46 protein-coding genes and 1 riboswitch (2 of these 47 running past the window's edge) are annotated in these 57,671 nt (G+C 67.1%); of the genes, 21 read left to right on the top strand and 25 right to left on the bottom strand.

Going from position 1 to position 57,671, the window contains the following annotated elements; translation table 11 throughout:
• On the top strand, positions 1–251 hold the 3' portion of the coding sequence (gene senA / locus RSO68_RS08570) for a selenoneine synthase SenA (protein ID WP_315586288.1). 1,084 nt of this gene lie to the left of the window's left edge; only the last 251 of its 1,335 coding nucleotides appear in the window; its start codon lies off the left edge, out of view; it ends in the stop codon at positions 249–251.
• Positions 252–335: 84 nt separating this feature from the next.
• Here senA and ilvD read toward each other — a convergent pair whose 3' ends face one another.
• The 3 genes from ilvD to RSO68_RS08555 all read right to left on the bottom strand — a co-directional run bounded on the left by ilvD (position 336) and on the right by RSO68_RS08555 (position 5,102).
• The gene (gene ilvD / locus RSO68_RS08565; protein WP_315586287.1) at positions 336–2,024 is read right to left on the bottom strand and encodes a dihydroxy-acid dehydratase; all 1,689 of its coding nucleotides are present in this window, start codon (positions 2,022–2,024) and stop codon (positions 336–338) included.
• Positions 2,017–3,645 (bottom strand): hypothetical protein, encoded by a 1,629-nt coding sequence (locus tag RSO68_RS08560; protein WP_315586286.1) that lies wholly within the window; start codon positions 3,643–3,645, stop codon positions 2,017–2,019. The genes ilvD and RSO68_RS08560 overlap by 8 nt, the downstream gene beginning before the upstream one ends.
• A gap of 68 nt (positions 3,646–3,713) precedes the next feature.
• A complete protein-coding gene (locus RSO68_RS08555) occupies positions 3,714–5,102 on the bottom strand; it encodes a sodium:solute symporter (protein WP_315586285.1) in 1,389 nt (462 codons plus the stop codon).
• Positions 5,092–5,211, bottom strand: a riboswitch (TPP riboswitch). Its footprint overlaps the gene before it by 11 nt.
• Before the next feature lie 113 nt (positions 5,212–5,324).
• Between RSO68_RS08555 and RSO68_RS08550 the strand changes: the two genes are divergently transcribed.
• The gene (locus RSO68_RS08550) at positions 5,325–5,999 is read left to right on the top strand and encodes a hypothetical protein (RefSeq protein WP_315586284.1); all 675 of its coding nucleotides are present in this window, start codon (positions 5,325–5,327) and stop codon (positions 5,997–5,999) included.
• Here the strand turns inward: RSO68_RS08550 and RSO68_RS08545 are convergent.
• The 3 genes from RSO68_RS08545 to RSO68_RS08535 form a co-directional block, all read right to left on the bottom strand.
• Positions 5,996–6,769 carry an HNH endonuclease gene (locus RSO68_RS08545; RefSeq protein ID WP_315586283.1) on the bottom strand — a complete coding sequence of 258 codons (774 nt, stop codon included), beginning with the start codon at positions 6,767–6,769 and terminating at the stop codon, positions 5,996–5,998. The genes RSO68_RS08550 and RSO68_RS08545 overlap by 4 nt on opposite strands.
• Before the next feature lie 66 nt (positions 6,770–6,835).
• The gene (locus RSO68_RS08540) at positions 6,836–7,423 is read right to left on the bottom strand and encodes a peroxidase-related enzyme (RefSeq protein WP_315586282.1); all 588 of its coding nucleotides are present in this window, start codon (positions 7,421–7,423) and stop codon (positions 6,836–6,838) included.
• 150 nt (positions 7,424–7,573) lie between these two features.
• A complete protein-coding gene (locus RSO68_RS08535; protein ID WP_315586281.1) occupies positions 7,574–9,073 on the bottom strand; it encodes a CoA-acylating methylmalonate-semialdehyde dehydrogenase in 1,500 nt (499 codons plus the stop codon).
• Positions 9,074–9,290: 217 nt separating this feature from the next.
• Between RSO68_RS08535 and RSO68_RS08530 the strand changes: the two genes are divergently transcribed.
• Complete coding sequence (locus RSO68_RS08530) at positions 9,291–10,268, top strand: LysR family transcriptional regulator (protein WP_315586280.1); 978 nt, start codon at positions 9,291–9,293, stop codon at positions 10,266–10,268.
• Positions 10,269–10,531: 263 nt separating this feature from the next.
• Positions 10,532–12,697 (top strand): catalase/peroxidase HPI, encoded by a 2,166-nt coding sequence (gene katG / locus RSO68_RS08525; protein WP_315586279.1) that lies wholly within the window; start codon positions 10,532–10,534, stop codon positions 12,695–12,697.
• 168 nt (positions 12,698–12,865) lie between these two features.
• Here katG and RSO68_RS08520 read toward each other — a convergent pair whose 3' ends face one another.
• Entirely contained in the window at positions 12,866–14,347 is a 1,482-nt protein-coding gene (locus tag RSO68_RS08520) for a protein adenylyltransferase SelO (protein WP_315586278.1), read from the bottom strand.
• 91 nt (positions 14,348–14,438) lie between these two features.
• Positions 14,439–15,305 carry a LysR substrate-binding domain-containing protein gene (locus tag RSO68_RS08515; protein ID WP_315586276.1) on the bottom strand — a complete coding sequence of 289 codons (867 nt, stop codon included), beginning with the start codon at positions 15,303–15,305 and terminating at the stop codon, positions 14,439–14,441.
• Positions 15,306–15,410: 105 nt separating this feature from the next.
• Between RSO68_RS08515 and RSO68_RS08510 the strand changes: the two genes are divergently transcribed.
• From RSO68_RS08510 to RSO68_RS08495, 4 genes are all read left to right on the top strand, one after another.
• On the top strand, positions 15,411–16,298 hold the full coding sequence (locus tag RSO68_RS08510) for a DMT family transporter (protein ID WP_089847001.1): 888 nt from the start codon (positions 15,411–15,413) through the stop codon (positions 16,296–16,298).
• Between the two features lie 506 nt (positions 16,299–16,804).
• On the top strand, positions 16,805–18,511 hold the full coding sequence (locus RSO68_RS08505) for a sodium:solute symporter family protein (RefSeq protein WP_089847002.1): 1,707 nt from the start codon (positions 16,805–16,807) through the stop codon (positions 18,509–18,511).
• Between the two features lie 57 nt (positions 18,512–18,568).
• Positions 18,569–18,697, top strand: coding sequence for a putative transporter small subunit (locus RSO68_RS08500; protein WP_217641038.1), 129 nt, complete (start codon positions 18,569–18,571; stop codon positions 18,695–18,697).
• Positions 18,698–18,852: 155 nt separating this feature from the next.
• A complete protein-coding gene (locus tag RSO68_RS08495) occupies positions 18,853–19,344 on the top strand; it encodes a methylated-DNA--[protein]-cysteine S-methyltransferase (protein WP_315586275.1) in 492 nt (163 codons plus the stop codon).
• Between the two features lie 61 nt (positions 19,345–19,405).
• On the opposite strand, the gene RSO68_RS08490 is transcribed toward RSO68_RS08495, so the two are convergent.
• From RSO68_RS08490 to RSO68_RS08470, 5 genes are all read right to left on the bottom strand, one after another.
• Positions 19,406–19,741 (bottom strand): hypothetical protein, encoded by a 336-nt coding sequence (locus tag RSO68_RS08490; protein ID WP_315586274.1) that lies wholly within the window; start codon positions 19,739–19,741, stop codon positions 19,406–19,408.
• 141 nt (positions 19,742–19,882) lie between these two features.
• Positions 19,883–21,199, bottom strand: a complete 1,317-nt coding sequence (locus tag RSO68_RS08485; RefSeq protein ID WP_089847009.1) for a DUF2252 domain-containing protein — start codon at positions 21,197–21,199, stop codon at positions 19,883–19,885.
• A 208-nt stretch (positions 21,200–21,407) separates the two neighbouring features.
• A complete protein-coding gene (locus tag RSO68_RS08480; protein ID WP_315586273.1) occupies positions 21,408–22,436 on the bottom strand; it encodes a succinylglutamate desuccinylase/aspartoacylase domain-containing protein in 1,029 nt (342 codons plus the stop codon).
• Entirely contained in the window at positions 22,437–23,927 is a 1,491-nt protein-coding gene (locus tag RSO68_RS08475) for a hypothetical protein (RefSeq protein ID WP_315586272.1), read from the bottom strand.
• A 76-nt stretch (positions 23,928–24,003) separates the two neighbouring features.
• On the bottom strand, positions 24,004–24,492 hold the full coding sequence (locus RSO68_RS08470; protein WP_315586548.1) for a metallophosphoesterase family protein: 489 nt from the start codon (positions 24,490–24,492) through the stop codon (positions 24,004–24,006).
• Positions 24,493–24,760: 268 nt separating this feature from the next.
• On the opposite strand from RSO68_RS08470, the gene recC reads away from it, so the two are divergent.
• The 3 genes from recC to recD are packed head-to-tail and all read left to right on the top strand — an operon-like array spanning position 24,761 to position 34,679.
• Positions 24,761–28,384, top strand: coding sequence for an exodeoxyribonuclease V subunit gamma (recC, locus tag RSO68_RS08465; RefSeq protein WP_315586271.1), 3,624 nt, complete (start codon positions 24,761–24,763; stop codon positions 28,382–28,384).
• A complete protein-coding gene (gene recB / locus RSO68_RS08460; RefSeq protein WP_315586270.1) occupies positions 28,381–32,370 on the top strand; it encodes an exodeoxyribonuclease V subunit beta in 3,990 nt (1,329 codons plus the stop codon). The genes recC and recB overlap by 4 nt, the downstream gene beginning before the upstream one ends.
• Complete coding sequence (gene recD / locus RSO68_RS08455) at positions 32,367–34,679, top strand: exodeoxyribonuclease V subunit alpha (RefSeq protein ID WP_315586269.1); 2,313 nt, start codon at positions 32,367–32,369, stop codon at positions 34,677–34,679. Before recB ends, recD begins: the two co-directional genes overlap by 4 nt.
• A 39-nt stretch (positions 34,680–34,718) precedes the next feature.
• Here the strand turns inward: recD and RSO68_RS08450 are convergent, their stop codons facing one another.
• The 3 genes from RSO68_RS08450 to RSO68_RS08440 form a co-directional block, all read right to left on the bottom strand.
• Positions 34,719–35,051 (bottom strand): hypothetical protein, encoded by a 333-nt coding sequence (locus tag RSO68_RS08450; protein WP_315586268.1) that lies wholly within the window; start codon positions 35,049–35,051, stop codon positions 34,719–34,721.
• 341 nt (positions 35,052–35,392) lie between these two features.
• A complete protein-coding gene (locus tag RSO68_RS08445; protein WP_315586267.1) occupies positions 35,393–36,412 on the bottom strand; it encodes a hypothetical protein in 1,020 nt (339 codons plus the stop codon).
• A gap of 171 nt (positions 36,413–36,583) precedes the next feature.
• Complete coding sequence (locus tag RSO68_RS08440) at positions 36,584–36,952, bottom strand: DUF427 domain-containing protein (RefSeq protein WP_315586266.1); 369 nt, start codon at positions 36,950–36,952, stop codon at positions 36,584–36,586.
• Positions 36,953–37,164: 212 nt separating this feature from the next.
• Here RSO68_RS08440 and RSO68_RS08435 point away from each other — a divergent pair, with 212 nt between their 5' ends.
• Together RSO68_RS08435 and RSO68_RS08430 are read left to right on the top strand one after the other, a co-directional pair.
• On the top strand, positions 37,165–37,821 hold the full coding sequence (locus RSO68_RS08435; protein ID WP_315586265.1) for a 5'-methylthioadenosine/S-adenosylhomocysteine nucleosidase: 657 nt from the start codon (positions 37,165–37,167) through the stop codon (positions 37,819–37,821).
• A gap of 90 nt (positions 37,822–37,911) precedes the next feature.
• Positions 37,912–38,907: an ion transporter gene (locus RSO68_RS08430; RefSeq protein ID WP_315586264.1), complete on the top strand. Its 996-nt coding sequence runs from the start codon at positions 37,912–37,914 to the stop codon at positions 38,905–38,907.
• A 21-nt stretch (positions 38,908–38,928) separates the two neighbouring features.
• Here RSO68_RS08430 and RSO68_RS08425 read toward each other — a convergent pair whose 3' ends face one another.
• Positions 38,929–39,411, bottom strand: a complete 483-nt coding sequence (locus RSO68_RS08425) for a MerR family transcriptional regulator (RefSeq protein ID WP_315586263.1) — start codon at positions 39,409–39,411, stop codon at positions 38,929–38,931.
• A 138-nt stretch (positions 39,412–39,549) separates the two neighbouring features.
• Between RSO68_RS08425 and RSO68_RS08420 the strand changes: the two genes are divergently transcribed.
• Together RSO68_RS08420 and RSO68_RS08415 are read left to right on the top strand one after the other, a co-directional pair.
• Complete coding sequence (locus RSO68_RS08420; RefSeq protein WP_315586262.1) at positions 39,550–41,757, top strand: heavy metal translocating P-type ATPase; 2,208 nt, start codon at positions 39,550–39,552, stop codon at positions 41,755–41,757.
• Between the two features lie 175 nt (positions 41,758–41,932).
• On the top strand, positions 41,933–42,949 hold the full coding sequence (locus tag RSO68_RS08415; RefSeq protein WP_315586261.1) for a TauD/TfdA dioxygenase family protein: 1,017 nt from the start codon (positions 41,933–41,935) through the stop codon (positions 42,947–42,949).
• A 108-nt stretch (positions 42,950–43,057) separates the two neighbouring features.
• Here the strand turns inward: RSO68_RS08415 and RSO68_RS08410 are convergent, their stop codons facing one another.
• Entirely contained in the window at positions 43,058–43,387 is a 330-nt protein-coding gene (locus RSO68_RS08410; RefSeq protein ID WP_315586259.1) for a DUF427 domain-containing protein, read from the bottom strand.
• A 187-nt stretch (positions 43,388–43,574) separates the two neighbouring features.
• On the opposite strand from RSO68_RS08410, the gene RSO68_RS08405 reads away from it, so the two are divergent.
• Positions 43,575–43,862: a coiled coil domain-containing protein gene (locus RSO68_RS08405; RefSeq protein WP_089851317.1), complete on the top strand. Its 288-nt coding sequence runs from the start codon at positions 43,575–43,577 to the stop codon at positions 43,860–43,862.
• A 96-nt stretch (positions 43,863–43,958) separates the two neighbouring features.
• Here the strand turns inward: RSO68_RS08405 and gltS are convergent, their stop codons facing one another.
• From gltS to RSO68_RS08385, 4 genes are all read right to left on the bottom strand, one after another.
• On the bottom strand, positions 43,959–45,164 hold the full coding sequence (gene gltS, locus RSO68_RS08400; protein ID WP_315586258.1) for a sodium/glutamate symporter: 1,206 nt from the start codon (positions 45,162–45,164) through the stop codon (positions 43,959–43,961).
• A gap of 84 nt (positions 45,165–45,248) precedes the next feature.
• Positions 45,249–46,199: a formimidoylglutamase gene (gene hutG, locus RSO68_RS08395; protein ID WP_315586257.1), complete on the bottom strand. Its 951-nt coding sequence runs from the start codon at positions 46,197–46,199 to the stop codon at positions 45,249–45,251.
• Positions 46,196–46,906: an IclR family transcriptional regulator gene (locus RSO68_RS08390; protein ID WP_089851321.1), complete on the bottom strand. Its 711-nt coding sequence runs from the start codon at positions 46,904–46,906 to the stop codon at positions 46,196–46,198. The genes hutG and RSO68_RS08390 overlap by 4 nt, the downstream gene beginning before the upstream one ends.
• A 354-nt stretch (positions 46,907–47,260) precedes the next feature.
• Positions 47,261–48,190, bottom strand: a complete 930-nt coding sequence (locus RSO68_RS08385; protein ID WP_089851324.1) for a LysR family transcriptional regulator — start codon at positions 48,188–48,190, stop codon at positions 47,261–47,263.
• 491 nt (positions 48,191–48,681) lie between these two features.
• On the opposite strand from RSO68_RS08385, the gene RSO68_RS08380 reads away from it, so the two are divergent.
• From RSO68_RS08380 to RSO68_RS08360, 5 genes are all read left to right on the top strand, one after another.
• Positions 48,682–49,851, top strand: a complete 1,170-nt coding sequence (locus tag RSO68_RS08380) for a glycine cleavage T C-terminal barrel domain-containing protein (RefSeq protein WP_315586256.1) — start codon at positions 48,682–48,684, stop codon at positions 49,849–49,851.
• Between the two features lie 176 nt (positions 49,852–50,027).
• Positions 50,028–50,582 carry a methylenetetrahydrofolate reductase C-terminal domain-containing protein gene (locus RSO68_RS08375; RefSeq protein WP_315586255.1) on the top strand — a complete coding sequence of 185 codons (555 nt, stop codon included), beginning with the start codon at positions 50,028–50,030 and terminating at the stop codon, positions 50,580–50,582.
• A 152-nt stretch (positions 50,583–50,734) separates the two neighbouring features.
• Complete coding sequence (gene purU, locus RSO68_RS08370; RefSeq protein WP_315586254.1) at positions 50,735–51,598, top strand: formyltetrahydrofolate deformylase; 864 nt, start codon at positions 50,735–50,737, stop codon at positions 51,596–51,598.
• A gap of 14 nt (positions 51,599–51,612) precedes the next feature.
• Positions 51,613–52,473 (top strand): bifunctional methylenetetrahydrofolate dehydrogenase/methenyltetrahydrofolate cyclohydrolase FolD, encoded by an 861-nt coding sequence (gene folD / locus RSO68_RS08365; RefSeq protein WP_315586253.1) that lies wholly within the window; start codon positions 51,613–51,615, stop codon positions 52,471–52,473.
• Between the two features lie 132 nt (positions 52,474–52,605).
• Positions 52,606–54,297, top strand: coding sequence for a BCCT family transporter (locus RSO68_RS08360; RefSeq protein WP_315586252.1), 1,692 nt, complete (start codon positions 52,606–52,608; stop codon positions 54,295–54,297).
• 175 nt (positions 54,298–54,472) lie between these two features.
• On the opposite strand, the gene RSO68_RS08355 is transcribed toward RSO68_RS08360, so the two are convergent.
• From RSO68_RS08355 to fdhF, 3 genes are all read right to left on the bottom strand, one after another.
• Positions 54,473–55,516 carry a methylenetetrahydrofolate reductase gene (locus RSO68_RS08355; protein ID WP_089851334.1) on the bottom strand — a complete coding sequence of 348 codons (1,044 nt, stop codon included), beginning with the start codon at positions 55,514–55,516 and terminating at the stop codon, positions 54,473–54,475.
• A complete protein-coding gene (locus RSO68_RS08350; RefSeq protein ID WP_245781563.1) occupies positions 55,513–55,947 on the bottom strand; it encodes a methylenetetrahydrofolate reductase C-terminal domain-containing protein in 435 nt (144 codons plus the stop codon). Before RSO68_RS08350 ends, RSO68_RS08355 begins: the two co-directional genes overlap by 4 nt.
• A gap of 81 nt (positions 55,948–56,028) precedes the next feature.
• Positions 56,029–57,671, bottom strand: partial view of a formate dehydrogenase subunit alpha gene (gene fdhF, locus RSO68_RS08345; protein ID WP_315586251.1) — the 3' portion only. Its footprint extends 1,228 nt past the window's final position; only the last 1,643 of its 2,871 coding nucleotides appear in the window; the start codon falls outside the window, past its right edge — the gene reads right to left on this strand; its stop codon occupies positions 56,029–56,031.

The following is a 57,671-nucleotide window of genomic DNA, read 5'->3' as shown; positions in this document are numbered from 1 at the left end:
ACAGCGCCTTCGGCTGTCGCCAGCTGCTGGGCAACGTCTGGGAGTGGACGGCCTCGCCCTTCGCCCCCTTCCCGGGCTTCGCGCCCGAGCTCTACCGCGACTACTCCGCCCCCTGGTTCCAGGAGGGGCGCTACGTGCTGCGCGGTGGCGCCTGGGCCACCCGTTCGCGGCTGATCCATACCGCCTACCGCAACCTCTTCACCCCGGATCGCCACGACGTGCTGGCCGGCTTTCGCACCTGCGCCCCTTAGCAGGAAGCCCCATGACGAGAACGCCCCGACCATACCGGCCGGGGCGTCTTGGCGGATAACGGGCTCAGCGGCCCGGCGCGTGCCTCACTCCGGCAGGTCGGTGACCGCGCCGGTGGAGGCCGAGCTCACCGTGCGGGCGTACTTCGACAGCACGCCGCGGGTGTAGCGCGGTGCCGGCTGGCGCCAGGCGGCGCGGCGGCGCGTCAGCTCCTCGTCGGAGAGCGCGATGTCGATGGTGTCGGCCTCGGCATCGATGGTGATCGCATCGCCGTCTTCCACCAGCGCCAGGGGGCCGCCGTCGAAGGCCTCAGGCGTGACGTGGCCTACCACGAAACCGTGACTGCCGCCTGAGAAGCGCCCGTCGGTGATCAGCGCCACTTCACTGCCGAGCCCGCGACCCATGATCGCCGAGGTGGGCGTGAGCATCTCGCGCATGCCGGGGCCGCCCTTGGGACCCTCATAGCGGATCACCACCACGTCGCCGGCCACCACGGTGCCGTCGTTGATGCGCGCCTGGGCCTCCTCCTCGGAGCCGAACACCCGGGCGCGGCCCGAGAAGCGCGTGCCCTCCTTGCCGGTGATCTTGGCCACCGAGCCTTCCGGGGCCAGGTTGCCGAAGAGGATGCGCAGGTGGCTCTCCGCCTTCACCGGGCGATCCAGCGGGGCGATGATCTGCTGGTCATCGGGATACGGCGCGACGTCGGCCAGGTTCTCGGCGAGCGTCTGGCCGGTCACGGTCAGGCAGTCGCCGTGCAAGAGGCCTGCGTCGAGCAGGATCTTCATCAGCGGCTGGATTCCGCCGATCGCCACCAGCTCGCTCATCATGTAGTGGCCGCTGGGGCGCAGGTCGGCGACCACCGGCACGCGCTTGCCGATGGCGGTGAAGTCGGCAAGCGACAGTTCGACGCCGATGGTGCGGGCCATGCCGATCAGGTGCAGCACGGCGTTGGTGGAGCCGCCCAGCGCGATCACCACGGTGATGGCGTTCTCGAAGGCCTGGCGCGTCATGATGTCGGAGGGCTTGATGTCGCGCTCGAGCAGCGCGAGCACCGCCTTGCCGGCGGCATGACAGTCGTCGCGCTTGTCGCGGGAGACGGCGTTCTGCGCCGAGCTGCCCGGCAGGCTCATGCCCAGCGCCTCGATGGCCGAGGCCATGGTGTTGGCGGTGTACATGCCACCGCAGGAGCCGGGACCGGGAATCGCCGTCTCCTCGATCTGCTTCACCTCGATCAGGTCCATGTCGCCGCGGGAGTGGGCGCCCATGGCCTCGAACACCGAGACGATGTCGGTGTGGCCCTCGCCCGGCAGGATGGTGCCGCCGTAGACGAAGACGCTGGGGCGATCGAGGCGCGCCAGCCCCATCAAACAGCCCGGCATGTTCTTGTCGCAGCCGCCGATGGCCACCAGGCCATCGAAGCCCTCACAGCCGGCCACCGTCTCGATGGAATCGGCGATCACCTCCCGGGACACCAGCGAGTACTTCATGCCCTCGGTGCCGTTGGCGATGCCGTCGGAGATGGTGATGGTGTTGAAGATCACCCCCTTGCCGCCGGCCGCATCGGCGCCGTCGCTGGCCCGGCGAGCCAGCTCGTCGATGTGGCTGTTGCAGGGGGTGAGGTTGCTCCAGGTCGAGGCGATGCCCACCTGGGGCTTGGCGAAGTCGGCGTCGGTGAAGCCCACCGCCCGGAGCATGGCGCGGCTGGCGGACTTGCCGACGCCGTCCACGACCGGGGCGGAATGGCGGCGACGGGGATCGTCAGGCGTGTCACTCATGGTCGGATATCCTCTTGTCGTATCGGGGTTCCCCCCGGGGGTGGTCATGGGGCTCGGCAGCGTCACTCGACGCGGCGAAGGACGAGGCCGGCCGCGCGAAGGCCACTTCGAACAGCCGAGGGTCATCGAAGTGGCGCCGGCCAACGAAAACGGTGGCATGGGTTCCCCACTGGCGCATGGCGCCGGGGCTCAGGATGCCCGATGGCCACAGCAGGAATCGCTCGAGGCGCCCAGTATGCGACACCAGACCCTCCGGACCATAGAGGCTGCGCCGTCCGCCCCCGGGCAGCGCCAGGGATCGCCGGCCATGGTCGGGCGGCGAGGACACCGCCTTGAGCGCGTAGCGGCGCGCCTCGGCTACGTCGACGCCGGGGTCCGCCACGCCCAGGTGCTCCACGTAATGGCTGACGGCGGCGACGCGCACCGCGAGCCGCTGCCCCGACGCCATGCGGGGAGCCTCGATGGGCGTCAGCGGCGCCTCGCGCAGGTCCGCGTCCGCGGCCACCGCGACGCGCTCGAGGGGCGGTACGGGAAAGAAGAGATGATAGCAGCCGCAGGGATGGATGCTGTCGTGGATCAGCGCTCGCCCCCGCTCGTCGAGGGTGACGCGCCACACCAGGCCATCGAGGCGGCCGCCGAGCAGGTCCAGCGCGCCCTGCCGTGGGCGCGCCGGGAACCACAGGGTGTAGACCAGCTGGGGCAGCAGCTCGCCCTCGAAGCGGGTATGGCTCAATCGCACGTCGGCCACGGGACGGTTGGTGTCGACGAGCGGCAAGGGGCCTTCGGGCCCGGCAAACCAGTAGGGCGCGCCGAACCGGTCGTCATGCCCCTGGGTCTCGACGAGAAACACCGGGGCATGATGCGCCGCCAGGCGCAGCAGCGCCTGGCGATCGAGCTCGACGAAGCCGAGCGGGCTTCGTGGCGCCTCGCGCAGCCACCGCGCCGCGACGGCGGCATCAAGGAGCTCGCCGGTGGGCGGCGCATAGCGCACCAGGGGCGCCTCGGCCGGCAGCGTCGCGAACGGTGCCTCGAAGGTGTCCAGATAGTCCGCCTTCCAGCGGTTGTAACCGAGGGCAAGACCGAGGCGCGTCAGGGGATAGAGCCCCAGTGCCCGGCGCCAGGTCAGGTAGTGGTCGGGGGCCTCGACCGCCGAGCGCAGCCGCTCGCGGGCCGGTCCGGCGCCCTGCTCGGCCAGCAGCTCACGCTCCATCAGGCGCGTGGCGCAGGCATTGAGGGCCGGGGCTGCGCCGGGAGTTGACGACAGCGCCTCCCGCTGGGACGCCGGCAGGTTGGCCGCCTCGATGGCGCGCGCCTCGCCGTCCAACTCGCGCATCCGGGTCACCCAGTCGGCGAAGGCCGCGGGGCTGTCGAGCTCGTCATCGAAGCTGGCCAGCAGGCGGTCGACACGCAGGTAGGGGAAGCCGGCGACCCGCGCCGCCCCGGCATCGGCCACCCCGGCCTCGGTCACGGCCGCATCGAAGGCCGCCAGCTGCACCAGGCAGCGGGTGTCGCGCGGGTCGCGGTCGGCCAGCTCCGCACGCCAATCGGGACCGGCGGCACAGCCCGCCAGCAGCCCGAACAGCACGAGCGCCCCTAGGCGCAGCGGTGACCAGACGGGCATGGGGCGTTTCCTCGAGAACGCGGATCGACCCTCTCAGGGTGGGCGCCCTCCCGCGAAGTGGCAACGTCTCAGGCAGCACGCGCCCTTCTCGCCGGCCGGAGCCCGGCGATCAGCAGGCTGACCAGGCTCGAGAGCAGCAGCGCGCCGAGAAACGGCGGCAGGGTCGGAATGCTGCCGGGGAAGCTCGCCGCCAGCACGCCGGCCGCGAGGCTGCCCTGGGCCACCCAGCCCGGCAGGATGGCGCCGAGCATGCCCGACACGCCGCCGGCCACCGCAGCGGTGGCGCTCATCCGCGACCAGAGGCCCAGCAGCACCGGCACCACGATGGCCGCGCAGAGCAGGTCGGCGATCAGGAACAGGCGCAGCACCGAGAGCCCCTGCAGCGCCACGATCACCACCGGCACCATCAGCGCCACGGTGGCCAGGCGCGCCGCGCCGATGGAGAGGCCGCGCCGACCGGACCCCGCCACCACCAGAGAGGCGATGCCGTTCTGCAGGGTATCCACGCTGGAGGCCACCAGGGTGACCGCCAGCACCAGCGCCGGCAGCGCCAGCCATCCCGGCGCCTCGGTGAGCAGCGCGAAGAAGGGAATCGGCGGTTCGCCCAGCGCCACGCCGGCCATGGCGGCCAGCATGCCGAGCCCGCCGATCACCATCACCACCAGCACGGTGATGCCGCCGCCGAGCCAGGCGCCGCGGCCCAGGGCACGGTCGTCCCGGGCCGCCCATACCCGCTGCCAGTAGCCCTGATGGAAGAGGTTCGCCGCCGTCACCGCGATCACCAGGGTTAGCGCCACGGCGAGGGCGTCACCGGCCGGGATCGACGGCAGGGCCGCCGCCACCGGCATCTCGGGCAGGCGCGCAAGCGCCACCCCGCCGACCAGCGCCAGCAGGGCGACCAGCAGCCAGGCCTGCCAGCGGTCGGTGGCAAGGCTCGCCCGCAGCCCGCCCACTGCCGTGTAGAGCAGCGTGGAGATCGCCACGCCGATCACCACCAGCGCCGGTGGCACCTCGGAGAGCAGCGCGGTGATGGCCCCGACGGCGGTCAGCTCCGCGGCCAGGAAGCAGGCCATGTAGAGCACGGAGACCAGCGACACCCAGCGCCGCACCCCGGCCCCGTAGCAGGCCTCGGCGAACTCGCCGATGCTGCGCCCCTCCGGCAGGTGGCGGCGGATCGCCGGGCCATAGAGTCCCAGCACGATGAACGGCAACGCCGAGCCGACGGCATAGCCGGCCAGCGCCAGCGGGCCGACGAAGGCGCCGATCTCGGGGGGCGCGAAGAGGATCCAGGCGCCCATCCCCGAGGCAAGGAAGGAGAGCCCCAGGGTCGAGGCACTCTGGGAGTTGCGCGCGGTGACGTAGTCGTCGAGGGGGCCATCGGCCCGGCGGGCCTTGAGGCCCAGGAAGGCAAAGCAAAGCAGCGCCGCGCCGAGCACGGCAGACGTCAGGACAGGCATGTCGCACTTCCTCCGCCGGTGTGAACCGGATCAGGTTCCAGGGTCAGCGCCATGCGCTCTCTCAGCCCCGGCCGACGCGTGCGGCGGCGAGACTCCCCTGGCGACAGTGAATGGATTGTGGGATCGCGTCTCAAGCCGGCGCCATAACGGCCGATAGACACAGGATCGAGGGGCATCATAACGTCGCCCCACCGTGACGACCACCCGTGCCGGAGCCCCGAGATGCCCTACACCGAAGCCAAGGAACACGCCCCCGGGCGCCTGCACGGGATCTTCGTCGATCCCTACAGCGCCTTCGACAACGCCGCCACCGAGCGCCTGCTGCACCTGCGCATGGCGAGCGAGGCGCTGATCCTGGCACCGATGCGCGAGGGCCGGCTGGTGCTGCGCGTCATCCACGGCTGGCAGAACGGCAGCTTCGAGCCCGCCGAGCTCTGCCACAGCGACCATCGACTGGACTCCTTGGCGGCGCTACGCCGGGTGACCGACGACTATCGCCAGGCCTTCGAGGGTGGGCAGCCGCTGCCGTGCGACGGCACCGGGCTCTTGGCCGATCCCCTGGCCCGGGCCATCGCCGCCGCCGAGGCCGAGGGCCAGGCCCTCGACGAGGAGACCCGCACTATCCCCGCGCGCTGGCCCGCCTTCCGACAGGGCCTGACCCTCTACACCTTCTTCAAGGTCTACCACCGCCTCACCTATAGCGAAGACGACGCCTACCGTTCGATCCTCTGCCAGACGCCCCAGGGGCCCCGCGAGATCCACGAGTTCCACCTCGAGGAGGGCGAGTTCGCCGTGGTGGCGCCCCGCGAGAATGAGGACGGCGACAGCGTGCTGCTGCTGCACGAGAGCCAGCTGACGCCGGTGCTGCAGCTATTGGAGGCGGGTCACGGCGCTTAACGCCGGAAGCACTCGCGGTAGTGCCAGGCGAGATAGTCGCGGTTGGGAAACGCCGAGACTGTGAGATCCAGCGGCTGGCCATCGAGATCGCACAGTTGGCGCTTGAGCCGCCCGCTTGCTCCGGTGCTCATCAGCTCCGGCGCGATGCGGATGCGCCCCTGATCATCGATGGCCAACAGGCCACCGTCGAAGGCGCGATCATGCAGGGCATTCAGGCACAGGCCATTGGCGGGATCCAGACGCGATGCGGGACGCGTGCGCCAGGGGACGATGTGGCTGGCCATCAGCAGGTCCTCGTGACGCAGTCCCGTGATGACACAGCGCGTGTCATAGCGAATCATCACGGCCTTGCGGAATAGCGACTGCCCCACCCGCTGTTTCTGAAGGCGCCTCACGTCCTGGCCGGAGTAGTCCGTCTCGCCCGACGATGGCTCGGCTGCGAATGCCGGATCCTCGTCGCTAACGAGCGTCCAGGCCTGCTCGCATTCGCTCGATACGGTTTCCGGGTCGGTGATGAAGCGCTGCCAGAGCACGCGATCCTTCTGCGAAGCGCCTGGGAGCCCCTTCTTGCCCAGCGCCAGCACCTCGGGGTCGAGGCTCGCATAGTTGGTGAGCTTCATCGCCACGGAGTTGGCCGAGCGCCCCAGGCGTTCGGCCAAACCAACGACTTCAGGGCGTCCACTGTGAAGCTGTCCAAACGTCAGTCGGCAGTAGAGCGATAGCGCCAGCAAACGCTCGTGATCCGTCCATGCCTTTCTTTCCGCTGCCATGCGGCCTCCGAATGTTGGATGCCAACAGCCTACGCCGGCGCATTCACGGCGACCACGTCGGTCGGATCACTTCTCCCGCGGCACCCGCCCCATCAGGTAGAACTCCTCGTTGGGCGGGGTGCCGGTCAGGGTGACCAGGCGATTGGAGAGGCCGAAGAAGGCGGTGATGGCGCCGATGTCCCAGATGTCGTCATGGGTGAAGCCGGCCGTTTTCAGGCGCGCCTCCCACTCGTCGGTGAGTTCCCCCACCTCCAGGCCGCAGTAGAGAGCGAAATCCAGCATCACGCGGTGGCGCTCGCTGATCGGCGCGGTGCGGTGATTGATGGCCACCTGGTCGGCAAGCAGCGGGTCCTTGCTGTAGATGCGCACCAGGGCGCCGTGGGCCACCACGCAGTAGAGGCAGCGATTGCGGGCGCTGGTAGCCACCACGATCATCTCCTTCTCGGCCTTGGTGAGGGTGTCGGACTCCCGCTCCATCAGGGCGTCGTGGTAGGCGAAGAAGGCCCGAAACTCGGCCGGACGGTGGGCCAGCATCAGGAAGACGTTGGGCACGAAGCCGGCCTTGTCCTGCACCGCCAGCATGGTGTCGCGGATGTCGTCGGGCAGGTCGTGGATCGATTCGGGGATGGGGAAACGGCTGATCGGTGCGGACATGGTGGCTCCTGGCGCTGTGGTTGTTGTTGTCCTGAAACTCCAGTTAACGTCAACGTAAACGCAGTGTCTACCCGTCCTTGGTGGCCCCAAGCGACAGCGGCCCCGCCTCTCTCGAGACGGGGCCGCCGATGGCCGTTGAGCGGGGTGCGGTCAGCCCAGCGAGATGGTGCTGTTGATGCCGCTGGAGACGTTCTCCGGCTCGAACCAGCGCGCGGTGACGGTCTTGGTCTGGGTCCAGAAGCTGATCGCCTGCTTGCCGTTGGGGCCCAGGTCGCCGAGCTTGGAGCCGCGTGAGCCGGTGAAGCTGAAGTAGGCGACCGGCACCGGGATCGGCACGTTGATGCCCACCTGGCCGACGTCGATGTCGCTCTCGAAGCGTCGCGCCACCCAACCGGAGTTGGTGAAGATCGAGGTGCCGTTGCCGTTGGGGTTGGCGTTGACGAACGCGATCGCCTCGTCGAGGGTCTCGACGCCGACCACGCAGAGCACCGGCCCGAAGATCTCCTCGCGGTAGATGGTCATCTCAGTGGTCACGTCGCTGAACAGGGTCGGGCCGACGAAGTTGCCGTTCGGATAGCCTTCCACCTCACAGCCGCGGCCGTCGACCAGCAGCTTGGCGCCCTCCTGCTCGCCGGTGGCGATCAGGCGCTCCACGCGCTCCTTGGCCTGGGGCGAGACCAGCGGGCCGAGGTCGGCGTCCGCCTGGGTGCCAGGACCGACCTTCATGTTGCGGGCGCCCTCGGCGATGTCCTCGAGCCACTCGCGGGCCTCACCCACCAGCACCACCACGGAGTTCGCCATGCAGCGCTGTCCGGCGGCGCCGAAGGCGGAGCCCAGCAGGTTGTTGATGGCCTGGCTGCGGTTGGCGTCCGGCATCACCACGCAGTGGTTCTTGGCGCCCATCATCGCCTGCATGCGCTTGCCGGCGGCGGCGGCGCGATCGTAGAGCAGCGAGCCGACATGGCTGGAGCCGATGAAAGAGAGCGCCTTGATGTCGGCATGATCGGCGATCTGGTTAGCGACGTCCGGGCCGCCGTGCACCACGTTCAGCACACCGGCCGGCACGCCTGCCTCGTGGGCCAGCTCGACCAGGCGCATGGTGGAGGTCGGGTCCTGCTCGGAGGGCTTGAGCACGAAGGTGTTACCGGTGGCGATGGCCAGCGGGAACATGAAGCAGGGCAGCATGATCGGGAAGTTGAAAGCGGTGATGCCAGCGCCCACGCCCAGCGGCTGGTTGAGGCTGTAGACGTCTACCTCATTGGCGGCGTTCTCGGCCAGTTCGCCGAGCTGCAGGGAAGTGATCGAACAGGCGTGCTCCACCACCTCCAGGCCGCGGCCTACCTCGCCGGCCGCATCCGGCAGGGTCTTGCCGTGTTCCTCGCTGATCAGCGCGGCCAGCTCATCGGTGTTGTCGCGGATCAGCGCCTGGAGCTTGAGCATGATGCGCATACGCTTGCCCAGCGGCACCTTGCGCCAGGTCTTGAAGGCCTCCTTGGCGCTGGCGACGGCCTGCTCGACCTCCTCGGCGGTGCAGAACGGTACCCGCGCGACCACCTCCTGGGTGGCCGGATTGACCACGTCGCGCCACTCCTGGCTCTGGGACTGGACGGGCTGGCCATCGATGTACATGGGAGTTTCGCGAACGGTCATGGGCATGCTCCTGAAGCTGTTGTGATTATGAGCTGTTGTGGTTACGAGCTGTTGTGAAGATGCGTATGGGGCAAAAGGCGTATGCGACCTTATGTGCATGCTGGCACGGAGAGTCGATGTTTCGAGTCTATACAGAGGTTGGATGGCGTGACAACGGGCACTCAGGCACATTGCTTGTGCACTGATGCACAACCAAAGACGGCAGGAGACCGCTCCCATGCTGGACTGGCAGGACATCCAGATCTTCCTCGAGGTGGCGCGCAGCGAGCGGCTCACCGACGCCGCCCGGCGCCTGGGGCTGGACCACTCCACCCTGTCGCGGCGCACGAGGCGCTTCGAGCAGGCCCTCAACACCCAGCTGTTCGAGCGCAGCACCCACGGCTACCACCTCACCGAGGCCGGCCAGCAGCTGCTCGCCCACGCCGAGGAGATGGCGCGCCACGCCTTCGAGGCGGGCGAGAGCCTCACCGACAAGAACCACCAGATCAGCGGCCAGATCCGCCTGGGGGTGACCGAGGGCTTCGGCACCTGGGTGATCGCCCCGCTGCTCTCGGCGTTCTGCGAACGCCACCCCGGCGTGACCCTGGACCTGCTGGCCCTGCCGCGGGTGGTCAACCTGAGCCGCCACGAGGCGGATCTCGCCATTACCGTGGAACGCCCGGTGAGCCCGGGGCTCGTGATCTCGCGGCTCTGCGACTACCGACTGCGCCTCTACGGCAGCCAGGGCTATCTCGCCCGCCACGGCACCCCGCGACACCGCTCCGCGCTGGGCGCACATCGTCTGATCGGCTATGTCGACGACCTGATCTTCAGCGAGCAGCTCAGCTACCTCGAGCCGCTGCTCGACCCGGCGGTGGTCGGCCATCCCGGCCCGCACTTCGCCCTGCGCAGCACCAGCGTGACCACCCAGCACGCCGCCTGCCTGCAGGGCGCCGGGCTCGCCGTGCTGCCCTGCTTCATGGCCAGCACCTCGGAGGCCCTTTCGAACGTGCTGGATGACGACGTGGAGATCGTGCGTCACTTCTGGATCACCGCCCGCCAGGAGCAGCGCCGCCTGGCCCGGGTCCGCCTGCTGTGGGACTTCCTGCGCGAAGCCCTGGAGGCCAACCACGCCTTTTTGATGGGCGAGAGCCGGGAGCTGGTAATTCCCGACCTCGGCGCCCCGGCCTCCCCGCTCTCGTCGTCGGCCGACTGACCGCCCCCCGAAGAAGCCGATACGCACCGAGGCCAATAGCGCCGGCCACCTGCATGCAGGATTGCCGATATGAAATAACTATCGAGATGGTCGGAAATGGCACTTGGGCCCATCGATGGACGCGGAGTAGTGTGAAGGAAAAGGCGACGCGATAGCGCCGAAGAGACACATGACACCGTTGGTCGGCGACACTACTCTCAACCAGACTCGTCGCTTACCACACCCAGACAGACCCCTATATGCAGCAAAGATTGGAGAGCAACATGGGCGAACAGCAGACAGGCAAGTGTCCGGTGATGCACGGTTCCAACACCCAAGAGAAGGCCGATGTGGTCGCCTGGTGGCCGGAATCGCTGAACCTGGACATCCTCCATCAGCACGATCGCAAGACCAATCCGCTGGGTGAGGCGTTTGACTATCGGGAAGAGGTCAAGAAGCTCGACCATGCGGCCCTCGAGAGGGACATGCACGAGCTGATGACCAACAGCCAGGAGTGGTGGCCAGCCGATTGGGGCCACTACGGCGGCCTGATGATTCGCCTGGCCTGGCACGCGGCAGGCACCTACCGCCTGGCCGATGGCCGTGGCGGTGCCGGCACCGGTAACCAGCGCTTCGCGCCGCTGAACTCCTGGCCCGACAACGGCAACCTCGACAAGGCACGCCGTCTGCTGTGGCCGCTCAAGAAGAAATACGGCAACCAGGTCAGCTGGGCCGACCTGTTCATCCTGGCCGGCAACGTGGCCTACGAATCCATGGGCTTCAAGACCTTCGGTTTCTCTTACGGTCGCGAGGACATCTGGCACCCCGAGAAGGACATCTACTGGGGGGCCGAGAAGGAGTGGCTGGCGCCGTCCGACAGCCGCTATGACGACGTCGACCAGCCGGACACCATGGAAAATCCGCTGGCCGCCGTGCAGATGGGCCTGATCTACGTGAACCCGGAAGGGGTGAACGGCGAGCCCGACCCGCTCAAGACCGCCGAGCAGGTCCGCGTGACCTTCGCCCGCATGGCGATGAACGACGAGGAAACTGCGGCCCTGACCGCCGGCGGCCACACCGTGGGCAAGACCCACGGCAACGGTGACGCCGAGGCGCTCGGCGCCGAGCCGGAAGGCGCCGACGTCGAGACCCAGGGCTTCGGCTGGATGAACCCCAACCTTGACGGCAAGGCGACCAACGCGATCACCTCGGGCCTCGAGGGCGCCTGGACCACCAATCCGACCCAGTTCGACATGGGTTACTTCGACATGCTGTTCGGCTACGAGTGGGAGCTCAAGAAGAGCCCCGCCGACGCCAACCAGTGGGAGCCGGTCGACATCAAGGAGGAGGACAAGCCGGTCGATGCGACCGACCCCTCCAAGCGCCATAACCCGATGATGACCGACGCCGACATGGCGATGAAGATGGATCCCGCGTACCGGGCGATCTGCGAGAAATTCATGGCCGATCCCGAGTACTTCAAGGACGCCTTCGCTCGCGCCTGGTTCAAGCTGACGCACCGCGACATGGGGCCGAAATCCCGCTATATCGGCCCGGACGTACCGGCCGAGGACCTGATCTGGCAGGATCCGGTGCCCCAGGGTGAGACCAACTACACCGAGGAGGTCGTCAAGGCGAAGATCGCCGAAGCCGGCCTCTCCCTGAATGAGCTGATCGCCACCGCCTGGGACAGCGCCCGCACCTTCCGAGGCTCCGACATGCGCGGCGGCGCCAACGGGGCGCGTATACGCCTGGCCCCGCAGAAGCACTGGGAAGGCAACGAGCCGGAGCGTCTGGCCAAGGTGCTGAAGACCTACGAGCAGATCTCCGCCGACACCGGCGCGAGCATCGCCGACGTCATCGTGCTGGGCGGCAACCTGGGCGTTGAGATGGCGGCCAAAGCGGCTGGCCACGACGTTCACGTGCCCTTCGCCAAGGGCCGCGGCGACGCCAGCGAGGCGATGACCGACGCCGAATCCTTCGAGCCGCTGGAGCCGCTGGCCGATGCCTTCCGCAACTGGCAGAAGAAGGAGTACGTGGTCAAGCCGGAGGAAATGCTGCTGGATCGCGCCCAGTTGATGGGTCTGACCGCGCCGGAGATGACCGTGCTGCTGGGCGGCATGCGAGTGCTCGGCACCAACCACGGCGGCACTCCGCACGGCGTGTTCACCGATCGCGTAGGCCAGCTGACCAACGACTTCTTCGTCAACCTGACCGACATGGGCAACCGCTGGGAGCCGACCGGCAAGAACGCCTACGACATCGTCGATCGCCAGAGCGGCGACACCAAGTTCACCGCGACTCGCGTCGACCTGGTGTTCGGCTCCAACTCCATCCTGCGCGCCTACGCCGAGCTGTACGCCCAGGACGACAACGAGGAGAAGTTCGTGAAGGACTTCGTCGCCGCCTGGACCAAGGTGATGAACGCCGACCGCTTCGACCTCGACTGAAGCCCGTTCCGGGCCATCGCTGACTCGTCAGCTCAAGCCGCGCCAGCCCTTCCGGGCGGCGCGGCTTTTTTGTGGGCGTGTTCAGGGGCGCCCGGATACTCCGGCTGCGAGGTTCTCTACGCGCCACCCGATCAGCCGATGATCGGCCGTCGCCTCGTCGCGGCCGGCTCAGGTGCCGCAGAAGGTGCGGAACACGGCCTGGCCGGCCGGCGAAGGCCGGGCGTAGGCCTCGCGATCGGGCTGGGCCTCGAAGGGGGTCGCCAGCACCTCGCGCAGTGTCTCGAAGGGCGCCATGTCGCCCTCGGCGGCCGCGGCCAGCGCCTCTTCCACCCGCTGGTTGCGCGGAATATAGAGCGGGTTGGTCGCGCAGAGCCGGGCGGCGATCGTCGCCGGGTTCGCGTCCTCCCGGGCCAGCCGCTGTCGCCAGCGCGGCAGCCACTCGTGCAGGGCCTCGCGGTGCTCGAACAGTTCGAGCAGCGCCGGGGCGTCTTCCTCCACCGCCTCGGCAAGCTGTCGAAAGCTCAGGGTGAAGTCGGCGCGGCCGGCCGCCTGGGCCTCGAGGAAGGCCTCGGCGAGCTCGCGGTCGCCCTCCTCGGCCCGCGCGAGCCCCAGCTTATTGCGCATCACCGAGAGCCACTCGGCCTCGTACTGCTCAGGGTAGGCCTGGATCACCGCGGTGGCGCGTTCCACGGCTTGGTCCGCATCGTCATCGATCAGCGGGATCAGGGTCTCGGCGAAGCGCGCCAGGTTCCACTGGGCGATCCACGGCTGGTTGCGATAGGCGTAGCGGCCGCCCTCGTCGATGGAGCTGAACACCTGCTCGGGATCATAGGCCTCCATGAAGGCGCAGGGGCCGTAGTCGATGGTCTCCCCGGCGATCGAGGTGTTATCGGTATTCATCACGCCGTGGATGAAGCCGAGCCCCATCCAGCCGGCGACGAGCCGGGCCTGGCGTGCCTGCACGGCCTCCACCAGCGAGAGGTAGCGGCTCTCCGGCGGCAGCAAGGCGAGCTCGGGATAGTGCCGTTCGATGGCGAGATCCGCGAGCAGACGAATGGCCTCCTCGTCGCCCCGCGCGGCGAAGTACTGGAAGGTGCCCACGCGCAGGTGGCTCGAGGCCACCCGGGTCAGCACGGCGCCGGGCTCGGGCACCCGGCGAAAGACCCGTTCGCCGGTGGCGACTGCGGCCAGCGCGCGGGTGGTGGGAATGCCCAGGACGTGCATCGCCTCGCTGACCAGGTACTCGCGCAGCACCGGGCCGAGCGGCGCGCGCCCGTCGGCCCCACGGGAGAAGGGCGTGCAGCCGGCGCCCTTGAGCTGGATATCGCGCAGCCGCCGCTCACGGTCGGTCACCTCGCCCAGCAGCACCGCGCGGCCGTCGCCCAGACGCGGGTTGAAGTGGCCGAACTGGTGACCGGCATAGGCCTGGGCCAGCGGCTCGGCGCCTTGCGGCACGGCGTTGCCGGCAAAGGTATCGGCGGCCCGCCCCTCATCGAGGGCCTCATCGAAGGCCGCCGGATCGAAGCCCAGCTCCTCGGCCAGCGGCCGGTTGAAGGCCAAGAGCCTCGGCGCCTCCACCGGCACGGGGTCGAAGCGAACGAAGAAACGGTCAGGCAGGCGAGCGTAGCGCAGGGTGAACTCGGGAAACATGGCGACTCCGATCGGCGGCTGGGCGCGACAGCGAGATAATGAATACCCGAGTATATCGATCAGGATTGCGCTTATCGACCCACCACTTGACTCACCCCTCGCCCAGGGAGAGCTCCTCGCGGATCAGCTCGGCCAGGCGCCGGGCCGGCTCGGTGGGGCGCCGAGCGGCACGGTGTAGGGCCAGCTCCACGGGCGGCAGCGCCGGCAGGCCGCTCGACTCGTCCAGGGCGCGCAGCTGGGGCGTCAGCATGCTGCGGGTCACCACCACGATGGCCAGGCCCGCCTGCACCACCGGCCCCAGGCCGACCATCGACTGGCTGGTGTAGGCCACTCGCCAGTCGCGGCCGGCGGCGGCCAGCGACTGCTCGGCCACTTCCCGGAACAGGTCGGCGCCCAGCGAGTAAAGCGCCAGCGGCAGAGGATCGGTCAGCGAGGGCTGGTGCTGCAGGCCCACCGCCCAGGCGAGCGGCTCGCGGCGAATCATCTCGCCGCCGGGCGAGCGGCGCTGCCGGGTCACCAGCGCCAGGTCCAGCTCGTCGGCCCGCACCTGCTCCATCAAGTGAGCACTGGTGCCGCAGGTCACCTGCAGGCGCACTTCGGGGTAGAGCTGGTGAAACCAGGAGAACACCGAGGTCAGCAGGCTGGCGTAGTCCTCGGGAATCCCGAGGTTCAGGTCGCCGGTGACCCGGCGCGTGCGCATGTCGGCGAGCGCCTCGTCGTTAAGCAACAGCAGTTTTCTGGCATGGCCGAGCAGCCGTTCGCCCTCGGCGGTGAAACGCAGCCGCCGCCCCTCGCGCTCGTGGAGCGCCACGTCCAGCGCGCTCTCCAGGCGCTGCAGCTGCATGCTGACGGTGGATTGGGTATAGGCCAGGCGCCGGGCGGCGGCGGTCACGCTGCCGGTATCGGCCACCGCCACCAGCGTCCGCAACAGGCCGAGATCGAGCGTTGGAGCACGCATAAACATCACCATCCTTGATAGGTCGCATCAATAAGGATCTATTTTGTGATGAGTATGGACGGGATAGCATGCCCTCGTCACTCACTGGGCGAGGAGGTAGCGATCATGCTGGGCCATACGTTAGGCGTTTCCCGTTTTCCGTGGCCTGGTGCCGGCGCCGCCGGCCTGGCCATCATTCTCTGGGCGCTGGTACCGCTGCTGATGATCGCCGCCGGCGACCTGCCGCCGCTGCGCCTTTCTGCCATGGCGCTGCTGGCTGGCGCGCTGGGCACGCTGCCCATGGCGCGCGGCCGGCGGCGCCCCGCGGCCACGCATTCGCGGGTCCAGGGCGGGGCGATCAACCTCCTCGGGGCGCTGCTGATGGCCGGAGCCGTAGGCGCCTGCTTCGCCGCCTTCTCCCTGGCACCGCCCGCCGAGGCGGCGCTGATCACCTACACCTGGCCGGTCATCTTCCTGCTGGCGAGCCGCTGGATGGTACTGCGGCGCCTGCCGCTGGCCACCCTCGGCGGCGCGCTGCTGGCCTTCTCTGGTGCCGCCCTGCTGGTGGTTCCCCAGGCCCTGTCGGGCGGCGTTTCCGGCGCCTGGGGCGGCTACCTGCTGGCCTTCGGCACGGCGCTGTGCTGGGCGCTCTTCTCGCTGGCAAGCCAGGTGCCGGGGTTCCGGTTCGGCGAACGCATGCCGCACATGCTGCTGATCGCCAGCGTCATGACCGGCGTCGCCAGCCTGGCGCTGGAAGGGGTGAGCGAGCTGCCCTCGTCTCAGGAACTGCTGGCCACCGCCGCCCTGGGCCTGGGCCCCTACGGCATCGCCATGCTCGCCTGGGACCGCGCCCTCGGCGACCCGCAGGCGCATCGGCTGGGCAACCTGGCCCACGCCGTGCCGGTGCTGGCCACGCTCTTTTTGGTGATCGCCGGGGTCGCCTCGCCGGATTGGCGACTGCCGCTGGCCGCCGGGCTGGTGCTGTGGGGAAGCTACACGGCCTCGACGCGCTGAGCGCCAGGAACGGCGCCCTCTCTCCGACTCCTCGTTTTTCGAGACGCTGACGGCATTTCACAGCCATCTCGGCACAGATTGGACATCTTCTCGCCAGGCCAGTACGGTAATGGCGCCTCGGCGCGGTCTCCCAACCGCGCCCTCGAGGCGGTCACCCCCGTGACCGACTGGTCTCGCTTCACCGCAGACTGGATCACCGGCACTTTCGACTGTCCGTCGCCGACGTCATCGATAGAGAACGAATCCATGTCGCCCCATTACGCCGAACAGGGCCGCTGCATGCCGCGCCGCCCGCCACCAGCCAGACCCTTCCCCGGGTAACGCCACGCGCCGCCACCCCGCGACCCGTGCCTATTGCCGCGCCTCGCCGCCCTTGTAATACGGGACTCGGCGTCAGCGCCGCGTGCGCGATCACCACCCTGCCCTGACCGTCCATCGCGTCCGGCGTACCGCCCCCTGCGTGGCTGGCACGCGACGCGCCCCTTCCACTCACCGAGGGACTGCCCTTGAACAGCACATCACTCCATCAATTCTCGACCCTGACCGTCGTCCTGCTGATGCTCGCCTTCTACGGCGGCACCTATCTGCTCACGCTCGGCATCCGCAAGAAGAAGGAAGACGCCGACGCCTTCATGGTCTCCAACCACCGCATCGGCTTCGGCATCGGCGCGGCCAGCATGACCGCCACCTGGATCTGGGCCGCCTCCTTCTATGCCGCCGCCACTTCCGGCTACACCTACGGCGTCTCTGGCCCCATCCACTACGGGCTCTGGGGGGCGCTGATGATCCTGTTCATCTATCCGTTCGGCCGACGCTTTCGCAAGCTCGCCCCCAACGCTCACACCCTGGGCGAGCTGATCCACGCCCGTCACGGCAGCTCCAGCCAGCTGATCCTGGCGCTCTCCAACGTGCTCGGCAGCGTGATCAGCCTGATGGTCAACTTCACCGCCGCCGGCGCCCTGGTCTCGGTGCTCTCGCCGCTCTCCTTCCAGGCCGGGGTGATCATCGCCGGCGTGGGCGTGCTGCTCTATACCCTGTGGTCGGGCTTTCGCGCCTCGGTGATGACCGACTTCGCCCAGCTGGTGGCGCTGATGGCCATCGCCGTGGTGATCATTCCCGCGGTGTTCTTCGCCATGGGCGGCCCCAGCGAGCTGGTCGCCGGGCTCGACAACCTGACCGTCGAGCAGGCCGACTTCTTCTCCACGGAGGCCATCCTCCATCAGGGCGCGCCCTTCTTCGTCGCCGTGCTGGCCTACGCCATCGGCAACCAGACCATTTCCCAGCGCCTGTTCGCGGTCAACGAGGAGCACATCAAGCCGACCTTCCTCACCGCCACGGTGGGCTACGGCGCCATCGTCATCGGCCTGGGCATGATCGGGCTGATGGCCCTGACGCTGGGCATCGAGCCGCTGAACGGCGACATGAACAACCTGATCCCGCAGATGGTCTCGGGCTACCTGCCGCCGGTATTCATCGCGCTGTTCTTCATCCTGGTGATCGGCTCGCTCTCCTCCACCGCCGACTCCGATCTCTCCGCGCTGTCGGCGATCATGATGGCCGACGTCTACGGCAAGAATATCGCCCGCGGCAAGGCCGACCCCCAGCGCATGCTGCTGGTGGGCCGACTGACCATGATCGTCGCCACCGCGGTGGGCATCGTCTTCGCCAGCTTCTCGCTGGATATCCTGGTAATGCTGGTGTTCGTCGGCGCACTGTGGGGCGCCATCGTCTTCCCGGTGATCGCCAGCTGCTTCTGGGACCGCATCACCAACGCCGCCTTCACCACCTCGGTGCTGGTGGCCATGGTGATGTTCTGCCTGGCACGCTTCGAGTGGCTGCCGCTTAACGGCGCCACCGGCCTGCTCTTCGAGCTCTTGGCGAGCATCGGCGGCGGCGTGATCATCGGGCTGATGGTTTTCGGCTTCCTGGGCCGCGCGATGGGCTTCCTCGCCGGCGGCCTGGCACTCGCCGCGATGCTGATCTTCGCCACCGGCTTTTTGCGCGAGTACACCGTGCTGCTGGCCTCGCTGACCGCCTACGGGACCAGCACCCTGGTCTGCGTGGTGATGAGCCTGGCGAGCCGCCAGGAGCCCTTCGACTTCGCCACCATCGGTGAGCGGGTCGGCGACTACGACCAGGCCCACGCCGAACCCACGGCCACACCGCGCCGGGCGGCGGCACCGTCCTCCGCCACCCTGGCCGGCCAGCGCTGAGCCAAGCGACCATCCACCGCGGCGCCGGCCTCCGGCGCCGCCATGAGGAGAACGACCATGACTCTGCTCTACGGCTTCTACGTGCTCATCTGGCCCGCCCTGACCCTGGGCGTGCTGGTGCTGATCTGCCGCGCCGTGCTGCGCGACCGCCGCGACGCCAAGCGCGAGCATCGCGAGCTCGTGTGACGTCCGCCCGCCCGTGATCGCGAGATCTCAGGCACACCAATAGCCTCGCCGGCAGCTGCCGGCGGGGCCTTTTTCGTTCAGTTCGGCGGCGAGGAGGGGCTAGACTGTGAGGACACGCCCCGCGACCCGGGTCGCCTCAACAGGGAGCCACGACGATGACGGACCACGCCCTGGACTACTACCAGCCGCCGCAATCCGAGGCCCTTGGCCTGATTCGCCTGCGCGCCAGCGCCGAGGGTCTCACCGAGATCGCCTTCGTGATGGAGGCCGAGGAGCCGGCCCGGCCCGGCGAGGCCACCGAGCAGGCCCGAGCCCAGCTCGACGAATACTTCGCCGGCGAGCGCCACGCCTTCGACCTGCCGCTGGCGCCCGAGGGCACCGACTTCCAGCGGCGCGTCTGGCAGGCGCTCGCCGACATCCCCTTCGGGGAGACCCGCTGCTACGCCGAGATCGCCGAGCAGCTGCACTGCCGCGGCGGCCAGCGCGCGGTGGGTGCGGCCAACGGCAAGAACCCGCTGGCCATCGTGGTGCCCTGCCACCGGGTAATCGGCAGCGACGGCCGCCTCACCGGCTATGCCGGCGGCATCGGCCGCAAGCAGTGGCTGCTGGCCCACGAGGCCGGCGAGGTGCCCTTCGCGCTGAGCTGACCGCCTCGACTCCCGGCCTCGATCCGATCTCATTCCGGTCGAGAGCGTGTCGCGCGCGGCATCAGCCTCGCGCCGTCTCCACCTCTCGGTACCAGGCCGCGTAGGGCGTATTCCTCGCCATGCAGCGGGTATAGTCCGGCGCCCCGTCCGTCCACCACACCGGCCCGCGCTCGCCCAGCGCCCGCTTCGCCTCGTCGACCCGATCACGGGCCTCGCGCTGTGCCTGCGGATCTTGCGTGCGCTTCGCCTGGGCCACGTCCCGCCGGGCCCGCATCAGCCGCTCTACCCAGGCCTGGCGTTCCGGCTCGGGCAGCTCGGGATTCGTGCACCGCCAGAGGCGGCCGCGCACCACGATATAACGGCCGTCGGGCGTGGTGAGGGGCGTCGATGAGGTCATGGTGAAAGCGTGGCTCCAGGCCGGGAGAGGAAGACGCGTCTGAGTCGTTACTGCACCCCGGCGCCTACGAGACGCCCCAGGGCCAGAGGCAGCCAGTCGACGCTGTCCCGGGGCGCGCCCGCCGCGGGCGCCATCAGCCGCTCATGAGGGGGGCTCGTCTTGCCATGCCAGGAAGGTGCGATAGTCCTGGCGCACACAGTCGGCATAGCTGAGCGCCAGGGTGGTCACCATGTCCACGCAGCGCTCGAGCCGCCCCTCGACGCAGGCACCGACGGCGCGGGCAAAGCGCCCTGGATCGTCGTGGTTCAGGGCCTGGGCGCCGCGCAGGTGCTCCCGGGCCAGGATGCGTCCCCACTGCTTGACCAGCTGGCGGTACGGCTTGGCGCCGTCGAGCTTGTGGGTCGGGAAGTCTTCCTTGAAGGGCGAGCGCTCACGCACCGAGAACACCGTATCGCCCAGGTGCAGCCAGCCCAGGTAGGGGTCGGGGTGCTCGGCGATGGCCACGAAGGCCGCCGCGTGACGCAGCCCTTCGTGGGGAAAGGCGCGTCGCCAGGCGCGCTTCTCGGCGCCCCCCATCAGCCGCCAGCCCTCCGGCGGGTTCTGCTGCTTGATATCGAGAATGATGTCGTCGTGCTCGTGGTCCTGCCCGCCCTCGATCAGCACGTAGAAGCGCTCGAGGCCCAGCGAGCCGGTGCCGGCATCGAGCCGGCGGGCCATGTCCTTGACCCGGAAATGGCCCTCTTCCGCCTCGCTCGCGGGGGCGTTCAGGGTGTGGCGGTACTCCTCCTCGACGGCCTTGCGCAGCTGACTCGCCAGGTGCGCCGGCAGGGCCGACAGTTTGTCGGGACGCTCGGCGAAGCTCCGGCCGTCTTCGGTCACGACGGTCCACTTTTCGAGCATCTTCGCCCGGCTCTTCTTCTTGCCTACCTTCTTCATGAAGGGTTTGAGCGGCCCCTTGGCGGTGGCCAGTGTCACCGCGCCGGGCACCTCGCCCTCCACGTGGCGGGCCAGCTCGTCGTAATAGCGGCTGACCAGAGACTTCAGCGCCTTACGAATCGCCTTGCCGGACAGGCCGGTATTCTCGCGGGCATCCAGTACCAGGCTGATGGCCAGGCGCCACAGGTCATACTGGTAGTCGCCGATCATGGCGTCGTCGAAATCGTCCATCCCGTAGCGCACGGCGTCGTCGTGATGTCCGTAGGCGCCAAAGTTGTAGGCGTGAGCATCGCCCTGCAGCCAGGTCTGGGTCTCCGCCAGGCCGCCGAACAGCGCGAAGCGCCAGTCGTGCCAGACGTCTCGCCAGTAGAGATGGTTGGTACCGCGAAAGAAGCGATAGGGCGACTCGGCCAGCTTGGCGTACTTGGCGTGGCGATCGCTCTCGTCCAGAGCGGCGTTGGCAGCCTCGATGGCATCGAGGACCTGGCGGGGACGATTGTGGCGCGTCAGGGGTGGCGACATGCAGGAGCTCCCGATGGCAGACGAGGACCGCGATCCCGCGGTCCTCGCCAGTCAAGCAGGCAGCGCCGCCAGCGACAAGCCCCTGTAGCGTGTTGCCCCGCAGCGTAATGCCCCGATCCACCCACGGCTGCCGTTGGCATACCGCCCGAGCCTGCGGGTCGACGACGTGTGATAAGCGCAGGCCAAGGTCCTGCGCTGGCCGCCTCGCCTACGCCAGGGGAACCGCATAGAAGAGGCAGTCGCTGCGGGCGATCTCGCTGTTGGTGGTGGCCATGAACAGGCGCAGCGGGCGGCGCGCATGGAGCCGTCCCTGCCGCACGCAGAGCAGCTCCTCGACTCGCTCGCGGCCCTGCCCGTCTCGCGCCTGCAGGCAGGAAAGGCCCCGGGGGCCCAGCCAGCCGAGGGTCGCGCCCGGAGTGGTCACGCCGCGGTTGTGCTCGTCGATCCGCGCCCAGAGCGTCACGTCCACGTCGGGACGGGGCGCGCGGTCGTAGGCGACGCTGGCACCGGGGCAAAGCTCCACCCGCAGCGGATGCACCAGCACCTCGAGCCCCGGCGCGGCGGGCAGGGCCGTCAGGTCCGGACACTCGGCGAGCAGCCGATACAGGCCCTCGGCCACGTCACGGGCGGCGGGTTGCAGGGCGCCGCCGCACTCGAGGGTGAAGACGGGACAGTCCGCCAGTCGCGGGCGCTGGAGCGGCAACTCCATCAGGCTGCCCAGCCGCAGGTCGGTGACGATGAGCTGCTCGCAGAGCTGGCCGCACAGGGCCTCGATGAGCGGGTGGCGACGAGTGCTCACGGCGAAGGCGGGGCCATTGCCGGAGGTGTTGTGAAGATCGATGATGCATTCCGGCGCCCAGGCCTCCAGGTCCTGAATGATGGCCCAGGCGAGTTCTCCGGCCGGCCCGTCGAAAGGGGGCCGGAAACAGCGATTGAGGTCCCGGTCGTCCGGGGTATGGCGATGGGTAAAGGCCGGATGCGACAGCGCCCCCCGGACGTTGGCCAGCAACACCGCCAGCCGGGTACGGGGCCGCGGGCGCTCCACCAGCCAGCGGTGCAGCGCCAGTGTGCCGGAGGGTTCGTTGCCGTGCAGCAGGGTGGTGACCACCCGGCAGCGCCGGTCATCCTCCCCCTCGAGCATCAGCCAGACGGGCCCGCCGAGGGTCTGGAGCCAGGCATCGACATCGCGATGATCGTCCGGTGGGTCGGTGATGACCGGCAGCGACAGTCCCTCCATTCACTCCTCCTGCGGCCAGCGCGCCACCGGCCGGTTGGTGGCCGCCGCGATACGGTAGGCGTCGAGCAGCCGATGACAGGCCTTGGCGCGGGACAGGCCCTGCGCCTCGAGCTGGGCGAGCCTCTCGCGCTGCCAGCGGGCAGGGCTGGTCCGCGCCTGGAGGCGCTCGGCGATCACCTCGAGGTAGGGGTGGCTGTCGGCATCCGCCACGCCCAGGGCACGCAGCCCCCGCGGGACCTCGGGCAGCAGCCGCTCGAGCAGCGTCACCACCGGCGTCTCCTCCAGGCGATGGTGCTTGCGATGCGGCCACAGCAGCCGGGCGTCCAGCCCCGACTGGGCGGCGCGATAGAAGTTGTAGTCGGCGTAGCGGAACGGCATGGCGCTCAGCCACTCGGTGATGTCGTCGCGCAGGGCGGCCACCAGCCCCAGCAGCAGGGCCACGTTGGCCACCATGTCCACGGCGGTCGGCCCCGACGGCAGGGCGCGCATCTCCACCCGCAGGTGGCCGCCATCGGCGGGATCGTAGACCGCCCGGTTCCAGGGCCAGACGGTGCCCATGTGCAGACGCAACTCGGAAAGCCCCGGCGCCGTGGTGCCGGGCGGCCGATCCTCGGGGAGAGTGTCGGACGTGAGCGGCAGGATCGGCGGATATAGGGCTACCGCCTCGGCGAACAGCTCGAAGGCGCCCTCGCGCACCCAGCCCTGGCCGAAGGTCACCCGCGCCGGCTGCTGCCAGCGGTCGGCGCCACGCATCCGGCAATCCACCGCCTGCTTGAACAGGGCGACACGGGTCTCGTCCCACAGCCGGCGCTGCAGGAAGAGCGGTGAATTGGCGGAAAGCGCCAGCACCAACGGGGTGACGAGCTGGGCGGCGTTGAAGGTCGCCGCGAAGCGCTCGGGGGGCACCCGCAGATGGAGCTGGAAGGAGGTGTTGGCCCCCTCCAGGACCACATGGTCGCTGCTGACCCGCACGTTGTCCTCGCCACGGATCTCGACATCGAAGGGCTCGCCGCGCAGCCGCTTGAGGCCCTGCTCCAGGGCGCGATAGCGCGGCAGGTCGCTCATGGCATGCTCTCCCAGGTCCGTCCTGCGCAGGGTGGGGAGGATACCGATCGGCACCACGTGGGCCCGATGAGGCGCCGCGGCCGCCTCGAGCCGCGCCAGGGCCTGCAACAGCTGACGCTCCAGGGCATGCAGCGGGCCGCCCGCGAGCGGCAGCGGCGCCAGGTTGTACTCGATGTTGAAGCGGTTGAGTTCCAGCTGCAGCTGGGGGTCGTGCAGGGTCTCGACCAGGGCCTGGTTGAGCGGCGCCACCCGGCCCCGCTCGTCGACGATATAGGCCTCCAGCTCGGCACCGATGCTGGGTGCCCCCGCCCCGAAGCCCGGCTGGGCGAGCAGCTCACGCAGCACCTCGACGCTGTCCCTCAGGCGCTTGCCGAAGCGCTGATAGTCCGACGCCGAGAAGGCGTCGCGATCGATGATCGCGCCCATGGCACTCCCTCCCCGGAGCGGCCGACGTTGTCACCAGTCTAGGTAAAGTCTCCAGGGATGGGGCACCAAGGGCGGATCAAATCGGCAAATGGAGGATGGCGCCGCGCAGGGCCCGCTCGTCGGCCCACAGCTGGCCGAGGGTCAGCGGCAGCGAGAAGCGGCGACGGCCGGCGCCGCCGGGATTGAACAGCAGCCGGCCGTCGCGCCATTCGTGGCGCGCCTTGTGGGAGTGGCCGTGAAGTACGGCGTCACAGGCGGTGCCGGCGTCGAAGTCGGCGATATCGTGCACCAGGTGCAGGCGCCAGCCGTTGACCAGCAGATCTTGGTGCCAGGGCAGCCGCTCTGCCCAGGCCGCGGTGTCGACGTTGCCGCGCACGGCGTAAACCGGCGCCAGCTCGGCAAGACGCTCGAGGATCGCCTCGTCCTGTTCCCGGCTGCCCACGTCGCCGAGATGCAGGATCAGCCCGCACCCCTCAAGCAGCGCCAGCGCCTCGTCACGCAGCGTGCCGTGGGTGTCGGCGATCACCCCGATCGGGGCATCGAGGTCGAAGCGCTCGGTCTCCATGCACCAGTCTCCCTTCATGCGATTCGGCCCCATGGTGGCGCCTGATACTTGACCATGCCAGAGCGTCACAATTCGAGTGCTGGAGACGCGTCGAAGAGGAGGTCTTTTGCCATGGATGGCAAAAGTAGCGCCCAGGGAGGGGTTCACAGCGCCTCCTCGCAGCCCCGTCGACGGCTAAGCCCTGGCTCACCAAGGCGTCGGCCACGTTTATGCGGGCGGGGTTTTACGGCACCATGGCCCCTTGCCCGCCCGCCGCGAAGGAATCGCCATGCCCCTCACCGCTCTCCGGTCCCCCGAGCTCACCCCCGGCTTCATGGTGATCCACGGCAACCGCCTGGAGGCGCTGCGCGACCTGGCGGTGGAGTGGCTGCGCCAGCATCCGCTGGGGCCGCTCGAGGACGAGGTGATCCTGGTGCAGAGCAACGGCATCAGCCAGTGGCTCAAGCTGGCGCTGGCCGCCGACCCGCCCAAGGGCGCCGGCATCGCCGCGGCCATGGACGTCACCCTGCCGGCGCGCTACCTGTGGCAGGCCTACCGCGCGGTGCTGACCCAGCAGGACGGCCCCGACGCCGTGCCGCCGGCATCCCCCTTGGACAAGCCGCGCCTCGTCTGGCGGCTGATGCGCCTGCTGCCCGAGCTCGTGGATGACGTCACCTTCGCGCCCCTGGCGCGCTTCCTGGCCGACGACGAGGACCTGCGCAAGCGCCACCAGCTCGCCGAGCGCCTGGCCGACCTGTTCGACCAGTACCAGGTCTACCGCGCCGACTGGCTCTCCGCCTGGGCCGAGGGCCGCGGCGAACTGATCGACGCCCGCGGCCAGGCCCGGCCCCTCGCCGAGGACCAGCGCTGGCAGCCGGCGCTGTGGCGGCGGCTGCGTGACGATATCGGCGAGGCGGGACTGGCCACCAGTCGCGCCTGGGTGCACACCCGCTTCCTCGAGGCGTGCCGCGAACTCACCCCCGAGACGAGGCCTCCAGGGCTGCCGCGCCGGGTGGTGGTGTTCGGCATCTCCTCGCTGCCCCGCCAGACGCTGGAGGCGCTGGCCGCGGTGTCCAGGGTCACCCAGGTGCTGCTCTGCGTGCACAACCCCTGCCGCCACTACTGGGCGGACATCATCGAGCACAAGGACCTGCTGCGGGCCGCCCGCCGGCGCCAGCGCCACCGCCCCGGCATGCCGCTGGAGCTCGACGACACCGAGCTTCACCTCCACGCCCAGCCGCTGCTCGCCGCCTGGGGCAAGCAGGGCCGCGACTACCTGCGCCTGCTCGACGAGTTCGACGACCAGGACGCCTACCGGGCGCTGTTCGACGCCGAGGCGATGCGCATCGATCTGTTCGATTCGCCCCTCGAGCAGGCCGAGGTGCCCGGGCTGCTCCAGCAGCTGCAGGACGACATCCTCGAGCTGCGCCCGCCCCAGGAGACCCGTGACACCTGGCCGGCCGTCGACCCGGCCCGGGATCGCAGCCTGCGCTTCCACGTCGCCCACAGCCCCCTGCGCGAGGTGGAGATCCTCCACGACCAGCTGCTCGCCGCCTTCGACGCCGACCCCAGCCTGCGCCCGCGCGACGTGCTGGTGATGGTGCCGGACATCGACACCTACGCCGCCGCCGTGCAGGCGGTGTTCGGCCGCCTGGCGCCGGACGACCCGCGCCATATCCCCTTTACTCTCTCCGACCAGACGAGCCGCCACCGCCAGCCGCTGCTGGTGGCGCTGGAGGCGCTCCTGCACCTGCCGGAGGCGCGGCTGACGGTGAGCGACCTGCTCGACCTGCTGGAAGTCCCCGCCCTGCGCGGGCGCTTCGGCCTGGACGCCGAGGCGCTGCCAGTGCTGCGCCGCTGGATCGAGGGCGCCGGCATCCGCTGGGGGCTGAACGCCACGCAGCGCGCCCGGCTCGACCTGCCCGGCGGGCTCACCGCCAACACCTGGGCCTTCGGCATGCGTCGGTTGATGCTGGGCTACGCGGTGGGCCACAGTACCGAGCACGAAAGCGCCGACGGCCCCTGGCACGACATCGAGCCCTTCGGCGACATCGGCGGCCTGGAGGCGGCGCTCGCCGGCCCGCTGATGGACCTGCTCGACGCCCTTGAGGCCCAGTGGCGCGCGCTCTCCGAGCCCGCCGACGTGCCCACCTGGTGCCGCCGCCTGCGCGGGCTGCTGGCCGCGTGCTTCGCCGCCGAGGACGAGGCGGACCTCGCCACCCTGAGCCGCCTGGACGAGTTGCTGGAGGAGTGGCAGGAGACCACCGAGGACGCCGGCCTGACCGAGGCGCTGCCGCTCTCGGTGGTGCGCGAGCACTGGCTCAGCCAGCTCGACGAGGCCAACCTCTCCCAGCGCTTCCTGGCCGGCGCGGTGAACGTCGCCACCCTGATGCCGATGCGCGCCATCCCCTTCCGCCACGTGTGCCTGCTGGGCATGAACGATGGCGAGTACCCCCGGGTCCAGCGGCCGCTGGACATCGACCTGATGGGCCACGACTACCGCCCCGGCGACCGCTCGCGCCGCGAGGACGACCGCTACCTGTTCCTCGAGGCGCTGCTCTCCGCCCGGGACAGCCTGATGGTCAGCTGGGTCGGCCGCAGCATCCACGACAACGAGCCCCGCCCGCCCTCGGTGCTGCTCGGCCAGCTGCGCGACCACCTGGCCGCCGGCTGGACGCTGGCAGGAAGTGAACACGAGGACGGCGCCGGCCAGGCGCTGCTCGACGCCCTGACCACCGAGCACCCGCTGCAGCCGTTCAGCCGGAGCTACTTCACGGACAACGCCCGGCTGTTTACCTACGCCCGGGAGTGGCGGGCGGTGCACCAGGCCGCGCCGGACGCCGTGGCCGACGGCGAGCTGCCGCCCATCGAGCTCGACACCGCCCTTGCGCTGTCGCGACTCAGCGGCTTCCTCAAGGATCCGGTGAAGGCCTTCTTCACCACCCGGCTCGGCGTCTACCTCGAGCGCGAGGCGCTGGAGAGCCCCGACCACGAGCCCTTCGCCCTGGACGGCCTGGACCACTGGCAGCTCCAGCAGGCGCTGATCGAGGCCGGGCGCCGCGCCGTGGACGAGGGTGCCTCGCCGACGCCCGCCGTCCACGACACCCTGGAGCGCCTCACCCGCGAGGGGCGCCTCGCCATGGGCGGCTTCGCCGAGCTGATGCGCGAGCACCTCGTCGAGCCCCTGGACGACCTCTTCGAGGCCTACGCCGAGAAGCTCGAGGCCTGGCCCCACGCCTGGGAGACGCCGGCATCCGTGTCGCTGGAGCTCGCCACCGCAGACGGCCCGCTGCAGATCGAGGACTGGCTGGACGGCCTGCGCGAGAACGACGCCGGCGAGCGCTGCCGGCTGGTGCTGATGACCAGCAGCCTGGTCAACAAGGGCAAATACAATTGGAAGCACTGGCTCGCCCCCTGGGTCGCCCACCTCGCCGGCCAGCTGGCCCTCGGCCCCATGACCACGGTGCTGCTCTCCCGCGCCGGCGGCGGCACCCTGGGGCCGCTCGATGACGCCACCGCGCGCCAGCACCTGGAAGCCATCGCCCGCGCCTGGCGCGCCGGCATGACCGCCCCGCTGCCGCTGGCCCGGGACACCGCCTTCGCCTGGCACGAGAAGGGCGGCGACGCGAACGCCCTGGGCCGCGTCTTTGGTAATGAAGAAAAGGCGGAGGAGGCCGATCTCAAGGCCTGGAAGGCCGCCGCGCGCGTCTTCGAGGGCGACGACTACACCGCCGGCGAGCGCGACCGCGATCCCTACCTCGCCCGCCAGTGGCGCGACCTCGAAGGCCTGGTGCGCCATGAGGCCGCCGGCCGGCGCTTCACCGAGCTGACCGCCGCGCTCTACGCGCCCCTTCACGATGCGGTGAAGGCCAAGAAGAACGGAAGTAAGGGCCAGGGAGGCAAGAACTCATGAACTCGCCCGATACCGCTCGCACCGTAGAAACCCTGCACACGGCCGAGACCCCGCGCCTCGACCCGGTGGCCCTGCCGCTTACCGGCAGCCGGCTGATCGAGGCCAGCGCCGGCACCGGCAAGACCTTCACCATCGCCCTGCTCTACCTGCGGCTGGTGCTCGGCCCCCGGAACGAGGAAGACGCGGCCAGCTTCCCGCGGCCGCTGACGCCGCCGGAGATCCTGGTGGTCACCTTTACCAACGCCGCCACCCAGGAGCTGCGCGACCGCATCCGCGCCCGGCTGGTCGAGGCCGCAGAGGCGTTTCAGCCGACCGATAATCAAGATGTAGAGGCGCCGGGGGCAGATCAGAGCGGAGGTCCGATGCCAGGGACGGCATCGGTAGCGCCCAGGGATGGGTTCACAGCGCCTCCGCGGCGATCTGACGCCGAGCCGACTCCAAACCAGACCGGCGACCTCTTCGACGAACCACCGGTGGATAACTCAGTATCTGAAGAAGATACGACCAGCAGCGCCCCCCCGAGCAGCGACCCGCTGATCGCCCTTCGCGACAGCTACCCCCGCGAGAGCTGGCCGACCTGCGCCCGCCGCCTGCGGCTGGCCGCCGAGTGGATGGACGAGGCCGCGGTCTCCACCATCCACTCCTGGTGCCACCGCATGCTGCGCGAGCACGCCTTCGACAGCGGCAGCCTGTTCGCCCTGGAGATGTCGCTGGACCAGTCGGAGATGGACCTGGAGATCGCCCGGGACTACTGGCGAAGCTTCTATTACGACCTCGACCCCGAGGCGCTGGCGATCGTCGCCCGCTACTGGACCACGCCGGACACCCTCAACGACACCGCCTCCCGGCTGCGCACCCACGCCGCCGCCCTGCCCGTGGCCCCGCCGCCGGCCGAGGCGCTGGCGAACTACCGCGAGCAGCGGGCCGCGGCGCTGGCCGAGCTCAAGGCGCCCTGGCCGGCCTGGCTTGACGAGTTGGAGGAGTTGCTCGAGGCGGCCGCCCAGCGCAAGGCCTTCAACGGACAGAAGCTCAACGCCCGAAGCCGCGCCAACTGGCTCGCCGCCCTGCGCGACTGGGCCCATGACGCCGAGCTCGCCAAACCGGCGCTGACCGACGCCGCCTGGAAGCGCCTGACGCCGGAGGGCATCGCCGAGATCTGGAAGGCTGATTCTTGGGAAAAAGACGGGGCCCCGATCCTGCCGGCGCTGGAGGCGCTGGAAGCGCTGCCGGAGAAGCTTGCCGCGCTGCCCGACCCCTTCGCCGACCTGCTCGCCCACGCCGTGCACTGGATGGCCGCGCGCCGCGAGACCGTGCAGCGCCGCCGCGCCGAACTCGGCCCCGACGACCTGCTGCACCGGCTCGACGCCGCCTTCGCGGGCGAGGCCGGCGAGACGCTCGCCGCACGCATCCGCGAGCAGTTCCCGGTGGCGCTGGTCGACGAGTTCCAGGACACCGACCCGGTGCAGTACCGGCTGTTCGACCGGGTCTACGAGCTGGAGAAGAACCGGGGCAACAGCGCGGCTTCGGGCGCTGAAAAGAGCGCGGTGCTGCTGATCGGCGACCCCAAGCAGGCGATCTACGCCTTCCGCGGCGCCGATATCCATACCTACCTTCAGGCCCGGCGCGACACCGCCGGCCGCCACGTCACGCTCGGCACCAACTTCCGCTCCGCCGAACCCATGGTCGAGGCGGTCAACCGGGTGTTCGAACACGCCGAGCAGGGCGAGTCCGGCGCCTTCCTGTTCCGCCGCGGCGACGACAATCCGGTGCCGTTTGCCCCCGTCGACGCCAACGGCCGCAAGGACGCCCTCACCCGCCACGGCGCCACACAGCCGGCGCTCACCCTCTGGCACCTGGCCGCCGACGAGACGCTCGCCAAGGGCGCCTACCTGGCTGAGCTGGCCGGGCGCTGCGCCACAGAGATGGCCACGCTGCTGCGCGAGGGCCAGGCCGGGCAGTCGGGGTTCGAGCAAGACGGAGCATTACGCCCGCTGGCGCCGTCGGACCTCGCCGTGCTGGTCAACAACGGCTCCGAGGCCCGCGCCATCCGTGCCGCCCTGCTGGCCCGCGGCATCCGCAGCGTCTATCTCTCTGACAAGGAGGGCGTGTTCGAGACCGAGGCCGCCGCCGAGTTGGAGGGGTGGCTCGCCGCCTGCGCCGCGCCGGACGACGAGCGCGCCCTGCGCGCCGCGCTCGCCACGCCGAGCCTCGGGCTGGGCCTCGCCGAGCTAGACGCCCTCAACGGCGGCCCCCAGCAGGACGAGCTCGCCTGGGAGGCGCGGGTGATGCAGTTCCGCGACTACCACCGCCAGTGGCAGCGCCGCGGCGTGCTGCCCATGCTGCACCGCTTGCTGGCCGACTTCGCCGTGCCCGGCCGGCTGCTGGCGGTGCCCGAGGGCGAGCGACGGCTCACCGACCTGCTGCACCTCGGCGAGCTGCTGCAGGAGGCCAGCACCGAGATCGACGGCGAGCACGCCCTGCTGCGCTTTCTCGCCGAGTCCCGCGCGCATCCCCAGGCGCAGTCCGACACCCATCGGCTGCGCCTGGAGAGCGACGCTGAACTGGTGCAGGTGGTGACCATCCACAAGTCCAAGGGCCTGGAGTACCCGCTGGTGTTCCTGCCCTTCATCGCCGCCTTCCGCCCCGTGAAGCAGGGCGACCTGCCGCTGCGCTGGCATGACGACGACGGCCACCTGCGCCTGACGCTTTCCGCCGACGACGCCACCCTGGCCCGCGCCGACCACGAACGCCTGGGGGAAGACCTGCGCAAGCTCTACGTCGCCCTGACCCGCGCCCGCCACGCCACCTGGCTCGGTCTGGCGCCGCTGGACGCCATGGAGCGCAGCGCCGTCGGCCACCTGCTCAAGGGCGGCGAGGAACTGACGCCCGAGACGCTGCGGCCAGCCCTCGAGGCGCTGGCGGACACGGATGGTCAGGAGAGAAGTCGGGTGGCGGTGATCGACGCCCCCGAGGCCGAGGCCACGCCGGTCGAACTCGCCACCGACGACACGCCGCTCGGCCATGCCCGCGCCCCGACTCGGACGATCCGCGAGCACTGGTGGATCGCCAGCTACTCGGCGCTGCGCACCGGCGCCACGCCGGATGAGTCAGGCGACGAAGCCTCGACCGTCCAGGCCGAGCCGGCCCCCGAGCCCGCTACCGCCATTGAAGCCACGGCGATGGAGGTGATCGAAGAACCCTTCGATGCCGGCGCCGCCACGGTAAGCGAAGGCTCGCTTCACCGCTTCCCCCGCGGCCCCTCGGCGGGCACCTTCCTGCACGGCCTGCTCGAGTGGGCCGGCGAGGAGGGCTTCGCCCGGGTAGCCGGCGATGCCGACCTCAGAGCCGACACCCTGGCCCGGCGCGCCAACCGCCGCGGCTGGGAGGGCCAGATCGCCGCCCTCGAACAGTGGCTGCCGGAGCTCTTGACCACGCCGCTGCCGGTGCCGAATTCGGGCGATAGCGAGGCCACGCCGCTGCGCCTCGACGCCCTGGATGGCTACCGGGTCGAGCTGGAGTTCTGGTTCGCCGCCCACAAGGTGAACACCCGCCGGCTAGACTCCCTCGTAAGCGCTCACACACTCGGCGGGCGGCCGCGGCCGGCGCTCGAGCCCGACACCCTCAACGGCATGCTCAAGGGCTTCATCGACCTGGTGGTGGAGCACGAGGGGCGCTTCTACGTGCTCGACTGGAAGTCCAACCACCTGGGCGCGGACGATGCCGCCTACACCGAGGCGGCGATGGCGGAGGCCGTGCTCGAGAAACGCTACGACGTGCAGTACTGCCTCTATCTGCTGGCCCTGCACCGGCTGCTCAAGGCCCGGCTGCCGGACTACGACATCGAGCGCCACCTGGGCGGGGCGCTCTATGTCTTCCTGCGCGGCACCCGCGCGCCCTCCCGCGGCGTGCACGCCGAACGCCCGCCGAGCGAGCTGATCCTCGCGCTCGATGCCCTGTTTCGCGCCGCCGAGGAGGACGCCGCATGATGCCGGATACCCCGAACCACGCCGCCGCACCCGAACAAGCGCCCGAAACCGCGCTGGCCGATCACGCGGCGCTCTTCGCCCTGCTCGACCGCTGGGTGGCGCGCGGCTGGCTGCGCTCGCTGGACCGCGCCTTCGCCGCCTTCCTGCATCGCGAAGCGAGCCAGGGGCCTGAGGTAAGTGAGGCCTCACCCCTGCTGCTGCTCGCGGCCGCACTCGCCAGCCACCAGCTCGGCCGTGGCCATGTCTGCCTGGACCTCGCCCAGACGCTGGCCACCCCGGACCTCGCGCTCTCCCTGCCGCCGGAGGGCGACAGCCTGGAGGACCCGCCGCCGCTCCCCAGCCGGGTGATGGCCGGGCTCGATCTCGATGCCTGGCGCGCGGCGCTGGCCCAGCCGGAGCTCGTCGCCGAGGGCCCCGGCAGCACCCCGCTGGTGCTCGCCGGCAGCCGAGAGCGTCCCCGGCTCTACCTGCGCCGCTACTGGCAGCATGAGCAGGATATCCACACCCGGATCAATGAGCGGCTCGGCGATGCCAAGGGCGACGACGAGACCCCGGACGCGGCCCGCCTGCGCCCGATCCTCGACCGGCTCTTTCCTGAGCCGAAGCAGCCCGCGACCATCGACTGGCAGAAGGCCGCCTGCGCCCTGGCCGGCCGTTCGCGCTTCGCGGTGATCACCGGCGGCCCCGGCACCGGCAAGACCACCACCGTGGTGCGCCTGCTCGCCCTGCTCCAGGCGCTGGCCCTCGGCGAAAACGAGGGGGAAGGCGAGAGTGAAGGAAAACAGGCCCTGCGCATCCGCCTCGCCGCCCCCACCGGCAAGGCCGCCGCCCGGCTCAACGAATCCATTTCGGCACAGGTCAGCCAGTTACCCTTGGACGAGCTGGTGGCAGCAGCCGGCCTTACCACCACCCTCGAGCGCGTAGCGAGCGAAGACGAGGCAAGGCGGAGTCCGACGAAAACGCGGAGTTTACGAGCCGTAAATGAGCAGTTTGAGAAGGACTCCAACACCGCATCGTCGAGCGCAGTAGCGCATCTCAGAGAAGTGATTCCCAAGGAGGTGAGCACCCTGCACCGGCTGCTCGGCTCCCGACCCGACACCCGCCGCTTCCGCCACGACCGCCACACCCCCCTGCCGCTGGACGTGCTGGTGGTGGACGAGGCCTCGATGGTCGACGTGGGCATGATGGCCGCGATGCTCGAGGCGCTGCCGCCCCGGGCGCGGCTGGTGCTGCTCGGCGACAAGGACCAGCTCGCCTCGGTGGAGGCCGGCTCCGTGCTCGGCGACCTGTGCGCCCGGGCCGAGGGCGGCCACTACACCCCGGCCACCGCCGAGTGGCTTAGCGAGGCCACCGGCCAGCCGCTGCCCGCGGAAACGCTGGACGCCGATGGCCAGCCGCTCGACCAGGCCATCGCCATGCTGCGCGTCAGCCACCGCTTCACCGCCGACAGCGGCATCGGCCAGCTGGCCGCGGCGATCAACCTGGAGGCCGAGCCCGCCGCCAAGCGCAAAGCGATTGGTGACGCCCTGAGCGCCGGCTTCGCGGACCTCTCGCACCACAAGCTTGCCGCCGACGACGAGCGCGGCCTGGCACGCCTGGCGGTGACCGGCTGCCCCGAGCGCTTTCCGAATGCCAAGGCAGCCGACGCGCCACCGGTGGGCTATCGCCATTTCCTGAGCGTGATGGCCGAGGGGCGCCCGGCCGACGACGCGGATCAGGCGGCCTTCGATGAGTGGGCAAGAGAGGTGCTCGCGGCCCATGGCGACTTCCAGCTGCTGTGCGCGCTGCGCCGCGGCCCCTGGGGCGTGGAAGGCCTGAACGAGCGGGTGCGCCAGGCGCTAGAGCGGGAGACGCTGATCGACAGCCAGGACGGCCGCCAGCGCTGGTACCCCGGCCGCCCGGTGCTCGTCACCAAGAACGACTACGACCTGGGGCTGATGAACGGCGATATCGGCATAACCCTGGACATGCCGCGCCCGGGCGCTTCCCCCGACGACGGCAGTCGGCGCCTGCTGCGGGTGGCCTTCCCCGCCGGCGACAGCACCGATCGCATCAAGTGGGTGCTGCCCTCGCGCCTGCAGGCGGTGGAGACGGTATTCGCGATGACGGTGCACAAGTCCCAGGGCTCGGAGTTTACCCACGCCGCCCTGGTGCTGCCCGACGCGCCGAATCCTATCCTCACCCGGGAGCTGGTCTACACCGGCATCACCCGCGCCCGCCACTGGCTGACGCTGGTGGAAACCGGCCGCGGCCAGCTGATGGACGCGGCGCAAAGAAGGGTGATGCGGGTGAGTGGGTTGGGGAGTTGATGGAACCGCCTTGCCTCCAGAAAGGCGAGCGAACAGGTTTCACGGGGCGCCGAACAGCGCCTCGTAGACCTGCACGGAACTTTCGTACTTGGTGAAGTGGCTTTTGGGGACGTGACGAATCGCAGGACGCTCAGCCTTGATCCCTTCCGCATTGCCCTTGGTGTGCCTGGCCACCTTGAACGCTGAGAGATCGGGTAGTGGACTTCCCGGTGAGCCACCGAAGACCAAAAATGGACCCAGCTCTAGCGTTGCCGCATCGAATTGAACCCAGACCACCACGCCTGATGGTTTGATCTCCAGCGCAGCGCGCACGTTCTGCTTCGTGGTTCTCGCCTCACGACTGGGAGCCTTGAGTTGTAGGTAGCGGATCATACCATTTTCCTCGGCAATCAGATCGTATCCGCTGTTGTCGACTTCCGGCTTTGCAACTTCGAGCCTGCAACCTCTCTAACCAAGAATGGGTGGCCTCAAGTTCCAAGCACAACGCTATAGAAGGGCGCCCGGACGGCGACTGATCTCGAAAATGCCAAACTCTGCATCGTTGGGATCAGCTGCCACGATCGGGGCGGTACTGAAAGAGCTTGGCACTGTCGGTGGGGCCTCTCTTGTCAGTGACTTGGGTGGACCCCGGAAGATAGAAATTTACCCCCGCTAATTCGTTCGAGATAAGCATGCACAACCAATCATGCAGGCCTCAAGAGAAACATCAAAAATCAACGAATCTCCTCGTCCAATGAAAAATAATCGCTTCCTCTATAATCAGATATTAGGCTTTCAATAGACTGATGACTTCCGTCCTTAGCCAACAGATATTTCAATATCGCGCTCAATGTGACCAATATCTCCTTGCATACCTTGGCACTTTCCTGCTGTTTAGAAATCCCCACGACCACAGCTTTAGAGCACTCTCTTTTACTGTCGTCGAGCAAACTTTTTGATATTGCAAAGCAACAATTTAAAAACACCCCCCTCATCTCTTCGCTCATTTCACTCAGAGAGGAAGTTGTTTGTATTTCATGGAGAAATAAATCTTCTTTCCCATCAGGCAAAAAAGACCAAGTCCATTTAAAATAATGCTCATCGTATACTATGGAAGCTGCCCGGGTTAACAACTTGCGCTCCAACTCATCGTTATCTAAGATCTCTTCAAACCCTTTTAAATCATTGTCTTTCATGATATCAAGAATTAGTTCATGCAAACCCTTCAACTCATGAAGCAGGTGTTCAACACGGTTATGCTTATTATATTCATCCGCAACCGAGGCAATATTTCTCTTCAGTATTCTCACCAAGTCTGAGTTTTCTTCTATGGAGTCTAGGACCGGGATAACGCTATATCTATGAGTTTGTATTAATTCATAAAACTTGCCAACTTTTTCATTAAAATAGGACAGCTCACTTTTTGTTTTTTCAAAGGCTCCATCCCTCCCAAGTCTCTGGGACATTGCTGACAAGAGATCTTCTCCTTGACCGTTTTTATACCCTGATAGTGACTTAGTCCTTTCTCCACTATCAACAACTTCATTAACAAAAATCTTGCTTAATTCCTTTATGGATTCTTTTAGCTGTTCTGCCGCGACTACTCGTGCATTTTTATCAAATCGCTGCGTCCGCTCCTCATCTATTCTTTGCTTTGTCGTATACACAAAGTACGTAAGAGAGCCAATAATAGTTAACGATGTAGCTACATCAAATCCTAGCTGGATTGGAAGGTCTATAAAATCGTTTATCACGGGGGCCTTATCCTTATGAGCTTGATTTATGAAAAGGTAATAAATTTAAAGGTTTGTCGAAAAATTTGCAACCGGAAAGATCCAATATAAAAACGAGCAAACTTGATAACGATGGTGGATTTGGAAATCGCATCGTAGAGCTCCACTAAAAGGGGGAGGCGGAAGTCATCGTCATCTATAATTCCAAAATAATTTTTCATCATATAGCGTAACTCTTTGCATCATATGTTTCGTGAACTTTCCAGCATCGAAAGCCAGGCTATCGGCAGTCGATTTCATCTCGTCGATCGTCCGCTCATAACTCCAGGCCACACCGGCTGTGAGTAGTACGTCGTATTGCCCTTTTTGGGGCAATGAGCCAAGCCAATACACATCCACAACCGTGCGCAGCGTATACTCACGTTGTGGATAGCCACACTCACTAAGTGCAATGGCTTCGCAGGTATCAGCACTCGCAGTGTCGCCAGCAAAGATGCACATCCCCCGTATTTGCGTTTGCGGATGCAGAGGAATGCGGGATTCGGTGATTTGATCGGCCATCGGCAGGTCCATTGCTTGTTGGCTGGTCCAGCAGCGTAGGGCGATAGAGTCAGAATGTCATCGCCTGAGGACAATTTTTCTTAGGTCAATTCGTCTAGGTTCGCCCTCGCCTGACCAAGCCTCGCTCGCTACCAACAGACAACCGCGCACTTGGCGCCTGCGCCCCTGCCCGCCATGATGGCGGCTTTATTGGGCCGCGGGAGACTCTCGGGATGAACCAGACACCAGGCGCACCGGCGCCGCTGACGGAGCTGGGCGGCCGGTCGATCCTCTTCGTGATGGCGGCGGCTCCCGAATACGGCCCGCATTTGAGGCAGCGTTTCACGCCCTTCATGACCGGCGTGGGGCCGGTCGAGGCGGCGGTGGAGCTCACCGCGGCGCTGGCGGGGCTGGAGGCGTGCGGGCGGCTGCCGGACCTGGTGGTGTCGCTGGGCTCGGCGGGCAGCCGGGCGCTCGAGCAGACCGAGGTCTATCAGGCCACCTCGGTGGCCTACCGCGACATGGACGCCTCGCCGCTGGGCTTCCAGAAGGGCGTGACGCCCTTCCTCGACCTGCCGGACATCCTGCCCCTGCCGCTGCGCATTCCCGGGATTCGCGAGGCGACGCTCTCGACCGGCGCCGATATCGTCTCGGGCGCGGCCTATGACGGCATCAAAGCCGACATGGTCGACATGGAGAGCTACGCCGGCCTGCGCGCCTGCACCCGCTTCGCGGTGCCGCTGGTCGTGCTGCGCGGCATCTCCGATGACAAGGCGGCGCTGAACCATATCGACGACTGGACGGAGTACCTGCACGTCATCGACGAGAAGCTGGCCGGCGCCGTGGACCGCCTCGAGGCGGCGATCCGGGAGGGGCTGCTGACGCGCTGAGCGCCGGGCCCGGGGTGCCGTGTCAGTGCCGCTCGGGCGCCGAGCTTCTAGGCTGGGGAAGAGGATTCGCGCCGCCTAAGGAGTGTAGAAATGCCTGCCACCCGCACGACCTCCCCCGCCCTGGAGCGGGTCCACCTGGTGTGGGACCTGCTCATCATCGTGCTGGTGATCGCCAACCTGGCCCTGCTGCTGTTCGACAGCCTCTACCTGCTGCCGCCGCTCAACGCCGCCTTCGAGGCCGTGGCCCCCGGCCTGCACGCCGCCTACGAGCGGCACATCCATGCCAACTTCCTCGCCATCGACCTGGCGTTCGTGTCGATCTTCCTGCTCGACGTGCTGCTGGGCTGGGCGGTGGCCATCGCCGAGCGCCACTACCACCGCTGGTTCTTCTACCCCTTCGTGCACTGGTACGACGTGCTCGGCTGCATCCCGCTGGGCGGCTTCCGGCTGCTGCGCATCCTGCGCGTCATCTCGCTGCTGCACCGCCTGCAGCGCATGGGGCTGATCGACATGCGCCGCTGGTACCTCTACTCCGTGGTCGCCAAGTACTACGACATCCTGCTGGAGGAGCTCACCGATCGCATCGCCATCCGCATGCTCGACAACGTCCAGCGGGAGATCCGCCAGAGCGACGGGCTCTCCGCCCCGCTGATGGAGCGGGTGGTGCGGCCCCGCAAGCAGGCGCTGATCCGCGAGATCAGCCAGCGGCTGGAGGCCATGGCGGGCGACGCCTACGACCACAACCGCGCCGACACCCTGCGCTACGTGCGCGGGCTGGTCGGCCGCACCCTGGCCGAGAGCCCGGAGCTCAAGCGGCTCGGGCGCCTGCCGCTGGGTGTCCAGCTGACCCGGGGGCTCGAGGCCTCGCTCTCGGACCTGGCCTGCCGCCTGGTCGACGAGGCCCTGGCGGGCCTCAAGTCGAGGGAGTACTCCGCCCTGGTGGAGCACCTGGCCGAGAGCGGCTTCGATGCCTGGCTGCGCACCGACCCCGAGACCGAACGGATCACCGAGCAGGTGCTGGTGGACATGCTGGAGCTGCTCAAGGAGCAGATCGCGGTGAAGGGCTGGCAGCACCGCTACCAGTAGGCAGTAGGCCAATAGACGCCCTCAGCTGCGCCGGGCGGCGGGCGGCTCGCCGAGGTCATGGGCGCCGCCGTGGGCGGTGTCGCTGTCGCACAGCCGGTGGTCGCTGAGCACCTCGATGATGCGGCAGCTCTCGACCTTGCCGCCGGCACACTGGCCGATCATCCGCTTCAGCTCGTCGCGCAGCGCGGCGAGCCGCTGCAGCCGAGACTCCACCTCCTCCAGGTGGTGCTTGGCGAGGGCGTCGACCTCGTCGCAGCACATGTCGGGGCGGTCCGACATCGCCAGCAGCTCGCGCACCGCCTCCACCGAGAAGCCGAAGTCCCGGGCGTGGCGGATGAAGGTCAGCCGCCGCACGGCCTCCTCGCCGTAGCGGCGCTGGCCGCCCTCGGTGCGCGAGGTCTCGAGCAGCAGCCCGATCTGTTCGTAGTAGCGCACGGTTTCCGGCTGGCAACCGGCTCGCCGGGCCAGCGCGCCGATGCCGATGGTGGGGGACATCTCCGTCATGGGGGCTCCTCGCTGCAGGGGGTGAGCGTTTTTACTCGGATCTGTGACGTCAGATCTGCCACGTCAGACCGCCACTTGAACCTATAGTTGCTACAGGGTTTAGGCTTGAGACGTTACCCCACGCAGAGGAGCCCCACCATGGCCACATCGGCACCCACGTCCACCGCCGCGACCCTGACGCTGCGCGTCGAGGGCATGGACTGCGGCGGCTGCGAGCGCAAGGTCGAGTCGGCGCTGGGTCGCCTGGAGGGCATCGCGGAGGTCTCGGCCAGCTCGGTCACCGGCTCGGTCAAGCTGCACTTTTCTCCACATCCGCCTCCACACACCCCTGAGCAGTCCGCGCCCTCCCACGCCGCCATCGAGCGCACGATTCATGAGCTCGGTTACCGCCTGATCAGCGAGGAGGAGGCGGCCGCGCCGGACGCCCCGGCGCCTTGGTGGCGCACCGCCAAGGGGCGGCTGGTGCTGGTCACCGGCGGCCTGCTCGTTCTGGCCTTCGCGCTGCGCCTGGCCTGGCCGGCGCTCGGCCAGTGGCCCTTCGTCGCCGCCACCGCGGTGGGGCTGGTGCCCATCCTGCAGGGCGCCTGGGGCGCGCTGAAGCAGCGTAACCCCTTCACCATCGAGATGCTGATGAGCGTCGCCGCCCTGGGGGCGCTCGCCATCGATGCCGCCGCCGAGGCCGCGGTGGTGGTCTTCCTGTTCGCCGTGGGCGAGCTCTTGGAGGGCGTGGCCGCCTCCCGGGCGCGGCGCAGTATCTCGGCGCTGGCGGACCTCACGCCCTCGACGGCGCGGCTGCTGGTGGGCGACGACACCCGCGAGGTGCCGGCCGCCACCCTCGCGCCCGGCCAGCGGGTGCTGATCCGCCCCGGCGACCGGGTGCCCTGCGACGGGCGCATACTCGCCGGGACCTCGGAGCTCGACGAGTCGCCGATCAACGGCGAGTCGGTGCCCCGCGCGCGGGCGCTCGGCGACGACGTCTTCGCCGGCACCGTGAACCTGGAGGCCGCCCTGGAGGTGGAGGTGACGCGGCGCGCCGAGGACAACACCATCGCCCGGGTGATCCGACTGGTCGAGGAGGCCCAGGCGGCCAAGGCGCCGGTGGCCCGCTTCATCGATCGCTTCGCACGCTACTACATGCCGGCGGTGATCGGGCTCGCCCTGCTGATGGCCATGGTGCCGCCGCTGGTCGCGGGCATGGCATGGTCGGAGTCGATCTACCGGGCACTCGCGCTGCTGCTGATCGCCTGCCCCTGCGCGCTGGTGATATCGACCCCGGCGGCGATCGCCGCCGGGCTCTCGGCCGGCGCCCGGCGCGGCCTGCTGATCAAGGGCGGCGCGGTGCTGGAGCAGCTCGGCAAGCTCAAGCTGGTGGCGCTGGACAAGACCGGCACGCTGACCGCGGGCGCGCCCCGGGTCACCGACGTGGAGGCGCTGGACCCCGGGCACGACGAGGCCGAGATCCTGCGCCTCGCCGCCGCCCTGGAGCGCGACGCCAGCCACCCTATCGCCGTGGCGATCCTGGCCCACGCCGAGCGCCGGGGGCTTTCGGTGCCGCGGGCGAGCGAGAGCCGTGCCCTGGCCGGGCGCGGGATCGCCGGTCACGTCGAGGGCCGAGCGCTGTCGCTGATCACCCCGCGCCACCTGGCCGAGCAGGTCGCACTGGGAGACGAGCTCAACGCGCGGATCGCCGAGCTGGAGCAGGCCGGCAAGAGCCTCGCGGTGCTGGTCGAGGGCGAGCGGGCGCTGGGGCTGATCGCCGTGCGCGACGAGCCGCGCGAAGATGCCCGACACGGCCTGGCGGCGCTTGAGCGCCTCGGCGTGCGGGCGGTGATGCTCAGCGGCGACAACGCCCGCACCGCCACCGCCATCGGCGAGCAGCTGGGCATCGAGGCCCACGGCGAGCTGATGCCCGGGGACAAGGCCCATCGCGTGCGGGAGTGGCAGGCCGCCGGCGAGGGGCCGATCGGCAAGGTGGGCGACGGCATCAACGACGCCCCGGCGCTGGCGACCGCCGAGGTGGGCATCGCCATGGGCGGCGGCACCGACGTGGCGCTGGAGACGGCGGATGCGGCGCTGCTCAAGGATCGCGTGAGCGGCATCGCCGAGCTGATCGACCTGTCGCGGGCCACGCTGCGCAACATCAAGACCAACGTCGCCCTGGCGCTGGGCCTGAAGGCGGTCTTCCTGGTCACCACGGCGCTCGGCATCACCGGGATGTGGATCGCGGTGATGGCGGATACCGGCGCCACGGTGCTGGTGACGCTCAACGCCATGCGCCTGCTGGGCTACCGCTTCTCGCCGGGGCCCGCCCCGGCGGAGGCGCGCCCCGCCGCGGCCGCGTCGTGACGCACGCGCCCGGCCCACGCCGGGCGCGTTTGGCATACGGGAAGGTGTCTGTCAGCATGATCCACACACTCATCCTGTGATCGGATGACGGCGCCGCCCCCCTCACGATAGCGCCCGCGGCGCCCTCCTCCTCTGGCATCGCCTATGCCATCGCCACAGACCCAGGGAGGCCCGCATGACCCACCGCTCCCCGACGATTCCGCCGCTCGATCCCACCCACATGGCCACCATCGAAGCCTTCGGTGGCACCATCACCCCGCTGGAGCCGCTGGGCGCCGAGGTGCGGGGCATCGATCTCTCCGCCGCGGAGGCGCCGCCGCCCGAGGTGCTCGACGCCCTGGAGCGCGAGATGGCGAGCCGCGGCTTTCTCGTCTTCAAGAACGACACGCCGCTGGCCGCCGACGACTTCCTGCGCGCCAGCTGCTGGTGGGGCGGCCGGGAGCTGCACAGCACCCACGGCGTGCACCCGGCCACTCCCGGGGGCAACCCGCATATCTTTCGCCTCTCGAACGATCAGCGTCACGGCATCCAGGACGTGGGGCCGCAGTGGCACAACGACGGCAGCTTCAATGCGGACACCTTCTCGCACTCGGGCTACCACATCATCCGCCCGGCCGAGAAAGGCGGCGGCACCTACTTCGCCCATCAGGGCGCGGCCTATGACGCCCTCCCCGAGGATCGCCAGGAGTTCTGGAGCCGGCTCTCCTCGGTGAACTCGGCCTCGGGCACCGTTCACCCCGTCGTGCACGAGCACCCCATCACCGGGCGCCGCTGCGTCTGGCTGCACCTCGGCATGACCGGCGCGGTAATCGAGAAGCTGCCCGATGAGGACGCCTTCCGGCTGTTGAACGAAGACGAGCTGAAGCGGCTCTGTCACGAGTACAACGATATCTTGAATGCGGGGCTCGAGAACGGCTATGCCATCGCCTTCGAGTATCAGGAGAACGACTGCGTGTTCATCGACAACCTCGCCGTGGCTCACCGGGCCGCCCCCGAGGCCCACCTGCCCGCCGAGGAGCAGGGCCTGCGCATCATGCACCGCAGCACCGTGCGCGGCGTGCAGGACCTCGCCCCCGGCTTCGGCCTGCCACAATACGTCGATATCCAGGGGCCCAACCCGCTCGGCGAAGGCGTCTGGAAGGGCGGCGGCATCGGTTTTCGGTGGGCCGATGGCGTGCCGATGCAGAACTGAGGCACGCGCAACGGCCAATACCAGCAGCTGTTAACCGACGGCTGACGCACTGATCGCGCAAAAAGAATCTAGCCCGGAGTGCTCACGGCCACTCCGGGCCCCCAGCGGTCATTCACTGACGCCCCGGTAGAACACGACCCTTCCCTCGATCTCCTGGATGCTTGCCAGCGGATTCTCATAGCTCCACGCCACGTCCACATGTTCACCGAAGGAGAAGTAGCCGGCATCGCCCTTGAACGGGCAGTGGGTCGTGGTCTCGGAGGGCGTGAGCAAGTCCATGCGCACGTCGTCGCGGGGCAAGTACTGGCGCGGCGGGTAGCCGGTCTCGCGGAGTTCGATGGCGCGGGTGGTGTCGGCGAGCACCGTGCCGTCGATGACGACCCGCACCCGACGCTCGTGCGGATGCAGGGTGATGCGGGGCTCAAAAGTATCGTCCATGCGCGCTCCCTGTGGTGGTGTCTCGTCTCCCGCAGCGTAACATCGTCGACCCAGGACGAGCGCACCACCGTGAAGAAAGCCGCCTCGGCCCTTGATACGCCGCGACCCCGCACGCAGGTCTTGGGGTAACACTCCGAGAGCGGGCTATCCTCAGGGTACCCCGCCCTCTCAATGGAAGGAGCATCCGATGAGTAATCGAGACGCCTACGAGCAGAAGCTGCGCGCCAAGCTGGACGAGCTGCAGGCCGAGGTGGAGAAGCTGAAGGCCCGCGCCCGGAGCGCCGATGCCGATGCGCGCATCGACCGGGAGGAAGAGATCGACCGGCTCGAGGCCCGCCGCGAGGAGATGCGCAAGAAGCTCGAGGAGCTGCGCCACTCCGGCGACGAGGCCTGGGACGACATCCGTGCCGGTGCGGAGCGCGCCTGGGAGTCGCTGAGCGACGCGATCGAGAAGGCGCGTTCGCGCTTCAAGTAGAGCCGCCCGCTAACGTGCACTGAACGCACGACGCCCGCCTGACCTCGCGGTCGGCGGGCGTCGCTTTTTGCTCACCGGATAGCCCTGGTGATGGCCTCAGGCGAAGGCGTTGAGGCACCAGGTGATGGCCGGGATGGCGACGATGTCGATCAGCACGGCGCCGCACAGCGGCACGATGATGAAGGCCTTGTGCGAGACCACGCGGTAGTGCTCGCACACGGCGCTCATGTTGGCCACGGCGTTCGGCGTGGCGCCCATGCCATGGCCGATGAAGCCCGCGGTGAGCACCGCCGCGTCGTAGTTGCGGCCGAGCAGGCGAAACAGTACGAACACGCCAAGGAAGACGATGGCCAGGGTCTGCACCAGCAAGATCAGCAGCAGCGAGCCGCCCATCTCCTGCAGCTGCCAGATCTTGAGGTTCATCATGGCCATGGTCAGGAAAACGCCGAGCGCCACGTCGCCGAGGCTCGACAGGGCGTTGTCGGGCATGCTGACCCAGTGGAAGCGGTCGTTGAAGTTGCGCAGCACGATCGCCACGAACATGGCGCCCACGTAGCTCGGCAGGATGATGCCGAGGTGCGTCGCCAGGCTCTCCTTGAACCACAGGCCGAGCACCATGATCGGCACGACGATCGCCAGCACGCGCAGCAGCATCGGGCCGTCGATGCTGGCCACGGTGGGGCGCTCCTCGGCGGTCAGCTTCTCCAGGTCATGCACGTCTTCGGCTTCGATCGGAATCTGGCGGCGATCGATGATCCAGCGGGCGATGGGCGCGCCGATCACGCCGCCGATGATCATGCCGAAGGTCGCCGAGGCGATGGCCGCGGTGGTGGCGCCTTGAGCGCCCAGCGCTTCCGCTTCCGGGCCGAAGGCCGCCGCGGCGCCGAAGCCGCCCTCGAGCGAGGTGGCGCCGGCCATCAGGCCGATCAGCGGGTCGAGGCCCAAGAGGCTCGCCATGCCGATGCCCACGCCGTTCTGCATCAACGCCAGCAGCCAGCAGGCCACCAGGTAGACGCCCAGCGCCTTGCCACCCTTCTTGAGCAGCGCCAGGCTCCCACCCAGGCCCACGGTGGTGAAGAAGGCGATCATCAGCGGGCTCTGCATCGCGGTGTCGAGCTCGAAGGTGACCAGGCCCAGGTCACGCAGCAGCCAGGCCAGCAGGGCGAAGCCGAAGCCACCGACCACCGGCGTGGGCACGCAGAAGTGCTCCAGCCACTTGAGGCGACGCTTGAGGCCGGCCCCGATCGCGAGCAATAGCAGGGCCAGTGCCGTGGTAGTCACGGCATCCAGGGAGAAGTGCATGGCGATGCTCCGTTCTTGCTGCCGCCAGGTGGCGGTCCGAGTGGTTGTTACCGCTATGAGGCGGTTTGGATCATGAGATGAGAATCAGCGGGCGAGCCGCTCCACCAGGCGCGCCGCGACGCGCGCCGTGCGCGATTCGGTGTCCAGGCTCGGGTTGAGCTCGGCCACGTCGACCATCGGCAGCGCGGTGCGCGCCGCCAGGTAGTCGATGACGTCCTCGACGAAGGCGAGCTCGATGCCCCGGGCCGCGGGAGCGCTGACGCCGGGCGCGATCCAGCCGGGCAGGGTGTCGAGGCAGATCGTCAGGTAGACCATGTCGACCCGGGCCATCAGCCGGTCGAGCGCGCCCTTGACCTCGGGGCTGGCGATGGAGCGACAGGCGTCGTCCAGCACCCACTCCACGCCCAGCGCCTTGGCGCGCTCGAACAGCGCCTCGGTGTTGCCGGTCTGGCTGACGCCCAGGCAGGTGTAGCGAAACTCGACGCCCTCGCGCTCGCAGAGCTCGGCGCACTGGCGAAACGGCGTGCCGGAGCTGGCCCGCTCGGCGTTGCGCAGGTCGAGGTGCGCATCCAGGTTGAGGATGCCGATGCGCGGCGGGCGCGCCTGGCGGCGAGCGTGCTCGAAGAGCCCGGAGAAGCTGGCGAAGGCGATCTCGTGGCCGCCGCCCAGGCCGATCACTCGGTGGCCCTGGTCGAGCAGCCCGGTGACGCGCTCGGCGAAGGCCTGCTGGGCGTCTTCCAGGGCGTCTCCTTCGCAGACTACGTCGCCGGCGTCAAAGAGCGGCGCCTCCAGGTGATAGGCCAGGTTGGCGAGCTGGCGGCGCATCGCCAGGGGCCCTTCGCTGGCGCCCACGCGACCCTTGTTGCGCGCCACGCCGGCGTCGGAGCAGAAGCCGACCAGCGCGCGCCCCGGCTGCTCGGCCTCGGCCACCGGCCGCACGACCTGGTGCCAGCGCCGCGAATTGCCGGCCTCTTCGCTGTCGATGCGACCCTGCCAGGGCGCGATCCGCGCGTCGTTTGCTTGGTCCTGAATCACTCGAGGAGTTCTCCCAATCGCTGTGCACTTTGGCGTGTCTGTTCGGCGAGCCACGCGGTTCGCTGCCGGGTGCGGGCCTCCGGCGCCATGACGCTGATCACCGCCTTGAGCCGCCCGCGGCCGTTGAAGACCGGGGCACTCGCGCCCCAGACGCCCTGGTCGATCTCGCCGAGGCTGATCGCGACGCCCTCGGCGCGGATGCTCTCGAGCCCGGCCTGGGCCTCGTCGCGCTCGGCCTCGGTGCGCAGCGTGAGCGCCATCTCGCGCTCTTCCTCGCTCATGAAGGCGAGCAGCGCCCGGGCGCTGGCGCCCTTCAGCAGCGGCTGCACCTGGCCGCGGTGATAGCAGCAGCGCAGCGGCTGGGGGCTGTCGATCATCTCCACGCAGAGGGCGTGATCGCGCACCGCCATCAGCAGCGCCGAGCTCTCCTGGGTGATGTCGGTCAGCTCCGTGAGCACCGGCCGCGCCCACTGCAGCAGGTCGTTGCGCTGTTCGAAGCCCTGCTGCAGGCGCACCGCCTGGGGGCCCGGCGCATAGGTGCCCCCCTCGCGCTCGCTGACCATGCCCCAGGCCAGCAGCTGGCGAAGGTGCCGATAGGCGGTCGAGACCGGCTGACTGGTCAGCTCGGCCAGCGACTTCACCGTCATCGGCCTGCCCTGATTGGCCAGGCAGCACAGCAGCGCCAGCATTCGATCGGAAGGACCCATGGCTCTCACCTCATAATTTGATAAACGATACGCAAGAAAAACCGCGATCCAAAAAACGGTTATCAATTAATGATAATCCTGAGCACTATACTTTGGTTGTAGTCGCGCCGCGAGTCGATGCAAAAATGCCGCTCGAGGCGTGCATCGAACGACGGTTTCGGAGGGTAGATCAGAGGGTTACGCGCGACGGCGGAGCGAGCGCCGGGGGCGGAGCGGCGCTGCCCCGGATGGGAAAGGAAGGGGGAAAGGTAGTGCAGACAGCATTCATCCTCGCTGCCCTGCCGAGGATTCTCATGCCTGGACCCTCGCCTGGGGCCCGTTCCAGACTTGGCGAAGACCTCGTCAGGGTTGCACTCACACCGGCTTGTTAGCCTCATCGAGCAACCATTCACGAAACTGTGCGGCGATCGATCGCTCTTGGCCTGTGACCGTACTCACCACGTAGTACGCCTGTTCACAGTTCAGTGGCCTATCACACACCACCTTCAGCTTGCCGGCATTCAGCTCCGCCTGGTGGAGGTCCCGACTGCCAAGCAGAATGCCCTGACCGGCGACGGCGGCCTCCTGGGCCAGCAGTCCGTTACCAAAACGCAGTTCCCGGAAGGCGCCGACCTCATATGCCTGCTGCTTGAACCACGCTTTCCAATCACACGGCTCGTCGAAGCGGGTTAGGGTGCTGTCACACAGCAAAGGCTGTTGGCGAAGGGTGTCGATGTCGGTCACGGTGGTGGCCAATTCGGGGGCGCACATGGGCACCAGCTCCAGCCCCATCAGCCGTTGCGGCGTGATCTCCGCGTAGTTTCCATAGCCGAGGCGAACGGAGACGTCGATCCCGGAGCGCTTGAGCTCGCTCACCCCGAAGACGCTATCACGGGCTCGGTCCACCGTGTGCAGGCTGGCCTGCAAGCGCACCTCGGCCTCCGGGCAAATGGCGTAGAAACGGTGCAACCTCGGTACGATCCACTTGGTCGCGAACAGGGGCTCGGAGCACACGGTGACGATCAGGCGCTCTTCGCCGTAGGAGCGAATCTTGTCTACCGCGCTGCTCAGGGCCTGAAATCCCTCATGCAGCTCCGGCAGGGCCGCACGCGCGGCCGGGGTCAGGCTGACGCGCCGGTGGTGGCGGACGAAAAGCGGAACCCCGAGATACTCCTCGAGTGCCTTGATCTGATGGCTGATCGCCGCCGGAGTGACGTTGAGTTCCTTGGCCGCCGCAGCGAAGCTCTTGGTTCGCGCGGCGACCTCGAAATAGGACAGTGAGATCAGGGACGGGAGTCGTAGCATGAACAGTGCTCGCAAGTTGGCGGTGGGCCACTGGCACTTCCGAGTGACGCGCGTAACGGTCACTATAAACACTGCCGTTATAAACACCAGACCGCGACCAAACGGCTGGCCCACCCCCTCATCACCTACCCCATCAGGCGCAAAGCCTGGTTATGACTGCTTCAGCAGCGAAAATCTCCAGACTCTCCTCCACGGGGGAGTTGTTGGCCGGCCGAAGATGCCCTGCCTCTGAGCCTGAAAGCGACCGGCCTCCCCGCAGAGGCTGATCGACACGCCCCGCACGGCGCGCTGCGAGCCGGATACGGGGACACACTCCCCTCCGCGGAGAAGCGCGGAACCAAAAGGTCCGCATCCGGTGAAAAGTTGGTCCGTTTTGTCTGCTGCAACCGATGCTTTAGGCTGCTTTGCGATGCCATGCGCGGCTATATTGAGCGGGCCGAGTCGGTGAGTTAAAGCACCCTGTTCAACTTCCTATCCGAAGGTACACAAAAATGACAACCAATGCCCCCATCAACATTGAAAAAGATGATGAGTTTGGATTCGGGACACAGATCCGAAAGTCTCCCTACTTTGACGCTACGGTCCGGTGGGGCGCCAAAGGGTTTTCGGTATACAACCACATGTATATCCCACGTGACTTCGGAGATCCTGTACAGAACTTCTGGAATCTCGTGAATGATGCGATCCTTTGCGATGTTGCCGCCGAACGGCAGGTCGAAATCACGGGGCCGGATGCCGCAAAGTTCATGCAGAGCCTGACTCCGCGTGATTTGTCGGAAATGGCGGTCGGACAGTGCAAGTATATCCTGATCACTAATCAAGACGGTGGCATTCTCAACGACCCCATCCTGTTGCGGCTGGCAGAAGATCATTTCTGGATCTCGCTGGCTGACACCGACATCCTGCTGTGGGCACAGGGGGTTGCGGTTCATGCCGGGATGGATGTCAGCATTGGCGAACCCGATGTTTCCCCGCTGCAACTGCAGGGCCCGAAGTCGGGCGAAGTGATGAAGGCGCTCTTCGGCGAGAGCGTCATGGATCTTCGCTACTACTGGCTGCGCGAGCTCGAACTCGACGGCATTCCGCTGATCGTCTCGCGCACCGGCTGGTCGAGCGAGCTTGGCTATGAGCTTTATCTGCGTGATGGCACCCGCGGGGATGAGCTCTGGGAAAAGATCATGGCGGCAGGTGAGCCCTTCGGGCTGAAGCCTGGTCACACCTCTACGATTCGCCGCATCGAAGGTGGGATGCTCTCCTATCACGCTGACGCGGATATCAGCACCAATCCTTATGAAATTGGCATGGACCGTCTGGTTAACCCGGATATGGATGCTGACTTTATCGGTAAAGCCGCATTAAAGCGAATTCGTGAAAATGGCGTGAGCCGCAAGGAAGTTGGCCTGCGTATTGACATGGCACCCCTCAAGAAACCCAACACCAGGTTCTGGGCGCTTACAAAAGACGGCAAGCCCGTCGGAAAAGTGACGTCTGCGGTCTATTCACCGCGTCTTGAGCAGAACATTGCCTTGGCCATGGTTGATACTGAACATTCAGAGATTGGCACGACGCTAGACATTCCTGCCGAATCCGGAACCGTGCAGGCAACTGTCGTCGAAAAGCCTTTCTTCGACCCCAAAAAGCAGAAAGCCACATCTTCTTGAAGAAAGAACAACTCTTCTTGCCTTGGAGTTTTCGAGCACTGCCATAACACACCGTGGCAATCCAAGAACAACGAGTTCATTAAAAAACACCTGCATCCGTGAGAAGTCAATAAGGCTCCTTCGTTAACAAAGCTTCGCCTGAATAAAAACCATCACCCGAGGCAAAGAAGAAGCTCATGCCATTGACTTTAAAAGTTAAAAACCTCACGGATTCAGGGGTCGATAACTACCTCCACCGTCGTGATGCCGTAGTAAAGGAGAGGTATATGTATCCCGTTCGTCATTGGGTTGTGCGACACGCGAGGTTCTTTGAGCGAATCTACCGAACATTCGAGCCGGTGATCGTCAAATTGCAGCCGCTTTGGAAGTCGATAGGCTACCAGCGCGCAGAAAAGCCGGTAAGTGTGGTGGAGAAGTTCAGCAAGGAGCTGCTGTTCGATTGCAAGATGTGTGGTCAGTGCATCCTCAGCTCCACCGGGATGTCTTGTCCCATGAACTGCCCCAAGTCGTTGCGCAACGGTCCTTGTGGTGGTGTACAGCAGAACGGGAATTGCGAAGTTAATCCCGAGATGCGATGTGTCTGGGTCGAAGCCTGGGAAGGGAGTCAGAAAATGAAGGGCGGCGCACAGATCCATGTAGTGCAACTGCCAGTGGACCACAGTCTCAAGGGAAGCTCATCCTGGCTGCGTGTGGCGCGTAATGCTTCAGATACACAACAAGAACATGAGTGAGCTGAAATAGTGATGTAGACCTAGACCGCAATGGAGAAAAAACCGCTAGGCGGTCTGCTCTGCAAGACGGAAAAAACGAAAGACTTGTAACTAACATCTGGCGAGTCAACTAACAAACATCAATACACAAAGGCTTTCTAGTGAAAAAATTCGTGGACTACTCAAACCAATACGTACTCACCGTCAACTGCAAGACTGCACCGGGCATCGTTGCCGGCATCGCATCCTATCTGACAGAGCGCGGCGGCTATATCGCGGAACTCTCCCAGTTCGACGACAAGATCACCGACCAGTTCTTTTTGCGGACATTGTTCAACATCACCACTGACTCCAGCCATACTTTTCAAGACATCTACGACGGCTTCGATGTCCTGGCCGAAAAGCATGGCATAACGTGGAGCATGTACGACGCGAGTCTCCCGACAAAAGTATTGATCATGGTATCCAAGTTTGACCACTGCCTGGTTGATCTTCTTTACCGTTATAACAAGGGTGAATTGAATATAGAGATCACCGCGATCGTATCCAACCACATGGATCTTCAATCGATCGCTGAGCGTGAAGGCTTTCGTTTCATTTACCTACCGGTAACAGCAGAAACCAAAGCGGAAAAGGAGGCTGAGCTACTCGACATCATCAACGAGACAGGCACTGACCTGGTGGTACTGGCACGTTATATGCAAATACTGTCTGACAATCTCTGTCAGCATCTGCACGGCCGGGCCATCAACATCCATCACTCCTTCCTGCCAGGCTTTAAAGGTGCCAAACCTTATCATCAGGCATATGAGCGTGGTGTAAAGCTGATCGGCGCCACTGCGCACTATGTGACCGGCGATCTGGATGAAGGCCCGATCATCGAACAGTCCGTCTTGCCGGTGAGTCACGCCTACTACCCCGATGAACTCGTTTCCCTTGGCCGAGACACCGAAATGAGGGCGCTCGCCGGCGCCGTAAAACTGCACGCAGAAAACCGTGTATTAATCTCGGGCAACAAGACCATTATTTTCAAATAGAAACAGAGGTCATCATGGCTCAATTAATAGACGGAAAGCAGATTTCGGCTCAGGTGTTGCAAGAGGTTGCCTCTGAAGTCGAGTCGATCAGGGCCGAGCATGACATCGTGCCGACCCTGGCGGTCGTGCTGGTGGGAGAGGATCCCGCCAGCCAGGTGTATGTGAGAAACAAGGTGAAGCGGGCAACGGAGGCCGGGGTAGGTTCTATTGAGCACCGCCTCGATGCCGATACCACTCAGGATGCCCTGAATGAGCTGATCGACTCTCTAAACAATGATCCCGGTGTGCACGGCATCCTGGTGCAGCTGCCACTGCCACCGCAACTCGACGAGGATGAGGTGATAGCGTCCATCCATCCGGATAAAGATGTCGATGGCTTTCATCCACTGAATGTCGGGGCACTCGCTTCCGGGCGCCCCTCGCTCGTCCCGTGCACGCCACAGGGTTGCATGATCATGCTGCGTCAGGTCCATCCGGATCTCAGTGGTAAAAACGCGGTGGTGGTAGGACGCTCCAATATTGTGGGCAAGCCGATGGCTGCACTGCTGTTACAGGCGAACTGCACGGTCACTATTGCGCACTCACGAACGAAGAACATCGAAGCAGTGTGCCGCAATGCCGATATCGTTGTCGCCGCCGTTGGCCGGGCGAAGTTCATCGACGCCGACTGGATCACGCCGGGTGCCACGGTCATTGATGTCGGTATCAACGCCATTGATGTCGACGGCAAGAGAAAGCTCGTGGGTGATGTGGATTTTGAATCGGTCGCTCAGGTCGCCGGTGCCATTACGCCGGTGCCCGGTGGCGTGGGCCCGATGACGATAGCCTGCCTGCTGTTGAATACGACACGTGCCGCCAGGCATCAGTTGTCCTGACCGTTAGATCTGCCGCCGCTGGCACCAGGAAGGTGGCGACCCGCACCGAGGCCTCGATATTTCTGATCAAACCACCGGTGCTAACTAACGCACGCACGCTCAACGACCGACAAACTGAAAGGGAAATATAAAGTGAATAATAATCCCAACGACGACAGTGCCCATCAACCGGAACCCGGCGGCTCCCGGGGCATCCCGGCACCAGAAGGGCCGTCGAACCTCATCGATACCAATTACGTGATAGGCCAGGACAACTTCGCGACTACCAAGTTCGGCATCAGCGTCGACATACATGGCAAGGTCTTCACCATCTCCTCGCTGACGGTCCTGGCATTCGTGATCATCACGCTGGCGCTGCAGGACTACGTGGAGCCGATCTTCAATGCCGGTTTCACCTTACTGACCGTGAACCTGTCCTGGTTCTTTTTGCTGGCGGCTAACATCTTCTTGCTGCTCGCGTTCGTGCTGATCTTCACGCCCATGGGCCGGGTCAGGTTAGGCGGAGCCCATGCCAAGCCGGAATTCAGTTATATCGGCTGGTTTTCCATGCTGTTTGCCGCGGGCATGGGCATCGGCCTGATGTTCTACGGGATCTCCGAGCCGCTGACCCACTTCGGCAGCGCCATGGGCGGCATCACCGTGGAAAACGGGGTGCGCACCGACTGGGCACCACTGGGCGCCGCTGCGGGTGACCCGGCCGCCGCCGCCTCGCTGAGCCTGTCCGCCTCTATCTTCCATTGGGGCCTGCATGCCTGGGGGGTCTATGCCGTGGTGGCCCTGGCCCTGGCGCTGTTCGCCTTCAACAAGGGCCTGCCGCTGACCATGCGCTCGGTGTTCTATCCGGTCCTTGGAAAGCGCATCTGGGGCTGGCCAGGCCACGCTATCGACATTCTGGCCGTATTCGCCACCCTCTTCGGCCTGGCCACGTCGCTTGGCCTCGGCGCCACTCAGGCCGCCGCGGGCCTGGAATTCCTGTTCGGCATTCCCAACACCAATGTCACCATGGTGGTGCTGATCATCGGCATCTCCCTGGTCGCGTTGGTATCGGTCGTCGCCGGCGTCGAGAAGGGCGTGCAGCGACTCTCCCAGCTCAATATGGTGTTGGCCTTCCTGCTGCTGGCCTTCGTGATCGCCGTGGGCCCGACCCTGCTGATCGCCACCGGCTTCTTCGAGAACCTGGGCAGCTACCTGGTCAACCTGCCGGCGCTCTCCAACCCCTTCGGCCGTGAGGACGCCAACTTCAGCCAGGGCTGGACCACCTTCTACTGGGCCTGGTGGGTCTCCTGGGCACCGTTTGTCAGCATGTTCATCGCCCGGGTCAGCCGAGGCCGCACTGTCCGTGAATTCCTGATCGCCGTGCTGCTGGTGCCGTCGATTATCACGGTGCTGTGGATGAGCGCCTTAGGTGGCACAGCCATCGACCAGGTGATCACCGACAACTACCAGGGCGCCATGGCCGCGGCTCTTGAACTGCAGATGTTCGAGGTGTTCAGCCAGTTGCCTCTGTCCCAGATCACCTCCTTCATCGGCATCGTGCTGGTGATCGTGTTCTTCGTCACGTCCTCCGACTCCGGCTCGCTGGTGATCGACTCCATCACGGCCGGCGGCAAGATCGATGCGCCCAAGCCACAGCGTATCTTCTGGGCCCTCATCGAAGGTGCCATCGCCATCGCCCTGCTGCTGGGTGGCGGCCTGAACGCGCTGGCGACGGCGGTGATCGTTACCGCCCTGCCCTTCACCTTCGTCTTGCTGGTGGCGTGCTATGGCATGGTCAAGGGCCTGTGCGAGGAACATCGCGCCGTGAGGCTCGCGGAAACGTACTGACTGCGTCTTTCTTCCCTGCTTCGACGTCCCCACCTGGGGACGTCGTCGTTTCCGCTCTTCGCTCTGTCTATGTGGGAAGCATCTAGGTGGGAAGCGTCAACGATCCTGCGCCACCTGCAGCGAAAACGCTGGCAGGTCGCCAGCGTTTCCATGACCAGCCCGCGATGCCCTACCTCTAGCTCAGCAGGGCCTCGGAGGATTCGGGATTGAGCTCTTTCGGGTCGTCGCGTCCCGGGTACCATGGCACGCGGCCCTCGAGCACGCCGGTGGCCTTGATGATCTCCGCCACGGTGTGTTCCTGGCGATAGGCCATGATGTGGGCACCGCTGACGCCCGGAATCTCACGGATCTCATTGAGCAGATCCATGCACAGCTGCTTGCCCTCCTCTTTCTGATTCTCCGCCCCCTCGAGTCGCGCGATCACCGCGTCCGGAATATGTACCCCGGGCACGTTGGCGCGGATCCAGCGGGCGCTGCGCGCCGAGGCCAGCGGCCCGATCCCGGGCAGGATGAAGACACGGTCTGGACCTTCCAGCAGGCCCAGGTCGTTCACCTTGAGCATGAATTCGCGCAACCGCTCGATATCGAAACAGTACTGGGTCTGGATGAACTGTGCGCCTGCGGCCACCTTCTTGGCCAGGCGATGCGGTCGCCAGTCCAGCGGCGGCACGAAAGGATTCTCGGCGGCACCGAGGAAAATCCGCGGGGGCACCGCGATGTGTCGCCCACTATCGAAGCGCTGTTCGTCGCGCATCGCCCTGGCGATCTCGAGCAGCGACATGGAGTCGAGGTCGAACACCGGCTTGGCCTGGGGATGGTCACCGGCCTGCACACCGTCACCGGTCAGACACAGCAGGTTGCAGGCGCCCATGGCCGCCCCACCGAGGATCTCACCCTGGATGGCGATGCGGTTTCGGTCACGGCACGAGATCTGCAGGATGGTGGCATAGCCGACCCGGGTCAGCAGCGAGCAGACGCCGACGCTGGACATGTGGCAGTTGGCGCCAGAGCCATCCGTCGCATTGATGGCATCGACGTAGCCATCGAAGATGGCCGCACGCTTGAGCACCTCTGCCGGGTCGGCAGAGTCCGGCGGGTCAATCTCGCTGGTAACGGCGAACTTGCCCGCCCGCAGCACACGCTCCAGTCGCCCGGGGGACACATGGCCGGGCAGGATCGGCAGAGAGTAGCCCGGTACGGGCTCGTCATCGAACTTCATTTTGTTGTCTCGCTCTTGGCGGTTGAAGAGGACGTACCATCCTGCTGGCGAACCACGCGAAGCCAGGAAGAGGTTCCCTCGAGGCGATAGTCGACCGGCAGTTGAACCGCATGGATGCGATCGCCATGCTTCATCCGACGGCTTCCTTCCCAGGCATCGACCCAGACGCACATCATTTCCGGCTTCACCTCGCAGTGCCCATTGGCACGCACCCCGCCACAGGGGCCGTTGCGCAGTGACTTGGGACAGTTCATTGGACAGGACATGCCGGTATCAGAAAGAACGCACTGACCGCACATCTGGCAATCGAAGAGCGCTCCCTTGACGGCCTTTTCCACCGACCTCACCGGCGCCTCGATACGCTCGTAACCCAGTCGCCTCCACACCGGGGCGAGCTTGACCAGCACCGGCTCGAAGCGTCGATAGATCATCTCGAAGGCTCTGGAATGGCGAACCACCCAGCGACGCATCCTATACATGCCGTTGTCCTTCTTCGTTGAGAGGCGGTGTCCTCACTCTGCCTGAGCCGTCGTGGCGGACCCCAGGCGACAGGCCGCGTACTTGAACTCGGGAATCTTGCCGTCGGGGTCCAGCGCCGGGTTGGTCAGCAGGTTGGCCGCGGCCTCCACGTAGCAGAACGGCACGAATACCATGCCCTCCCTCATCAGCGGATCGACCCGCGCCTTGAGCGTGATCGCCCCACGCCGGGTGGTGATGGTCAGCGCTTCCCCGGGATGCAGTCCCAGTCGCAGCAGCTCACTCGGCGACACGCTGGCCACCGCTTCGGGCTCCAGGGCGTCGAGTACCTGGCTGCGTCGGGTCATGGATCCGGTATGCCAGTGCTCGAGCTGACGCCCGGTGATCAGCACCGTGGGGAAGGCCTCATCCACGGGCTCATCCGGCGGCAGCGGTCGGGTGGGGGCGAACTTCGCCTTGCCACCCGTTCGCGGGAAACTCTCGGAGAAGACCACGTCGGCCCCGGGGGCATCCTCTGCCGGGCAGGGGTAGGTCACCGAGTTCTCGCGCTCGAGTCGCTCCCAGGTGATGTTGTCCAGCGACGCCATGCCCCGCTTCATCTCGGCGAACACCTCGCGGGGGTGGGCATAGTCCCAGGGCAGCCCGATACGCCGGGCGATCTCCTGCAGGATCCACCAGTCGGGCCGTGCCTCACCGGGCAGCGCCACGGCGGCGCGGCCGAGCTGCACCTGGCGATTGGTATTGGTCACCGTGCCGTCCTTCTCCACCCAGCTCGAGGCCGGCAGGATGACGTCGGCGAACTGGGCCGTCTCGGTGACGAACAGATCCTGCACCACCAGGTGCTCGAGCCTGGCCAGCGCTCCGCGTGCATGGTGCAGGTCGGGATCGGACATCGCCGGGTTCTCGCCCTGGATATACATGCCCTTGATCTGGCCTGCGTGAATCGCATCCATGATCTCCACCACGGTGAGCCCGGGTCTTTCCTCGAGCTTCGTGTTCCACAGCTCCTCGAAGGCGGATCGGATCTGGGCGTCGCCGACCGGCTGGTAGTCCGGCAGCACCATGGGGATCAGCCCGGCATCCGAGGCGCCCTGGACGTTGTTCTGGCCACGCAGCGGGTGCAGGCCAGTGCCGGGGCGGCCGGTCTGGCCGCAGGCCAGCGCCAGCGAGATCAGGCAGCGGGCGTTGTCGGTGCCGTGCACGTGCTGGGAGATGCCCATGCCCCAGAAGATCATCGCCTTATCGGCGGTGGCGTACTCTCGGGCGATCTCGCGAATGGTGTCGGGGTCGATGCCACAGAGCCCGCTCATCGCTTCAGGGGTCATGTCGCTCACATGGGCCTTGAGTGCCTCGAAGCCCTCGGTGTGCTCGGCGATGTAGGCCTCGTCGTACAGGCCTTCGCCGACGATCACGTTGAGCATGGCGTTGTAGAGCGAGACGTCGCCGCCCGGGGTGAAGCGCACGCTGCGGTGGGCGTAGGCATCCAACGCCTGACCGCGGGGATCGAGGATGATCAGCCTGGTGCCGTTTCTGGACGCCTGCTTGAAGTAGGTGGCCGCCACCGGATGATTGATGGTCGGGTTGCAACCGGTGAGGATCACCACGTCGGCCTCGAGGGCCTGCATGAAGGAAGCCGTCACGGCGCCCGAGCCGATGCACTCCATCAACGCGGCCACTG

The organism is Halomonas saccharevitans (assembly GCF_032333995.1).
Taxonomy (GTDB): Bacteria; Pseudomonadota; Gammaproteobacteria; order Pseudomonadales; family Halomonadaceae; genus Halomonas; species Halomonas saccharevitans.
The sequence above is the reverse complement of the archived record's forward strand: the minus strand, read 5'-3'. Positions and strand labels throughout refer to the sequence as shown.

Excerpts from the sequence above, each read along its gene's own strand:
- ilvD (WP_315586287.1), bottom strand. The coding sequence starts at position 2,024 with ATGAGTGACACGCCTGACGATCCCCGTCGCCGCCATTCCGCCCCGGTC.
- RSO68_RS08560 (WP_315586286.1), bottom strand. The coding sequence starts at position 3,645 with ATGCCCGTCTGGTCACCGCTGCGCCTAGGGGCGCTCGTGCTGTTCGGG.
- RSO68_RS08555 (WP_315586285.1), bottom strand. The coding sequence starts at position 5,102 with ATGCCTGTCCTGACGTCTGCCGTGCTCGGCGCGGCGCTGCTTTGCTTT.
- RSO68_RS08550 (WP_315586284.1), top strand. The coding sequence starts at position 5,325 with ATGCCCTACACCGAAGCCAAGGAACACGCCCCCGGGCGCCTGCACGGG.
- RSO68_RS08545 (WP_315586283.1), bottom strand. The coding sequence starts at position 6,769 with ATGGCAGCGGAAAGAAAGGCATGGACGGATCACGAGCGTTTGCTGGCG.
- RSO68_RS08540 (WP_315586282.1), bottom strand. The coding sequence starts at position 7,423 with ATGTCCGCACCGATCAGCCGTTTCCCCATCCCCGAATCGATCCACGAC.
- RSO68_RS08535 (WP_315586281.1), bottom strand. The coding sequence starts at position 9,073 with ATGACCGTTCGCGAAACTCCCATGTACATCGATGGCCAGCCCGTCCAG.
- RSO68_RS08530 (WP_315586280.1), top strand. The coding sequence starts at position 9,291 with ATGCTGGACTGGCAGGACATCCAGATCTTCCTCGAGGTGGCGCGCAGC.
- katG (WP_315586279.1), top strand. The coding sequence starts at position 10,532 with ATGGGCGAACAGCAGACAGGCAAGTGTCCGGTGATGCACGGTTCCAAC.
- RSO68_RS08520 (WP_315586278.1), bottom strand. The coding sequence starts at position 14,347 with ATGTTTCCCGAGTTCACCCTGCGCTACGCTCGCCTGCCTGACCGTTTC.
- RSO68_RS08515 (WP_315586276.1), bottom strand. The coding sequence starts at position 15,305 with ATGCGTGCTCCAACGCTCGATCTCGGCCTGTTGCGGACGCTGGTGGCG.
- RSO68_RS08510 (WP_089847001.1), top strand. The coding sequence starts at position 15,411 with ATGCTGGGCCATACGTTAGGCGTTTCCCGTTTTCCGTGGCCTGGTGCC.
- RSO68_RS08500 (WP_217641038.1), top strand. The coding sequence starts at position 18,569 with ATGACTCTGCTCTACGGCTTCTACGTGCTCATCTGGCCCGCCCTGACC.
- RSO68_RS08495 (WP_315586275.1), top strand. The coding sequence starts at position 18,853 with ATGACGGACCACGCCCTGGACTACTACCAGCCGCCGCAATCCGAGGCC.
- RSO68_RS08490 (WP_315586274.1), bottom strand. The coding sequence starts at position 19,741 with ATGACCTCATCGACGCCCCTCACCACGCCCGACGGCCGTTATATCGTG.
- RSO68_RS08485 (WP_089847009.1), bottom strand. The coding sequence starts at position 21,199 with ATGTCGCCACCCCTGACGCGCCACAATCGTCCCCGCCAGGTCCTCGAT.
- RSO68_RS08480 (WP_315586273.1), bottom strand. The coding sequence starts at position 22,436 with ATGGAGGGACTGTCGCTGCCGGTCATCACCGACCCACCGGACGATCAT.
- RSO68_RS08475 (WP_315586272.1), bottom strand. The coding sequence starts at position 23,927 with ATGGGCGCGATCATCGATCGCGACGCCTTCTCGGCGTCGGACTATCAG.
- RSO68_RS08470 (WP_315586548.1), bottom strand. The coding sequence starts at position 24,492 with ATGGAGACCGAGCGCTTCGACCTCGATGCCCCGATCGGGGTGATCGCC.
- recC (WP_315586271.1), top strand. The coding sequence starts at position 24,761 with ATGCCCCTCACCGCTCTCCGGTCCCCCGAGCTCACCCCCGGCTTCATG.
- recB (WP_315586270.1), top strand. The coding sequence starts at position 28,381 with ATGAACTCGCCCGATACCGCTCGCACCGTAGAAACCCTGCACACGGCC.
- recD (WP_315586269.1), top strand. The coding sequence starts at position 32,367 with ATGATGCCGGATACCCCGAACCACGCCGCCGCACCCGAACAAGCGCCC.
- RSO68_RS08450 (WP_315586268.1), bottom strand. The coding sequence starts at position 35,051 with ATGATCCGCTACCTACAACTCAAGGCTCCCAGTCGTGAGGCGAGAACC.
- RSO68_RS08440 (WP_315586266.1), bottom strand. The coding sequence starts at position 36,952 with ATGGCCGATCAAATCACCGAATCCCGCATTCCTCTGCATCCGCAAACG.
- RSO68_RS08435 (WP_315586265.1), top strand. The coding sequence starts at position 37,165 with ATGAACCAGACACCAGGCGCACCGGCGCCGCTGACGGAGCTGGGCGGC.
- RSO68_RS08430 (WP_315586264.1), top strand. The coding sequence starts at position 37,912 with ATGCCTGCCACCCGCACGACCTCCCCCGCCCTGGAGCGGGTCCACCTG.
- RSO68_RS08425 (WP_315586263.1), bottom strand. The coding sequence starts at position 39,411 with ATGACGGAGATGTCCCCCACCATCGGCATCGGCGCGCTGGCCCGGCGA.
- RSO68_RS08420 (WP_315586262.1), top strand. The coding sequence starts at position 39,550 with ATGGCCACATCGGCACCCACGTCCACCGCCGCGACCCTGACGCTGCGC.
- RSO68_RS08415 (WP_315586261.1), top strand. The coding sequence starts at position 41,933 with ATGACCCACCGCTCCCCGACGATTCCGCCGCTCGATCCCACCCACATG.
- RSO68_RS08410 (WP_315586259.1), bottom strand. The coding sequence starts at position 43,387 with ATGGACGATACTTTTGAGCCCCGCATCACCCTGCATCCGCACGAGCGT.
- RSO68_RS08405 (WP_089851317.1), top strand. The coding sequence starts at position 43,575 with ATGAGTAATCGAGACGCCTACGAGCAGAAGCTGCGCGCCAAGCTGGAC.
- gltS (WP_315586258.1), bottom strand. The coding sequence starts at position 45,164 with ATGCACTTCTCCCTGGATGCCGTGACTACCACGGCACTGGCCCTGCTA.
- RSO68_RS08390 (WP_089851321.1), bottom strand. The coding sequence starts at position 46,906 with ATGGGTCCTTCCGATCGAATGCTGGCGCTGCTGTGCTGCCTGGCCAAT.
- RSO68_RS08385 (WP_089851324.1), bottom strand. The coding sequence starts at position 48,190 with ATGCTACGACTCCCGTCCCTGATCTCACTGTCCTATTTCGAGGTCGCC.
- RSO68_RS08380 (WP_315586256.1), top strand. The coding sequence starts at position 48,682 with ATGACAACCAATGCCCCCATCAACATTGAAAAAGATGATGAGTTTGGA.
- RSO68_RS08375 (WP_315586255.1), top strand. The coding sequence starts at position 50,028 with ATGCCATTGACTTTAAAAGTTAAAAACCTCACGGATTCAGGGGTCGAT.
- folD (WP_315586253.1), top strand. The coding sequence starts at position 51,613 with ATGGCTCAATTAATAGACGGAAAGCAGATTTCGGCTCAGGTGTTGCAA.
- RSO68_RS08355 (WP_089851334.1), bottom strand. The coding sequence starts at position 55,516 with ATGAAGTTCGATGACGAGCCCGTACCGGGCTACTCTCTGCCGATCCTG.
- RSO68_RS08350 (WP_245781563.1), bottom strand. The coding sequence starts at position 55,947 with ATGATCTATCGACGCTTCGAGCCGGTGCTGGTCAAGCTCGCCCCGGTG.